Below are 57671 nucleotides of genomic sequence, written 5' to 3'. Positions count from 1 at the left end.
TGCTGGCCCTGCGTCTCGGCGGCGGACGCCCCGGCCGCTGGCTGGTGGCGGCGTGGGTATCGCTGTTTCGCAATACGCCGCTGCTGGTTCAACTGCTGTTCTGGTACTTCGCCGCCTGGAACCTGCTGCCGCTGGCGGCGCGCGATTTTATCAACGACTCCCATAGCTGGTCGATTCTACCGGGCGACGTCTGGTGGCTGACGCCGGAATTTCTCTGCTCAATGTGGGGGCTCGGCGTATTTACCTCGGCATTTCTGGTGGAGGAGATTGCCGCCGGGTTGCGCGCCGTGAGCCACGGCCAGCGCGAAGCGGCGCTGTCGCAGGGATTTAGCCCGTGGGGGGAATTACGTTTTATTCTGCTACCGCAGGGGCTGGCCAACGCCTGGCAACCGATTGTCGGCCAGTACCTGAACCTGATGAAACTCTCTTCGCTGGCCAGCGGTATCGGCTTTGCCGAACTCACCTATCAGGTGCGGCAAATCGAAAGCTATAACGCCCACGCGCTGGAGGCCTTTGCTATCGGCACCGCACTGTATCTGGCGCTGGGTATCGCTATGGGGCTGGCGCTGACGCGCTTCGGTCCGGGATATCGTCAGCCACGGAGCGCACAACATGAACGCTAACCTCGCGGTGATCGCCGACAACCTTGATTATCTGCTGTGGGGACGGCTGGCGGAAGGCCAACCCGGCGGCGTGGCGCTCACCTTACTGATGGCCATCGGCGCAACCGCGCTGGCGCTACCGGGTGGGATCCTGCTGGCCTGCGCCGCCTGGCGCTACGGCGGAGCGGTCCGTCGTCTGCTGTTCCTGTGGGCGGAAATTATTCGCGGTATCCCGCTGATCTTCGTTATTTTTTGGCTATGGTATCTGCTGCCGATGATGACCGGCGGCGATCTGCCGGGCGCGGTGACGGTCACGCTGGCGTTGGCGTGGTTCACCGCCGCCTCGGTGATGCACTCGGTGCTGGCGGGGCTGCGCGCCCTGCCCGGCGGCCAGCATGAAGCGGCGCTGACGCAGGGATTCGCCCCCGGTCAGACGCTACGCTTAATCCTGCTGCCGCAGGCGCTGCGCAACGTCCAGCCGTCGCTGGTCGGCATTTTTATCGGCCTGCTGAAAGACACCTCGCTGGCGTTTATCGTCAACGTGCCGGAACTCACCACCGTCGCCGGGCAGGTCAATAACCGGGTGCAAATCTATCCGCTGGCGATATTCGTCTTTACCGGCGCGGTTTACTATTTGCTGTGCTGCGCCCTCAGCCAGCTGGCGAGCCGCCGTTTTACCAGGAGTAGCGCTGACAGGCGCTTCGCAGTCGATTGAGAAACAGCCGGGCATTGGCGGTGAGCGCCGATTTTTGCGACCATACCGCGCAATACTGCGCCGCCGGGAGCGTGGATACCGGCAGCGTGACCAGCTTATCGCCAAGCTGCAGCGGCTGGCTCATGGCGCGCGCGACGATGGTCAGATAATCGGATTCCAGTACCATCTGCAAGCCGACAATCACCGAGTCGGTGCGCAGCGGGGTAATCGACACCTGGCGATAAAAGTGAATCAGCTCGTTTTGTAGCTGCTGATAGTAACCCATCGGCGACTCCGGCAGCAGCCAGCGGGCTTTACGCAGCGCCAGCAGATCGCTCTCCTGGGCCAGCGGATGCCCCTTGCGCGCGATGACGCAGAACGGCGCGGTAAACAGCGGTTCCAGCATCACCCCTTCCGGCGGATGCATCGGGTCGACCGAACCGATCGCCAGGTCAATCTCTCCGCTGCGGACGCCCGGCAGCAGCGACGAAAGCTGCCCCTCTTTCACCGTCATCTGTACCTGCGGCAGCGCTTGCTTAAATCCTTCGGCCACCTGCGGAAACACCGTCAGGGCTATCAGCGACGAAAAACCGACCGTCAGCCGACCGTGGGTGACATGGTTTATCTGTTCCACCTCATCCGCCGCGCGCCGCAGCTCCTCCAGCACCCACTCCGCGCGCTGTAAGAAAGCGATTCCCGCTTCGGTCAGGGCGACGCCTTCTTTGCTGCGCAGAAAAAGTTGCGTGCCGAGGATTTGCTCCAGCTCACGTAATGTCCGGCTCAGCGCCGGCTGCGATTGCCCCAGTTCACGCGCCGCCGAGCGGATGCTGCCGCTACGCGCCACCTGCCGTAGCGCCTGCAGCTGGTTCAATTTGGGAAGATATTTCACCGCTCACCCCTATCAGAAAAAAGCATCACCTATAGAAAAATTATATCTTCCCGCCGCGCGGGTAAAGCCTGAGGATGCAGTGGGGGAATTCCCCACGACAACACATGCAACCATGAGACACCGGGCGGAAAAAAATGAAAAGTCAGTCTCAGATGATCTTCTTACTGTTTATCGGCTACGTAGTCGTTTACATCGACAAAACCGTCACCGGCTTCGCGCTGCTGCCTATCGAAAAGGAGTTCGGCCTCAATGCCGAACAGCTGGGCTACATTACCGGCATCTTTTTTCTCGCCTATTCGCTGTTTCAGGTGCCGGCGGGCTGGCTTAACGATCGCATTGGCTACAAAACGATGCTGGTGCTGTCGCTGGCGGCGCTGGGGATATTCGCGCTGTGCTTTGGCCTGCTGGGAGCGAGCTTCGGCCTGCTGCTGCTGTTCCGCTTTCTGTCAGGCGTCGGCCATTCAGGCTATCCCTGCTCCTGCGCCAAGGCGGTGGTAAGCAACTTCACTCTAGAACAACGTACCTTCGCCCAATCGATATTGCTGTCGTCAGCGGGACTGGCAATGACCATTGGGCCGATTATCGCCGTTAACGCGCTGGCGCTGCTTGGCTGGCATCTGTCGTTCACCGTACTGGGGATCGTGGCCTGCGCTATCGCCCTGCTGATCGCCCTGCGCGTGCCGCGCCGACAACCGACGGCGATGGTCGCGAAACAGAGCGCCGCCGGCGCCGCCCTGTGGCGTAACCCCACGGTTATCCTGCTCTTTCTGGCTATCTTTTGCGTCAATATTCCCAGCTATGGCCTGATGGCCTGGCTGCCGAAGTTTTTTGTTCAGAGTATGGGGATGTCGCTGTCTGCATCCGGCTACGTGGTGGCCGCGGGGGGGCTTGGGATCTGGATCTCATCGCTCGGTACCGGCTGGCTGGTGGGTAAATATTTTCTTAATCGCGAACCGCTGGTGATTGCTATTAGCGCGCTAATCAGCGCCGTGGCGATCTTCGCCATCTTCCACGCCCGGACGCCGCTTATCGCCAGCCTGCTGCTGTTTATCGGCGAAATTTTCCTGATGTCGACCTTCGTCACCGCCTTTACCCTGCCGATGAAGCGCCTGCCGGAAAATATGATGGGCTCGGCCATCGGTCTGATTAATACCGGCGGTACCCTCGGCGGCTTTGTCTCGCCGATCGTCATTGGCTATCTGGTGGAGAAAACCCACGGCTACGCCAGCGCTTTCCTGTTTCTTTCACTGGCGATGGTTTGCTCCGCGCTGGCGGTGCTACCGCTCATGAAACGTAAAACCGTCGTCAGTCAGCCCGTAATTGATTGAAGGAGTCACTGATGCATTACGCCACTGAACAATTCATTTCCGCCGCGGCCGAGGAAGCGCTGCGCTGGCGTCGGCATATCCACGCCCACCCGGATCTGTCGTTTAACGAGAAGCCGACCGCCGATTACATCGCCCGCGAGCTGGCGCTATTTTCCGGCCTTGAGATCAGCCGCCCGCTGGAAAATAGCGTGATTGCCGTACTGCGTGGCGCGCATCCTGGGCCCATGTGGGCGCTGCGTGCCGATATCGATGCCCTGCCGCTCCAGGAAGAGAGTGGTGAAGCATTCTGCTCAACGAAGCCCGGCGTGATGCACGCCTGCGGTCACGACGCGCATACCGCGATGCTGATGGGGGCGGCGAAAGTCTTGTGCCAGCTTCGCGAACAGCTGCACGGCAGCATTAAATTCATCTTCCAGCCCGCGGAAGAGGTGCCGCCGGGCGGCGCGCGTGAGCTGGTTGAGCTGGGCGTGGTTGACGACGTTGAACATATTTTCGGCCTGCATGTTTTCCCCACCAGCCCGGTTGGCGTGATAACCGTGAAAGAGGGGGTGTACGTCGCTTCCAGCGATAACTTTGATATCACCATTCGCGGCAAAGGCGGCCACGGCTCGATGCCGCAGCACTGTATCGATCCGGTGACCATCGGCGCGGAAGTGGTCGGCGCGCTGCAGCAGATCGTCGCCCGCCATATCGACCCGGCCAACGCGCCGGTGCTAACTATCGCCACTTTTCAGGCCGGCGATAGCTATAACGTGATCCCCGACAGCGCGCGTCTGGCCGGGACGCTGCGTACCCATAGCCAGCAGGTGCGCGAGGCGGTACCGCCGCTGATGGCGCGGATTATCGACGGCATCACCGCCGCCCACGGCGCCAGCTACGAAATCAAATGGCAGCAGGGCTATGCGGTGGGCAACAACCACGACACCACCAATCATATCGCCCGCGAAGCCATAGCCCGCCATTTCCCGGCAGGCACGCTGCAGCTGCAGGATAAGGCGCTATTCGGCAGCGAGGATTTCTCCTCCTACCAGGAGAAAATCCCCGGTACCTTCCTGTTTATCGGCTGTGGCAACCCGCAAAAAGGGGCGACGTGGAACGTGCACAACCCGCATTTTCGCATCGACGAAGATGCGCTGGCGGTCGGCATTAAGACCCATATCGCGCTGGTGAGTCAGTTGCTGAACGAGGAATAATTCAGGCGATTGCCCGGCTATTTCACCGGGCAATCATTGCTGATTTTAATAAATTTCTCGTTATAGATGATGTAGTGGTTGCCGGGCTTACGCAGCGACGACTGGCGAACGACATCGCCGGGGCGCAGATACCAGGCGTCCCCCTCCTCTTCCGTGGTGTCGCATCCCGGTTTGATCAGCAGCTTAAACCAGGTATTGCCGGTATTACTGACGCTTCCCGCCGCTTTATCGAACGCCCATTTAAACTGAACCTGCCGCGGGCGCACCACCAGGATGGTATCCATCACCACCACCGGCTCCATGCTGATCTGCCCGCCCGCCGGGGCGCGCATCACCAGGTTGCGGGTGGGAATTTCACGAAACGAGACCCGATAGTAGCGTTCGCGGTTATCCTTCGGCCCGTGATAATAGAACTTAAAATATTCGCTTTCGCCCGCCTGCAGCGTCAGCTGGCGCGGGGCGAACAGCAGTTCGCCGTCCGCCGGACGGAGGCGCACCTCACGGCCGCCGGGCCGGTCGATGCCAACGATCGACACCCGATATAGCCGCGCGCTTTTATTGTTGTTGATAACTCTCTTCGCCGCAAACTCAGCGTCAGAGGCCAGCGAAAAGGTCAGATTACCGACAGAAATCGCCTGCGCCAGCGGCGTAGCCAGCAGCCACAGGCTCGCCAGCGCCAGCTTAATTAATGTTACGCCACGTCGCCTGGACATGAATCTCTCCTGAAGCGCTGACCTCGCCAAACCAGCCGTTGTCGGTGATGGTGCGCAGCGAGATAGGATCGTCCATAGCAATCGAGAAGCGCACCGTTGTTTTATCCATCTGCCCCACATCGCCGGAAATATCAGTCCACGGCGTGGTCAGCCATAGCGCATCGGTCATGTCGTGCCAGCTATCGTCGCAGCCTGCGTCGTAACTTTTCGTCGCCCCGCTTTGGGTAATGAAAGAGAGCGACGCCGGAAACGGCACCTGCGCGGTACCGTCCGCCGAGCTGAACAGACAATACGAGCGCCCGCTAATCGCCTGTGACGGGCCGGTCACTTTAATCAACACCTCATCGGCGGCGGTTTTGCCGCTGGTGGTGACGATGTAGCCGAAATCCAGCGCCGGTTCGCCGCTGCCGACGTAACCCTCACGCGTAGGCGCCGAGGTGTACTCATCGGAGATAATGCTGATGCTGAAATCACGCGGTTTGATAATCAGGCTATTGGATGTCGAAAATTCATACCAGCCGGATTCCGGCGAAGTGGTGTTATAAAAACGGAAGTTAAACAAGTCTTTGGTGTTGATGTCGCTAATGCCCAACGCCACCATCTGCTTGAAAAAGTTACTGGAGAAAAAGACGTAAATAGAATCAGAGCTCTTCATCTCGTTGAAAGTGTAATACTGCAGAATGCCGTTGACCGGTTTCCATGAGTTACCGTCAAGGCTGAACTGCATATCGTAGTTACCTACTGCCGATGCCAGCGCAGAGTTACTGATAGCCGGGAAAATGTGAATCGAACTGTTGCTTAACCCATTAGTCTGCAGCGTATAGTTAACCATTTTGCAGCTTAAACCGGAGCGAGAACCAATCGTTTGTGTACGGCAATCGGCATTGCCTTCACCCAGCGTGGGCACGCCGTCGCTGTTGATAAACACTTCCGCCAGTGAGTGGGTGTTTATCAGGCGTAAGTGCCCCGCTTTGGTATGGGTTACGTCACGGATATACCAGGTACCTGACGCCTGATCTTTACAACGCTCGCCTTTGCTCGCATCGTAAGCGACCGATGTCTGACAGGAATTAATCGTCATCGTAAAACTACCGCCGATCGGCATCTGCTGCAGGTATTGATAAAAGGCATCGGACATCATCCCGTGCCGCCATTTCGTCCCGCTCCCCGTTGAGACGCCGTAAAATCCATTAGCATCGGTTGACTGGGGTAAAATCAGGCTGGTTGCCAGGTCGCATCCCGAGTACCAGTTAATACACCGTAAACCCAGTAAAGGGTGAGAGACCGGCGCATTATCCAGCCACATATCAAACCGGTAATTAGCGGAGATCCCATGGTTGTGACCATCATCGATATAACCCAGACTGACCTGACGGTACGCGGTATCGCCAGAACCGGTTGATTTTAACCCGGTCCAGCGGTTTGAGCCGGTCAGACGGGGATCCAGCGCGCCGCCAGGGGTGACAAAGAAGTTGTCATCAGAGTTGTTCTCGACAAAGACAAATTCGCGCGCCGGAGCAGCGGCTTCAGAATATTTTGTCACCGCCGCCTTAGCGTTCATCGCCAGCGGCGCAATCGTCAGCGTCGCCAAAGCGAGTAGCCACTTAGCTTTCATTACCTTCTCCTGTCTGCTGCGCCGCCGCCCATGAAGAGAGACCGCTGCATACTACGTCCCCTACCCACACCGCGCCGCGCGCCTGGCTGAGCTCCAGCGCCACTTCGCAGGTTTTATTTCCGCCGTAGCTAAAATCGATGGTGGGATATTTTTTATCGACATCCATGACAAATTCACCGTTCTCATCGGTACGGGTGCGACCGATATGGTTATTAATGCGCGCGTTCGCCAGCAGCGTGCCGTCTTCGGCGCGGATGCGCCCCGAGACGGTGACCATCTGCTTCACTTCCGGCTCGATCACCGCCACGTTACCGGGATAAAGCGTCAGGTGGCTCTTACGGCCGCTGACAATGTCGTAACTGTCGATCGAGTTTTTACTGTTCTGCAGTTCGACTTCATAGCGGCTGTACGGCGACAGCGGCAGATAATTGCGTTTACCGCTGAGCTGCACGATGCGCCCGTTAACCTTAGCGCTGAGCTTGCCGTCGTCTTCCAGCCCGGTATTGAAGATCACCCCGGCGTTGCCGTCGGTTCTTCCGCTGGCGGCGATATTTTTCCCCTGCCAGCCGACGCTGCCGCTGGCGGTCAGGTTGGTGTTCACGTAGCCGTCGGCGCCGCTGTTGACGTTCAGCGTGCCGTTGGTATAGCGCGTTTCAAACTGCGTATAAGCGCCGCCGCTTAAGGTTTTGTCGTCGCCGGTATCGCCGGAAATCGCCCGCGAAATATTGGCGCCGACGGTTCGAATCGCTCCTTCATCAAACTGCTTACGCGCCGAAATGTTGGCCATGGTATAGCCGTTCTGGTGGGTCATCCCGGCGCTGAACCAGTTGCCCAGCGGCAGTGATAAATCGAGGGCGATATATTTCCCGGTGTTGGCGTTGCTATCGCCGTTGTTATAGCGCTGTAAGCCCGCGCGCAGGCCTAGCGAGCCAAAAGAGCCGCTATAAATCGTCTGGTAATAATCCGCCGTGTAGTAATGGCTGTTGTAGCGGCGGTCATCGTTGTAACTGATGCTAAAAGTGCCTAGTTTTGACCACAGGGCGTTCAGGTTCAGCGTGCCGCCGATCGCCCGGTTATCGGCATCGCTGCGGCGCAGCTTATCGCCGATGACGGTCTTCTCCTGGTTAATCCACAACGAGCTAAAGCCGCCGGGTAAGGTGGCGCTGACGCTGCCGATGCTGCTCCAGGAGCTGTCGCTGGCCAGCATGTTTTGCAGGTTAATATTCACCGCCTCGGTTAGCGGCAGCGTAATGCGCGTTTCGCCGACGGCGTTGCTATCGTAGCCGTAGCCGGTGGCCGCCCAACTGAGCGTACTCAACGATCCGGAAGCCGACGCCCCCGCCAGCCAGCTCTCTTTCGCCGGCTGCGTCTTTTTACCGCTTTCCGACCAGCGGTCCATGTGGAAACTACCGCCCCAGATTTGCCAGGCCAGCGGCGCGCCCGCGCCGCGTCCACGGCTGAACAGTTTGTTGACGCGTTGGGTGCGTTTGCTGACCACTCTTCCGTTAACGATAACTTCGACGTCAACGTCGTAAATACCGTACGGCAGGCCTCGGGTATCAACTTCATGATTCCCCATGACGAAGTTCTGCACGCTTAACAGGCGCCCGTCGCGCATCAGGTGAACCTCGCCTGCCGCCGGTAAGAATGCCACCACTGGCGTTGCCGACTGGCTGTTGTCAAATACCGTCGAGCTGGCCTGGTTGCCCCACGACGCGCCGTAGATTTTACCGGCCGAAATCGCGGTCATCGGCCCCAGCGATTGTAAGTTCCAGGTATCCAGCATCCCGCCGGCAAAACGGTGCCCGGCGAAGTCGCGCTCGTACATCGCTTTATACAGTTCGTTGTCCTGGTGGCTGGTGCCGATGCCGTACAGCGAGCCGTCGAGCACCACGTGATGCTCGCGCAGCGCGCTAACGCTATTGAGTGACAAATAGCTGGAGGTATTACTGCCGCCGCTACGCATCTGGTTGTTGTAGACCCCGAGGTTGTAGGTAAGGTTATTACTGAAGGTTTTAACGCTCGACTGGCCAATATCCTCGCTGCGCGACCGCAGCACGGTTCCCAGCGCCTCACGTTTCACCACCAGTTGTAGCAGCAACTGGCGCAGACTAAGTTGCAGCTGCGCGGCATCGGTTAAGGGGATCTTCAGCGCATCGTTGAAAGCCTCATTGGATAAACGGCTGAGCTGTTGACGTGTCTCGTCGCTGACGCGAGCGTTGTCATCGCCCTCTTCGAGGGTGATTTGCCGAACCCGCAGCACATCGCCATCAAGCCAGATATACGCGGCGCCGATACGCTGATCGTTCTGATTATCGCGGCTGCCTTCAAGATGAATAAACAGAGGGATGCTCATGCCGTCCTGCAAAGCCTGGCTGAAAGCCTGCGGGATAATCACGCCGCCGATTTGCTGCACGCGCTCGGCGGCCATGCTGTCGCTATAAGGCGCCAGCAAAAGAACCATGCCGGAGGCAAGCAGCGCGTTCAGTCCAGGGGTGATCCGTCGTAAAGGCATAGTCTTAATCCATCAGCACACATGTCTATTTCACGGGAACAAACTGCTCGCCCTGCCAGAGCGCGACCCGTCCTTTTTTGTCAGCAATATTGACGCGCGTGAAGCGACGCGATTTCCCCGGCATCAGGTAATAGTTTTCTTTGCACTCTTTGCCATCAGCGATTTTCAGACACGGGCCGTAGGCGATGATGCGCAGGGTGGCGTTACCGGTATTGGTCAGCGTGTCGCCGGCAAACTGGTAGCGAAAATTAGCCTGACGCGGCGCCACCACCAGAATGGTGCCGATGCGGGCTGAAGCGGTGGCCACCGCGCTGCGCTGGGAGCCATTGCGCTGGGCATCGCTTAAGGCCTGATCGAACCAGACAATGCGGTAGTAGCGCTCTTTATCATCCGCCGGGCCTTTGTAGAAAAAGCGCACCACTTCACTGGCCTTTGCGGGCAATAACAAGCTGGCGGGGGTCAACAGGACTTCATCCTGTTTATCCATCGGGATCACTTTGCCGCCATCCAGCGGTGAAGAGAGACGTTCCAGATGAATGTTGATTAAGCGGCCGCTGTCGGTGGTATTTTTAATCTCTTTACTCAGCGTGCTGCTGCCGCTGTTCATAAAGGAAGAGATATCGCCGACATCCAGCGCCCGCGCAGGGTTAGCCAATCCAAGCAGCAGGGCAATGGCCAGGAGATGTTTTTTCATAAGCGTTCAGTCCATGAAGAGGCAGGGGTATTCCCCCTGCCCGGTGCTACGAGAAAATCAGCTGGTCCAGGTTGCGTCGAACTGCACGCTCACGTCACCGCTCCAGATCCCTTCCGGCAGCGTGCTGTAATCGGTTACCGCGGTGGTGCCGTCGGTGGTACCGCTGATGATGGAGAAGTTAAAGCCGTCCTGCGCGGTGGTGCGGCCTGCGGTGTTGTAGCCGTTAGACAGCGCGCTGAGGTTGCCGCCCAGTACGCCGTTAGCGGTGTCGATCATGATGGTGTCAGCACTCTTTTCTACCGCGGCGCCGTTATAATCCACGCCCACGCTCAGCGTTGAGCCGGAGGTATCCAGCTGAGTCAGAGTGTTAGTGATAAGACGTGAAGTCAGTTTGAAGGCAGTCGCCGTGGTATCGCCTTCAACCGCAACATCAAACAGACCTTTTTGTGAGTTAAAGCCTTTAATCCCTTCGGCATACTGGAAAGCCAGGCTGCCAAGCGGGGTAACAACCAGTTTGCTGGAAGTGTCTTTTTTCGCGGTTGCAGACCAGGTAGCAACGGCCTGAGCAGTGACATCAGCAGCCTGAGCAACACCCATTCCAGCAAACGCCGTTACCAGAGCAATAGCAATAACCTTTTTTTTCATAGCTTTTTCATCCTGAGTTTAATTAAGGACAAGTCGTCCCGGTGTACCACTAAATAAACGTTACATAACTAATTTATAAATTTTTGAATACAGCTTGGCCTCAGCATTTCGCCGATGGGTATAAATAGTTTTCACACTGCAATTTTCAATTCTGGCGATAGATTTCGGATGCATTCCCTGGGCCGTCATTCTGATCACCGTCATTTCCCGGTCAGTAATTTTTTCTTTCTTTATATCTTTACGCAGAAACCGGCCATTAATTACATAGGCCAGATCTTTTCTTATATCGCGCGCGAGGTCGACATACACCACGCCGCGAATATCACCGTTGTAATACCAATAATTGGCTAACGCTTCTGACTTTCTCGCGGCAATCAGAATGATTTGTTTGCCCTTGGCCTTGGCTAACCAGTCGTTGTCATAGCGAATAAAGTAATTTAATGCATTGGTACTCAGATTGATAAACAAAAAATCCTTACATATTTTATCCAGTGACAAATAAATAAGTTCTTCGATATCTAAAATGAGTTCCGATAAGCCTTTTAAAAAATAAGTATCATGGGCTGGCCAAATACACTTATCAAGGGAGCATTGTTCGTCCATATACTGTTTATCCTCTTCATCCTGGAATACTACCTTTCACCCCATCGCCGATAGCCAGGCCTGCAGAGATTAAACCTGCAAATTACCCCTGTTTAAATTGGTTATAATAAAACACCAGCGGCATTATTTAATAATTAATAATGTCGAAATTATTTATCGATTTATATTTTTTGTTGGATTCAAATTTAGGTTTTTTCTGATTAAGTGTCAACAAGCAGGATGTGAAGCTAATTCTCATTTATGTCAATTTTTTGCTTTTTGGCGAAATCCTATTTTTTGCTCAAAAACAAAAAACATTTAATTTCATGTGGTTATTGATCGAAAATTCCTACAATCCGAATCGATTATTATATCATCCAGGATCATAACCCTAATTCATTAGGAATATTCTTAATGGACAAGATAAGTGACGTTGCGAAAAATCTTAATAACACACAAAAGTAAGAGGATAATGCCACACAATCATTATTTACAAGACGATTCACCCAATCATAAGCTGCATGAATGGTTTTAAGCACCGCACAAAAAGCCTAAACATAAACAAAAAAACCACTTGCAGAGGACTATTAATCCAATGAAAGAATGATATCTAAGAGAATGAGATTACTTCTCATATTTCTTTCTTATTTACTCTCATTTTCATTAGTGTAGTCCATTACGCAATGATTGCCGCTGACATGTTCCTCTTGCCTTGCAGATAAGCGTTTCATCACGCTTTCATTATTTGTTCGCCTTACCGTCATCGAAAGTTCACACAAAACGCGATTAATAGTGGCCAGTTTATGACGAACCAGGACACTCTTATGAACAGCTCTCTTGCCGCGGTGGCGGAAACCGAATTTTCGCTAATTACGCCCATCACCCCAACCCGGCAGCGGAAAGTCTTAAGCGTGCGCAACCTGAGTAAATCTTATAATGCGCAGCAAACCGTGCTCGATAACATCAGCTTTGACCTCCATGCCGGCGAGCTGGTGGGAGTGATTGGCCGCTCGGGAGCCGGGAAATCCACGCTGCTGCATGTCCTGAACGGTACTCACAGCGCCACCGGCGGTGAAATACTCAGCTTTCCGGAAGTGGGTATGCCACATGATGTTTCACGCCTGAAAGGACGCGCGCTCAATGCCTGGCGCAGCGAATGCGGCATGATTTTCCAGGACTTCTGTCTCGTGCCGCGCCTTGATGTGCTGACTAACGTACTGCTCGGCCGCCTGAGTCAAACCTCAACCCTGAAGTCGCTGTTTAAGGTTTTCCCTGACGCCGACCGGGCTCGCGCCATCTCTCTTCTCGAGTGGATGAACATGTTGCCGCACGCGCTACAGCGGGCGGAAAACCTCTCCGGCGGCCAGATGCAGCGCGTAGCAATTTGCCGTGCGCTGATGCAAAACCCCGGGATCCTGCTGGCGGATGAACCCGTCGCCTCGCTCGATCCCAAAAACACCCAGCGAATTATGAACGTATTGCGGGAAATCAGCGGCCAGGGGATTAGCGTGATGGTCAACCTGCATTCGGTCGAACTGGTCAAAGAGTACTGCACCCGGGTCATTGGCGTCGCCAAAGGCCGCATCATTTTCGACGATCATCCCGCACAGCTGACTCAGGATGTCCTGCATCGGTTGTACGGCGATGAAATTAGCCAATTGCATTAATTTCCTTTAGTAAAAACACACGGGCAAAATAATGAACAAACATATTAATGGCGCAGTTCGTTTATCCGCAGCACTCGCAGCTCTATTACTGACGTGGCAAGCGAGCGCCGCTGAACAGCCGAAGGAATTAAATCTGGGGATCCTCGGCGGTCAAAACGCCACGCAGCAAATTGGCGATAACCAGTGCGTGAAACAGTTTCTTGATAAAGAGCTGAAGGTCGATACCAAATTACGTAACTCATCCGATTATTCTGGCGTCATTCAGGGACTGCTGGGTGGTAAAGTCGATGTCGTATTAAGTATGTCGCCTTCTTCTTATGCCTCGGTCTATATCAATAACCCGAAAGCCGTCGATATTGTCGGTATCGCCGTTGATGATAAAGATCAGTCCCGCGGCTACCACTCGGTGGTCATCGTCAAAGCTGACAGCCCGTATAAAACGCTGGACGATTTAAAAGGCAAAGCCTTTGGCTTCGCCGACCCGGATTCCACTTCCGGTTATTTAATTCCAAACCACGCCTTTAAACAGAAATTCGGCGGCGACGCGGATAACAAATACAATAACTTCTTCTCCAGCGTCACCTTCTCCGGCGGCCACGAGCAGGACATTCTCGGCGTGCTGAACGGCCAGTTTGCCGGCGCGGTCACCTGGACCTCAATGGTCGGCGACTACAACAGCGGCTACAGCGTAGGCGCTTTTAATCGCCTGATTCGCATGGATCATCCGGATTTGATGAAGCAAATCCGGATTATCTGGCAATCGCCGCTGATCCCGAACGGCCCGATCCTCGTTAGCAATGCGCTGCCGGCGGACTTCAAAGCCAAAGTCGTCACCGCGCTTAAAAAACTGGATACCGACGATCACGCCTGTTTTGTGAAAGCGATGGGCGGTACTCAGCACATCGGCCCGGGCAGCGTGGCCGATTTCCAGCAGATCATCGATATGAAACGCGAACTGGTTAGCGCGCGTTAATCCCGTACTGATGCCGCCGTTCGCAGATCAATGCGGACGGCGGCGCTACGTTAAAGACCTTTTCGCCGCATGAATAATACCCATACCGAATTTGAACGTTATTACCAGCAGGTCAGGACGCGGCAAAAGCGCGATACCTTCGGCTGGTCGCTGGTGCTGCTGGCGCTCTACTTTGCCGCCGGGCACGCCGCCGAGTTTAATCTGTTCACCATCTGGCGCTCGTTGCCAAACTTTCTCGATTATATGTTCGAGACGCTGCCGACGCTGCATCCGGGCGTCCTGTTAGCCGATTCTCATACCAAAGGCTCGCTGGCGTACTGGGGCTATCGCCTACCGATTCAGCTGCCGCTGATTTGGGAGACGCTGCAGCTGGCGCTGGCCTCCACGCTGGTGGCGGTCGCGGTAGCGACGATACTGGCTTTCCTCGCCGCCAATAACGCCTGGTCACCGGCGCCGCTACGCTTCGCCGTTCGCGTGCTGGTGGCCTTTTTACGCACCATGCCAGAGCTGGCCTGGGCGGTCATTTTCGTCATGGCGTTCGGTATCGGCGCGATCCCCGGTTTTCTGGCGCTGATGCTGCATACGGTCGGCAGCCTGACCAAACTGTTCTATGAAGCGGTGGAAAGCGCGCAGGAAAAACCGGTGCGCGGGCTGGCGGCCTGCGGAGCATCGGCGCTGCAGAAGGTGCGTTTTGCCCTGTGGCCGCAGGTGAAACCAATTTTTCTCTCTTACGGCTTCATGCGCCTTGAGATCAACTTCCGCTCATCCACCATTCTTGGTCTGGTGGGCGCCGGCGGGATCGGCCAGGAGCTGATGACCAACATTAAGCTCGATCGTTACGATCAGGTCAGCATGACGCTGCTGCTGATCATTATTGTGGTGTCGCTGCTGGATATGCTTTCCGGCCGCCTGCGCCAGTGGGTTCTGGAGGGGAAAAAATGAGCCAATGGCAACATCAACCGGATATCGCCGCCAGCCGCCGCCAGCATCAGGCGCTGTATAAGACCCAGGGGCGATACTTGCGCTACGTCGGCCTGCTGGCGCTGGCGAGCGTACTTTATTACGTCTGGTTCTTTATGCAGTTCGGTATCAGCAGCGAACAACTGGCTACCGGACTACAGCAGATGGGGCGCTATCTGCTGCGGATGTTCGTCTGGCACGATTTCTGGAACTGGCCGTTTGCCTATTACTTCACGCAAATCGCCATTACGCTTGCCATCGTCTTCGCCGGGACGATTACCGCGACGGTCATCGCGCTGTTGCTGTCATTCCTGGCGGCGCGCAATATTATGCGCGGCGTGATTCCCGGCATTATCGCCGTGTTGATGCGCCGCTTGTTTGACATGCTGCGCGGTATCGATATGGCTATCTGGGGTCTGATTTTCGTGCGCGCCGTAGGGCTCGGGCCGCTGGCGGGGGTACTGGCGATTATTATGCAGGATACCGGCCTGCTGGGCCGCCTGTATGCTGAAGGCCACGAGGCGGTAGATCGTTCGCCGGGACGCGGCCTCACCGCCGTCGGCGCTAATGGTCTGCAGAAACACCGCTTCGGCATTTTCACCCAGTCGTTCCCGACTTTCCTGGCGCTGAGTTTATATCAGATTGAATCCAACACCCGTTCCGCCGCGGTGTTAGGTTTTGTCGGCGCGGGCGGGATTGGCCTCATCTACGCGGAAAATATGCGTTTGTGGAACTGGGATGTGGTGATGTTTATTACCCTGTTGCTGGTCGCGGTGGTCATGGTCATGGACACCCTCTCCGCCTGGCTGCGCCGCCGTTATATCGGCGGCAGCGTAGTGCCGTTGTATCAAAGTCAGCAATAACCCCTCTCCCCGGTGGCGCTACGCTTACCGGGGCTACGAACCAGGGAAAACGTCTCGTTATTCGATCCGCCACGCCAGCACCGGCCAGCCGTGCCGGGCGTTGGCTGCCAGCAGTTGCGGACAGGGGTTGACCAACCGCACGCGATCCGCATGCAGGCACAGGGGCAGGTCGTTTATCGAATCGGTATAAAAAGTGACTTCGCCAGTATAGTCAGGATGCGCCTCGCGCCACTGCGCCAGGCGCGTTACTTTGCCCTGCTGATAGCTCGGGGTACCGGCAATCACACCGCTGTAGCCGCCATCCGCCATTTCAACATCAATACCCAACGCCTGTTCGATCCCCAGCTCGGCGGCTATCGCCTGCACCAGCAGCGTTACCGAGGCGGAGATCACTAACATTTTTTCCCCTCGCGCCTGTAGGGTACGAATAACGTCCCATGCCTGTGGGTAGACGCGCGGCAACACCTTTTCACGCACGAAACGCGCCACCAGCGTATCCACCCGCCACTGCGGGATACCAATCAGCGGCGCCTGAATCAGCGCGACATAATCGGCGATATTCATTTCCCCGCGGTCGTAATCCGCCATCAGCTGCGCCTCGCGCGCCAGATATTCCGGGTCGCTCACCCAGCCTTCGCGCACCATAAACTGGCTCCACAGCGTACTACTGTCCCCTTTAATCAGGGTGTTATCCAGATCGAAAATCGTCACAGCATTAGACATCGGTCATTTTCCATAATCAGCAATATAAGCCTGCGAGAGCATGTATAAAGAAGATGACAGGAGCATGATCCGGCTGCGTTTCAGCCCATCCCGCCAAAGCCCATCGCCAGCAGCACCAGTAGCAATAGTAGCGGGTAGATCCGCACGTGCCAGCGATCGGGAAGTTTTGCCAACCAGCGCGATGCGCCCCGCAATCCCAGCCAGCTTCCGGCTACCAGCAATCCGGCCGCCAGCCACCAGATATTGCCGATGAAACCGGAGGGCAGCGCCGCCATCGGCGCCATCAGCAGCCACGCCAGGCTGGCGGTCGCCGCCAGCGGCAACGTCAACAGATTGGCCATCGCCGCGGCCTGCGCCATCGTCGCGCCACGCCGGCGCATCAGCGGTACGGTCATCACGCTGCCGCCAACGCCAAGGAAGGCGGCAATTAGGCCAATCCCGCCACCAAGAATAGTCTCGCGCCCTGCACTCGACGGTGCGCAAGCCGTCGACGGCGCCATAAAGCCGGGGCGAACGTAGCAATCCACGATGGTCACCGCCAGGTACAAAATGAACAGCCAGCGGATCCACTCGCCGTTGACCCTCAGCGCCAGCGCCGCGCCGGCAATACCGCCGATGGCGATGCCGCCAAGTATCGGCAGCAGGGAGCGCCAGTGAACCGTTCCGGCGCGCAGATGGCGGCCGCTTGCCAACAGCGACGTGCACAGCATCACCAGCGCCGACGTCGCTACCGCTATTTGCATCGCCTGACCGCCTACTGCGCCCTGATGGCTCAGCAGCAGGTAAAGCAGCGGCACGGTAACAAAGCCGCCGCCGAAGCCAAACAGCCAGGTGGTTACCCCGGACAACAATCCGCAAACAAAAAGCCCAAATATCATCTACCGTTCCTCCATTCAGGGAGGTAACGATATAGAATAGCGGAATGGCTGACTTACGATTAAAGGCCAATATATTACGATTTTCAGCCAGGAGTGTACGCATGCGTAATATCGCGATTAATGATGTCGATCATCTGCCGCGCCGGGTATTAGGCCTGGGTAGCGATTATCCGCCTGACACCCTTTTACCACGCCATCATCATCGGCGAGCGCAGTTTCTCTATGCCGTGAATGGCTTAATGAAAGTCGAAACCGATGACGGCCAGTGGCTGGTGCCGCCGTTCAGCGGCGTATGGATACCCGCTAATAAACCGCATCGCGTCTGGATGCCGGGCGTGAGCACCCATAGTCTGTATATCGAACCGCAGGACGCGCCGCGCGCCGGCGTGCGCTGCGAAGTTTTGCAGGTTTCGCCGCTGCTACATCAACTGCTATTGGCCGCCTGCCAGTTGCCGCTGTTGTATGAAGAGAGCGGACATGATGCGGCGCTTATCGCCCTATTGCTGTTTGAACTGCAGGGCGCCCCGCCGCTGCCGATGTTTACGCCGCTGCCGCAACATCCGCGGCTGGCTGAACTATGCAGCGCGTTTCTCCTTCAGCCGGAGATTCACAGTACACCGGAGCTGTGGGCTCAAAAGATGAGTCAAAGCCTGCGCACCTTCAACCGCCGCTTTTTGCAGGAGACCGGGATGGCATTTCGCGACTGGCGTCATAAAGCCTGCCTGATGTACGCTCTCACCGCCCTGCGAGAAGGCCGTAGCATTACCGACGTGGCATTAAGCCTTGGCTATGAGCATCCGGCGGCGTTTACCGCCATGTTCCGCAAAGCGATGGGCTATGCGCCAGCCTCTTTTATCCGCCACCTTAAAGGAGGCACGCCTGTCTCTCACGCCAGATAAATAAGAACATCCTGATTCTGGCCTGTTATATTTTGATTTAGATAGTAAACATTTATTAATAAATAAAATCACCGCGTTTACTATCTGAAAAATGTGCTTATTACGGTACCGGCGAATTTATGCCTGCAGTACGTAAGTTTTCGTAAATTTTGCGTTTCATCATTCTGGCGTTTCCCTGAATACGCTATAAATGGCGACGGTCGATCCCTAACATGAAAATAACGACATGAAGCCCAAACTCAGCCACGCTTTATTACTTGTTCCTTTATTGATTTTGGCAGGATGTTCATCTTCCCCAAAAAAACCGCCCAAGGCGGTGGCGCAGCATCATTATGAGCCGATCGACAGCGGCTCCGACGATCTGATACCGGTGCTGGCCGCCCTGCACGATCAGATGCACACCTGGGACGGCACCCCTTATGAATGGGGCGGCACCGACCAGAGCGGCGTCGACTGTTCCGGCTTTGTCTGGCGTACGCTGAAGGACCGCTTCAATCTGCCAATGGACCGCGTGACCACCGGCGATCTTCTGCATATGGGAGTGCGCGTTAGCAAGCAGCAGCTGCGGCCTGGCGATTTAGTCTTCTTCCGCATTCACGGCGGCATGCACGTCGGGTTCTACGATACCGACCACAATTTCCTGCACGCCTCCGCAAGCCAGGGCGTCATGCGTTCGTCGCTGGATAATCCGTACTGGAACCGCGTATTTTATCAGGCGCGGCGCTTGCCGAAGGAATATAACGCGCAGATCACCATGAATAACGACAATCTGCATCTGGCGAAAAACCGCTAATCCTGACAAATAAAAACCGCGGCGCTCAGGGCCGCGGTTTTTATTTTTCTTGCGCTCAGTTTTATCAGAACTGATAGGTCATCCCCAGCGCGACGATGTCATCATCGTTAATACCGAGCTTATTATCGCTCTTCAGCTGGTTAATTTTGTAATCCACAAAGGCGTTCATGTTTTTGTTGAAGTAGTAGGTCAGGCCGACGTCAATATAGTTGACCAGGTCTTCGCTGCCGACACCTTCAATATCCTTGCCTTTCGACAGTACATAGCCCAGAGACGGACGCAGACCGAAATCGAACTGATACTGGGCGACCGCTTCAAAGTTCTGCGCTTTATTCGCAAAACCACCGCTGATCGGGGTCATTTTACGGGTCTCAGAGTACATTGTCGCCAGGTAGATATTGTTGGCGTCGTACTTCAGGCCGGTAGCCCAGGCTTCCGCTTTGGAACCCTGGCCGCGCGCCAGCAGGTTCTGATCGTTGGTACGGTCAGAGCTGGTATAAGCCGCGCTGACGGCGAAATCACTGCCGCCGAAATCATAGCTTAAAGAGGTGCCGAACCCGTCGCCGTTCTGTTTTTTCGCTTCGCGGCCTTCGTTTTTCCCCTGGTATTGCAGGGTCATATTCAGACCATCGACCAGGCCGAAGAAATCGGTGTTGCGGTAGGTCGCCAGGCCGCTGGCGCGTTTGGTCATGAAGTTATCGGTCTGCGCGGAAGAGTCGCCGCCGAACTCCGGGAACATATCGGTCCAGGCTTCAACGTCGTACAGCGCGCCGAGGTTACGACCATAGTCAAATGATCCAAACTCTTTTAACTTCACGCCGGCAAACGCCAGACGGGTTTTCTGCGAAGAATCGCTTTCGGTTTTATTGCCGGAGAATTCGGATTCCCAGCGGCCATAACCGGTCAGTTGATCGTTGATCTGCGTTTCGCCTTTGATACCAAAGCGAACGTAGGTCTGGTCGCCATCCTTGCTGTCATAATCGCTGAAGTAGTGCATGGCTTTCACTTTGCCGTACACGTCCAGTTTATTGCCGTCTTTATTGTATACTTCCGCTGCCTGTGAAGCCGAAGAAGCAACAAAACCCATCATCATTAATGCCAGTGAACGCTTTTTCATTATGTGGTCCTGGTGATTTATTTACACGCGCTTATCAATTCCGGGCGAAGGCCCCGTCAAAAACTGGAGGTTTTTTAACGCTGTAGTGTTAAATATTTATGACGAAATGGAACTTTTTATAAAAAAGAATGTTTAAATATTTCCGTCATAAATATGTCACCTTGCCTGCGCAGAATGCCCGATCCGCGCAATAAAATGGCTTGACCAATACGCCAGCAGTTGGCAAGTGGCCTGACTCCTGTTACAACATCAGCTCGATCTCGATATTCCTTTTGAACGGCAGAAAATCATGAGTGATAGCCAGACGCTGGTGGTAAAACTGGGCACCAGTGTTTTAACGGGCGGATCCCGACGCCTGAACCGCGCCCATATCGTTGAGTTAGTGCGCCAGTGCGCGCAGCTGCATGCCATGGGGCACCGCATTGTGATTGTGACTTCCGGGGCCATCGCCGCCGGACGTGAACACCTCGGCTACCCTGAACTGCCCGCCACCATTGCCTCAAAACAGCTGTTGGCGGCAGTCGGCCAAAGCCGTCTTATCCAACTGTGGGAACAGCTTTTTTCTATTTACGGCATTCATGTCGGCCAGATGCTGCTGACCCGTGCCGATATGGAAGATCGCGAGCGGTTCCTCAACGCCCGCGATACCCTGCGCGCGCTGCTGGATAACAATATTGTGCCGGTCATTAATGAGAATGACGCCGTCGCCACCGCTGAAATCAAAGTCGGCGACAACGATAATCTTTCCGCCCTGGCGGCCATTCTCGCCGGCGCCGATAAACTGCTGCTGTTGACCGATCAGCCGGGACTCTTTACCGCCGACCCGCGTAGCAATCCGCAGGCCGAGCTTATTAAAGATGTCTACGGCATCGATGACGCGCTGCGCGCCATCGCAGGCGATAGCGTTTCCGGCCTCGGCACCGGCGGCATGGGCACCAAACTTCAGGCCGCGGACGTCGCCTGTCGCGCGGGCATCGATACCATAATCGCCGCCGGCAACCGCCCGGACGTTATCGGCCACGCGATGGAAGGCCTGCCGGTGGGCACCTGTTTCCACGCTCAGGAATCACCGCTGGAGAACCGCAAACGCTGGATCTTCGGCGCGCCGCCGGCCGGTGAAATCACCGTCGATGCCGGGGCGACCCAGGCTATTCTGGAAAGAGGAAGCTCATTGCTGCCAAAAGGCATCAAAACCGTCAGCGGGAATTTCTCCCGCGGCGAAGTTATCCGAATCCGCAGTAGCGAAGGCCGCGATATCGCTCACGGCGTAAGCCGCTATAACAGCGACGCCCTGCGCCTGATCGCCGGGCAGCACTCGCAGCAAATCGATGCCATCCTCGGCTATGAATACGGCCCGGTGGCCGTCCATCGCGACGATATGATTACCCGTTAAGGAGCTGAAAATGCTGGAACAAATGGGCATTGCGGCCAAAGCGGCCTCTTACCAACTCGCGCTGCTTTCCAGCCGCGAGAAAAATCAGGTTCTCAACAAGATTGCTGATTATCTGGAAGCGCAGACCGAAGAGATCCTGCGCGCCAACGCCGAAGATCTCAGCGACGCCCGCGCCAATGGCCTGAGCGACGCGATGCTCGATCGCCTGGCGCTGACGCCGGCGCGCCTGCGCGGCATCGCCGATGACGTGCGTCAGGTGTGTAGCCTGGCGGATCCGGTCGGCCAGGTGATTGACGGTGGTCTGCTGGATAGCGGCCTGCGTATCGAACGTCGCCGCGTACCGCTGGGAGTGATCGGCGTGATTTATGAAGCGCGGCCGAACGTGACCGTCGATGTCGCCTCTCTATGCCTGAAGACCGGCAACGCGGCTATTCTGCGCGGCGGTAAAGAGACCTGGCGCACCAACACCGCGACGGTGAAAGTGATTCAGCAGGCGCTGCAGGAGTGCGGCCTGCCGGCTGCCGCGGTGCAGGCAATCGAGAGCCCGGATCGCGCGCTGGTCGGCGAAATGCTGAAGATGGATAAATACATCGATATGCTGATCCCGCGCGGCGGCGCAGGCCTGCATAAGCTGTGCCGCGAGCAATCCACGATCCCGGTGATCACCGGCGGTATCGGCGTGTGTCATATTTTCGTCGACGATTCGGCAGAGATCGTACCGGCGTTGAAGATCATCGTTAACGCCAAGACCCAACGCCCGAGCACCTGCAATACCGCCGAGACGCTGCTGGTGCACCGTAATATCGCCGATACCTTCCTGCCTGCGCTGAGCAAACAGATGGCGGAGAGCGGCGTGACGCTGCATGCCGATCCGGCCGCCCTGCCCCTTCTGCAGAACGGTCCGGCGAAGGTGGAGCCGGTGAAAGCGGAGCAGTACGACGACGAGTATTTGTCGCTGGATCTGAACGTGAAAGTTGTTGCCGATCTCGATGAGGCGATTGCCCATATTCGCGCGCACGGTACCCAGCATTCAGATGCCATTCTGACGCGTACCCTGCGCCATGCGAATCGCTTTATTAATGAAGTGGATTCGTCGGCGGTATACGTTAACGCTTCTACCCGCTTCACCGACGGCGGCCAGTTCGGCCTCGGCGCGGAAGTGGCGGTCAGCACCCAGAAGCTGCACGCCCGCGGGCCGATGGGCCTGGAAGCGCTGACTACCTATAAGTGGATTGGTTTCGGCGACGATACCATTCGTGCTTAACGCTAAGCGGGTGATGCAAAAGTAGCCGTTTGATTCAAAGGGCATTGACGCATCACCCACTTAGTTTTAACCTTCTACCCCGTGCTTCACGCAGGTGAACGCGTCCTTTCAGGGCCGATATAGCTCAGTTGGTAGAGCAGCGCATTCGTAATGCGAAGGTCGTAGGTTCGACTCCTATTATCGGCACCATTTCAACGTCTATCCCCATCGATGAAACCCTATGTCTTTTATGCGGTTCCAGGCCGTATGGGCATCTGGAGAATTCTCCAGATAACCACTCCCACCACGTCTCATGCCAGACAGGGTCTGCGGTATTTTTGTTCTCGATAATCACATTTATAGTGGCTGTGCCGTCAACACTCACTAACCCGGTATCTCGGCTTCGCAAACACAATTAGTCTTCCTCGAAACCTTTTCCTCGCAGTTTTCCCACCTTCGTGCGCAACGTCTGCGGCATCTCGTCTTCGTTATCATCTCTGAGGCCTGACATGATGTTGTACCCGATAAAAAGCCCCGCTTTCCCCAGCCCTGGACGAGGTAAAATGCGAGTGGGAACGGTCAAATATATGTCTGCATCGTAGTCACACCCCAGATATGCTTTCAGCAGCGCAAACATATCCTTGCGCAGTTGTCCTTGCGGCCACCAGCCTTTGGCCTCTTTGGCATCCTCGGTGTACATTTCAATGCGCATGCAGTAGTTAAGGGTTTCCACTTCATCCCCCATAATGAGGCGCTCGCGCAGCGCCATAGGATTCTTCAGCGTCAGGCGTGTGCGCTCATCAACTGACATGGTAACCGGGTGATGTGGAAAGACTTCTACCCGTGTACTGAGAGCCTGACTGCGTATCACAGCGGCCACCCCTTCCGTGGTCAACGTGGTATGCATCATCGGCCCAAGGATAGCCAGCAATCGAGAAGCGGGTAAATCATCCGTTTGTGTTATACCGGCCAGCGCCATGAGGCTACGGGAGAATTTATCCGTTCCCCCTTCTTCATACGATGACGGATAACTGTACTTCCGCTGAATACGGTAAAACTGCGTCATCATCCGGTGATTGAAGATATCCAGAAATGCAGCCATCGCATCAGCCCCCTCTCGCCCCTGATTGATATCATCAACATAGGCCGTCGGAAGCGGCGAATCCACGCCATATAGCCCATGGAATGTTGTTCTGACCGTTGGCGGGTCATCAGGATGAGCCGGATCGGTTTCCGTTTTTTTCAGTTCACTGGTCGGAAAGCCGAGATGTGGGTCGGGACGGAACCGAACAGCATCCTGGCTCAGCTTCCCCGCTGCACCTAGATTTCTGCCGCTGAATTTCTCCACTAGCTCACAAAAGCGGTAGAAATTGAACATGGCCGTCTGGTCTTTGCCCTCTTTATCCAGCCAGAACGGTGGCAAACTCTTTTTTTCGTCTGCTGAATTCACATCAACACCCTGTGGATCTTGCGCATAGGCCATTCCCATTTCGTCCCTGACTCAGCCAGAGTGACCGTCAATTGAGTAAAACGGGCAATGCTGGCGTACTGCGTAAAAAATTGCTCTAGCAACTCGCAGAACAATCTCGCGTCCCCAATGCCACTGAACTGCGTTTCATCCAGTTCAATACTAATATGTACGCCGTGCCACTCTTCCGCCGAACTGTATGCCTGTTTATAGCTGACGTGACTTACCCCATTGATACGGCGAAGGTTATCCTTATCCTCTGTCCAGTTGAACAGCTGCAACACCGCGCGAAGATTTTTGGCGCTATCGATCATCCGGCTTAGAGCACGTGGATGCAGCAAAGCCATCGCATGCCACTGATATAACTCGGACAATGGTGGATAGCACGGCATAGAGGGCGCCTGCCTGGTTTGGCAGCATAGCGACTGGTTGCCGGCGGTCGTCATACCATCAAACACGGCATTATCCAGCGCCATACGTGGGTAGTTGCCGTTGGTACAGGTGATGTTCAAAAACAGCGTCGCATTTTCTTCCTGCAGATCCTGTTCACCCGCCGTCCCTCCCAGCATCAACAATGTTTCATGCATTCCGGTAACACCCCGCCAGATACGGGTGTGGAAGTAACGTTCAGGCCAGCTATCTTTACGCTGCAACATCCCGCCCTTATGCCAGAACTGCCGAAACGGCACGTACTGTCGCTTGACCAGGGTTTCACTCGCGGCCATCTTATCCACACTGTAAATTTCAGTGTGATGATCGCGCAGCCGGTGTGGACGAAGCCGGTAATCCAGTTTTGCGGGTTCCACCTTCAGGGGTTCAGCGTTGAGCGAAAACAAATTGATGAGCGGTACACAGTGGATACGCAGAGTATCCTCCGGCACGGAAATATCCCGGTTCAGTGGCTTGCTCAGATGAAGTTCCAGCTCAAAATACTGAAAGTCTTCCCCGAGCGGCAGCGTTTCAAGGCCCGTCAGGGTAAAGAACGCAAACCGGGCCGGGAAGCTGAAGTATTCCAGTAATGGGCGAACCTCCCCGCACAGCGCCGGGCTTTCACTCTCCGGCCAGACTGAGGACCAGTTTTGCTGCCAGCGCGACGACAGTTTGCCGTGAAACGGCTGCGGATCGAGATTGCCTGTTTGCGGCAAGCGCACCGTGATATGCGAGACATGATGCGTCAGCGCCAGATACAGCATCGACTGTAAGGGGCGATCGCCGTGAATGTAGAGCGAGATCTGGCTCAAATCCGTCTGCGATGGATCGGCGTACTTACCAAATGAAAACTTCAGCGCCAGCACCTGGTGACCATCCGGATGCAACTGCTGTCCGACGTGATGCAGCGTCAACGGGTGCAGTACCAGTTCGTCGGTCGTGCGGTATGGGCAGCGCAGGCCGGTATCATCCATTGGCCGGGTCAGCAATGTTGTGCCTGCGGGGATAACCACATCCCTGACCTGCGCAACCATTTCCGGGGACAGCTCGACTACGGCCATCGAGGGCTGTGTCCGGTTGGCTATCGGCAGCAGATGCCCCAGCAGCGGCTCTGTCAGCTCCGGGATATCGTCATCAATCTGGCGACGCAACCGCGCCATCATCAGCGCAAAGCCCTGAAACAGCCGTTCGACGGACTCATCAGCTTTATGAGACTGTCGGTCGATGCCCAGCCGCCGACCGGCCTCCGGGTGTTGTTCAGCAAACTCACGCGCCGCCGCCCTCAGCCAGCGCATTTCGCCGTCAAAATATTTCAGAAAATCATGGTCATTCATAGGCTGGTTAATCCACCAACGTAAAAGACTGGTAAAGGACTGTGCACAGTGAGGCGGCCCACAGCGCCATTAGCGAGAACATGGCCCGGTAAAAAAGGTTTCTCGCCCCACGCCAACGTTCAGCCCGCGTACGAGTGTTACCCGTCTTTTTGGCCCACAAATGCGCCATACCGTTATCAAATTCAGCGAGATCGCTGTCACTCTCAATGAGCTGAAAAAGTCGTTCATCCAGCCATATACGCCAACAGTAATAATGGGTCAGCAAAAAGAGTCCCATCAGCAACACGCAATCGAGTGAAAACAACCGGTTAAAGAGCAACACCAAAGGTGGCAGCGTCAGGGCAGCAAAGTAGCGCCAGCTCGACAGATGAATGTGCATTATTTGGTGGGTCTTAGTGATATCTGACATTGCAGCTCCTTGCTGAACGTTTCCAGAACCTGAAGATGGGCGGGCGTAAGCACCACCTGAGGCCGCCGGGATTTGATTAACGCCACGGCCTGCGTGACCGACCCGGCGAGCCCTTCACTTAGCAGCCAGGCCGCAACAACCGTTGCACTGCGGGATAAGCCTAAGGCACAGCATACCAGCACACTTTCATGTTCTTGCTGCAGTTGACTGAGCTTCATCACGGCCTGGTGGATGTCCCGGACGCCCGGCACCACCAAATCCATCAGCGGGTAAGCCTCCCAGTGATCTGCTTTGCGGCGGCCCTTATGAAATTCAGCCGTCAGATCGAAAACGGCGGCCTGCGTCATGGTTCTATCCGGAAAGCGACCCAATGCCACGCCGTCATAAACAACGTTGCTCAGAGATATCCGTCGGGAAAACCATTGTTTTGAAAGCCATGTCCCGGCTAAATAGGGGAACAACATCCAGCGGGCAGAAAGGGATAAATCGCCGTGATTATTTTTCTGAAACACCGACACTCCGAGCCCGGTATAGCCCGCCGCCACCATCAATAATGCCGCTGCAAGCCACAGCAAAATGAAGCCGTGGGGGATCCACAAACCCACTAACAAAAACACTATTCCACCAGCACCATATTTCGCTGCGAGACGTACGGCGTGCGCTGATGGGCGCTTCCACCGCCAGTGGCCTTCAACCGGAATGGCATAGCTAATCACCACGCCGACCACAAACCCGCTAACGACATCGATGAAATGGTGCTGCCAGGTGGTAAGCACAGATACCGCTATCAGCAAAAACCACGCACTGGAAAGCAGCTTTGCACCCTTCCCCAGATGCTGACGAAAACGCAGCCACAACAGCCATGTCAGGATGATATGCAGCGACGGAGCCTGGTTATAAGGCAAATCAAACTGTTCGAGCTGTTGAAACAGCCAGCCAAACATCCCCTGCGTTTCTGGGCGCATGAAAGTGAATTTCAGCGGAAACAGGAGAAAGCCGACGCAGGCAATAAGTGATGCGGCAAGCAGCCGACAACCGTGACGGGTCAGCTCCTGCTTTGAAGTACAGATAAACAGCGAAATGCCATACAGTAGGTCAATACTCCAGTAAGGTACGATGGTCCAGGGCATAAACGGGATAACATGTTCCCACCCGAGGACCATGCTTCCCACATCAGGACGTGTAGCCGTGAACTGATTCACCTGTCCATAGCTGAAGAAAAACAGCGGTCCCAACAACACCAGCCAGCACAGCCCCCGTTTCCAGAGACTGGCGTTGTTCTGTATAAGCGCGGACTCAGCCATGCTGCTTTCTCACGGCCAGCGAGACGGTGAAAATACCAAACTCATCAATCACCTGGTGGCATTTCTCGAAGCCCGCCTGCTCCACCAGCGTATCCATCTCTTTCTGCGTGCGCACACGCATCATCCACGGAATGCCGTTCTGGTGGCTGGTTAAGGTATAAGCGATAGTTTTTAACTGCGGATGCCACGGCTGCCCGGTGTAGACCAGCATGCCACCAGGCGGTATTGCCGCAGCCAGCCCGGCGAGCGAGGCTTTGATTAAGGCGTTATCCGGGAAGAGTTCATATAGCCCGGAAACGATCCCCAGTGTAGGAGCTGGCCCAAGTGTAGCGAGAGAGTCATAGTCAAAAGCATTGCCCTTTTTGAACTGAGCGACATGGCTTAACCCTCGCCCTTCAATCATGGTCTGGCCTTTCTCAACGTTCAGGTCGCTGTAATCACGCAGCAGGATACTTTCGATATCCTGATGTTTCTCCAGCGCGTCGAGCACATAGCGACCGTGTCCGGCTGCAATATCCACTACACGTACCGGCATATCACTCTCTTTCAGCCGGGCGACAGCCTGCTCTATGACCTGCTGAATATTGACTTTTCGTACCCGGATCCCCTGCCAGCCAATACTGCTCAGGTAGTGTCGGTCAATCATGCGCCCCAGAATACCTTTGCCTTCCGGATAGTTACGGTACACATAATCCAGCGTACTGCCGGAATCAAAACCCGTCTCGTAGCCCAGACGCATCCCTTTTGACAGTCTGCCGATTGTTTTCATGCCATAGCTCATTGAGGAATAGAACATCCCCTCCAGCGAGAGTGCTTTTGGCGGTGCCTGCAGTTCGCGGTACGCGTCGGCACTCGGGCTCCACTGGTCTTCATGGCTGTAATCGAAAGTGTAAGGTTTTACCGCATAGAGTTTGTCGATAAAGGTTTTCATTTTATCGAAGGCCATAGCCCTGTCTTTTTCACCCAGCGTATCGTGATAGAAACCGGGTAAAATATGCTGCTCTTTGATAGAACTTCGCAGACCGGCGTAGAATTGTTTTTGCGGCTTCGCATGCACGACAAAATCATCGCCAGAGATAAGTAATTGGGTCGGCAGCGTAATGGCGGCAGAGTCGGACACAATGCGCTCAGCCGTTTTGTAGAGATCGAGAAGAATGTTCACCGCGATTGCCCGTGTGATGAGTTTATCCTGTTCAAAACTGGCAACACGCTCCGGATCGTGGGTAAGGAATTTCCCTTTCACGTAGGAGTTGACGTAGAACAGGCCACGGATCCGCTGCATCAACCCAAGGCCCGTTCGGGCGAACGGCACATACAGTTTGACCTTAAAGGCCGGAGAAGCCAGCACCATCCCCCGAATTTTCGGCGCATAGTCGTGAACCCAGGTAGAGACCAGTACCGCCCCCACGCTCTGCGCAATCACTACGATATCCTCAAGGCTGACCTGCGCGTCCTTCGCCACAAAACGAACAAACTCATCCACGTCCAGAACAGAGCGAGCCAGGCTCGGGCTGTAACCACGATCGCCCGGCGATTGACCGTGACCGCGAGCATCCCAGGCGTAAAAATGCGTATCGGGCATATCCAGCTCATCGACAATGTGCTGCAGACGCCCGGAATGTTCATGCCCGCGGTGAAACAGCACGATCACTTTCTTACCGTTGCCTTCCGTTGCAGGCCAGTGGCGAAAATAGAGCGACTCTCCATCGCTGGTTGCGAATGTACTTTCCTGAAATAAACGCGCTTCCTGACTCATGTGATTTTCCTTGTCACCTGCTGTTGTAATGTGACGAAACGAGTGAATAACGATTGTTTAAAAGTGACTTTCTCCGCGTCGTAAAACAGCGGTTCGTCGATAAAGATGTCGATAAAAAACGGCACGGGGATTTTCTGCCCTTTGCCCATTGAGCGCTCCAGACCGTGCATGTAGACGGGTATAATCGGCACCTCCGGACACTGCTGGCTTAAATGCCAGATGCCGGATTTGATCTCTGCGAATTTCCCCGGCTCGCCGCGCGTGCCTTCAGGGAAAATAATCACAATTTTCTTTGCTGCTAGTGCATCGACACAAGCCTGCAGCGGATTGGCCTGATGGGCTCCACGATAAACAGGAATGATGCCGATGACCTTCAGTGCAAACCAGCCAATCACTTTGTTTCGCAGGAAATAGTCTGCCGCCGCCACGGGCTGCACGTTCACCAGTGTTGAAAGTGGAAACAGCGTGAACAACGTCAGCACATCCAGATGGCTGTTGTGGTTCGCCACGATAATCGCCGGGCCTTCCACTGGCAGCTTTTTGCGGCCTGACACGCGAACGCCCAGCCATATCCAGACCACGGGGTACGCAATACACAACGTAAAGATCCAGCGCAGAAAACGGTTCATCTGCGCCCCTTATACATAGAAGTAGTAATAGAAGTGGAAAAACAGCGGCGCGGTGTAAATCAGCGAATCCAGACGGTCAAGGATGCCGCCGTGCCCCGGGAGCAATTTACCGGAGTCTTTCACACCAAAATCACGCTTGATGGCCGACATCACCACATCGCCGCAGAACCCGCTCAGGCCGATAATTACCCCGGCACCCAGCGAGTGGATCCAGTTCATCGGCGTCAGCAGCGGGCCGAAAATGGCCGCCAGCAGCGTGGTGGTCAGCACGCCGCCCAGCAATCCGGCCAGCGTTTTATTCGGGCTAACCTTCGGCGTTACCTTGATTTTGCCCAATGATTTTCCCCACAGATATTGCGCAATATCGTTAATCTCAGTGGTCGCGACCAGGAATATAACCAGCAGTGCGCCCGCTTTGATATCCACGCCTGGCAACATCATCAGGAACGCGACGTGGCTTAAAGCAAAGACCGTTGTCATCATGCCCCAGTGCATGACGGAGGCAGAGTGTAAGAACCCTTTAGTATCGCCAACGAGCACCATGCGAGCAGGCAGGAATAAGAAAATGTAAATCGGGATGAATATAATAAACATGCCGTACCACGACATCCCCACCCAGATATATTGCACCGGGATCGCGGCATACATCCACAGCAACGGCACGCTGTCAGAGCGGCGTGTCGGGGCCAGCGTCAGATATTCCTTCAGTGACAGGAAGCTGAGAAATCCGAAGAAGGTGAGTGCCAGCCCTTTAGGCGAAAGCATCGCCAGCGAAAATAAGCCAACGATGACCCACCAGCTGTTGATCCGCTGCTGGAGTTCCAGCCAGTCACGCTGTGGGCGGCACTTTTTTAAGACAAAGATAATGGCGGTCGCCAGTACTAAAACGCTGAAGATCCCACCAAGGCAGTAATACAACGTGTGCAGGGAATCAGGCATTGGTGACCTCCAGCGCACTGCGACAGCGGTTGATTGAGGTCCAGGCCAGCAGCACAGCCGAGATACCAAAGACAATATTGGCGACGATGATGTACTGCGGCCAAAGCGCGATAAACAGACCCAAAGCCCCCAGAACAAAGGCACGGTCACTTTTACCCATCGGGCCACGATAATTTCGGCTACCCGTCAGGGTCTGGGCAGTGATGCCGCAAAACTCTGTCAGCCACGACAGCAGTACCACCAGCACAACCAACCACGGAGTAACTCCGGTCAAAAAAGCAAATGCGAGATAGAGTGCAGCATCAGCGATAATGTCGCCTACCTCATTGAGAATGGCCCCAAGCCTGGACTGCTGGTTAAATTCCCGCGCTAACATGCCGTCGATAGCATTCAGCGCCATACGGAAAAATAAGAAGATCGGCAATGAGATAAAAAACAGCGGTTTCGGGAAACACATCAGTACGCTGCCGAGCAGAACCGAGGCCAGCATTGCCAATAGTGTTACCTGGTTTGCCGTCGCACCTATGGCATGCAGCCTGACGACGGTGGGTCGAAGTAAATTTTGAAACTTAGGTTTGATGTCATACAGCGTCACGTTATGGTTCCTGCCTTGTGTTTGACGGATTTCTATCGCAGTGGTCGTAAAAACAGGGTGTTATCCCTTACTTCAATGACGCGCGGCTCATCCGGGTCAAGTAAGTCGCGGCTCAGCACCTGCTTCCAGGTGCCACGGGTTCTGTCCGGCTTGCGGAACAGCCCGACCACCGCCACAAACTGCGCTTTTTCATCCATTGGAATATCGAGGTTGACTGTCTGACCCGGATAAACACTCAGCTGACGCTGTGTCAGCAGCGATTCCTTCAGCACCAAATCCGGCTGTGTCAGCAGGTCGGTGTATTCCGTGTTATCAAAGGTTTTGCGGTCATTCAGTTGCAGGACGCGGATACGCAGCGGCATCGCCTGCTGCGCGTCATCCGCGTTAATGGCACCTCGGGCGGTAATGGTCAGGTGTAGCGTCTCAACCTGGCGATAGAAAATCGCTTTCGCTACGCTCTGTGTACCCTGCTTTGTTTTCTGATACAGGCCACAGCTACTCAGCAGCAATAGTGGTAGGCATAACCACAAACGACGGAATGGTCGGATGTTCATTGTTCACCTCCAGGGCGGATTCCCGCAGCGGCAGCGCCATCGGACGAGAAAATCTGTGATGGCAGCGCAAACCCGCGCAGGTCTAGTAGTGACAGCGGCCCTTTCCCCAGCTCCGTACGCAGCTGGTAGTTCAGCGCCACACCATCCGGCGTTACCCAGACCACGCGGTACAAGTTGTCACCCAGCTCAGTGACCAACGCTTTATCCAGCAGGCGAATAAAGCCCCAGCTTCCCGGCTCATCGGAATAAAGACGTGTACCGGTTTTGATAGTGCGCCATGTCAGCGTGGTCTGGGGTTGCCAGCGGTTATCCGGCCAGCTCAGCGTTTGCCAGCTTTCTTCCTGGTTGAAATATTGAAGTTTCTGTCTGTCCACAATCAGGTCTGATTCGACCACATCGCGGGACGGCTTCGCCATCAGTTGGAAATGCAGCGACACGTCGCCATGCGCAAAGGCGACATTCCCTACACGAGTCAGGCGGTTGAGAGCGTCCAGAAACGCCGGATTGAAGGTCAGGCCCTGACTGTTCATTGCGTCCGGCACCCACTTATCTCCTTCAAGACGCAGCAGGCCACCGAGGCGGGTTTGGATAAACTGCGCAATACGCCCGGTGTCCATTCGCATAAACCGCGCCAGCTCAGCCAGTGAAGCCTCACTCTGACGGTCGGTAAATGGATAGCGGTCCGCGAACGACGCATTCCACGGCGTCACGATATCGCTTTGCCACTGGCTGTTAAGGCTCTGCGAGGTTGGGGAGAGGACCTGCTCCCAGGCCTGGATCATCGGCTGCACAAAAACCGTCTGGCCGAAACCGCTCCACTCCTGACCGAGACTCGCGGCGATCAGACTGCCGTAGTCGCGGGTATCGGTCAGATCAACCGCCTTACCCTGAAACACCGTCAGCGCCAGTGACTGCATCATCGCCTGTGGGTCAGGCGCGTTCGTCACCTGCTGAAGCCGCAGGCGAACACGGGTAATGCGGGTGAGGAAGGTTTGCAGGCTCAGGCTATTCTGTGAGCCATCCCCGTCCGACAGTAACAACAGCGGACCAAAGGTCGCATCCAGTGGCCCGTGCGCCTCATTTCCGGAGTGCCGCATGGCAGCATTCGCTTTTTCACTGTGGATCAAATTTTTCGCTGAACTCACCAGGGAGTCCGTCAGATCGCCTCCGATCTGCCCGGCACGCCCCTGCACTCTGAGAGTATTCATCAACGCAATCAGCGGTGACTGCCGCACATCAGCCAGCAGAGTCAGTTGATCAATTGACTCCGATAAGCTGCCTGCCTGATGCCATTGCAGGCTGTTGAGGAATTTAAGCCACGCTCCGGAATAATCAGAGAAATAGCGCGCCGTCAGCCGGGCTTTCAGCGTATCCGGGGAAACCGTGCTGGTGGCATCGCTGGAATGCTGGGCATCGCTGAGCACCCAGTCAATTTCTTCCCGCCGTGATTTCGCCAGTTTCTCGATGGCGGGCTGAACTTCTTCCTCCCAGGCCTTGCGCGTAAATACGCCGGGTACGGTAATATCAGTGCTGAACAATTGGCTGCTGTCCGAACCATTGACCATGGCACTCAGCGACATATCCGCATAATCACGGGATACCTGTTCAATCATCTTTTGATAGCGAGTGGATTCTGCATGACTGGCGCCAATCTGGCGAAGCAGGGCCGAGCGCATGCCGCTGACCAGCCGCATATCCGGCATGATTCGCCATTCCATGTGTGCCGGAAGGTTCTGCATCATAAACGCCAGCATGCTGTTACCAACCGCTCGCCATGTGCCATCCAGCACGCCCTCGCGCTGCGGCCAGAATTGCATCACCGTCGAACTGAAGAAGGCCGGTTCGGCTTTATCCGGGCGGGAAAGCATCAGATAGGCACGAAGCTGGTCATACATCACTTTCGACTGTGAAGCTCGCTGCGGATCGTCAGGCGGCAGATTGCGCCAGCTGTTCATCAGCGCGGACAGATGCTGCGCTGACGCATCCCGCAGTAGCGGCATCGCCGCCTGCCGCCAGTACGGCCAGAGCGCGTCGAGGACGTCATTGTTTCGGCTAAGGCCCATGCGCATATACCACGGCGCGCCGTACAGCTTGCGGTGTTGCAGGCGTTCAATTTCATGCTGCAGCTGGTACAACGCCAGCAGTTGCTTCGCTAAAGGCTGGCGGGTATTGACAGCATTCAAGGCCAGCGCATGGTCGGCCTGCATCAGACGTTCGTTAGCAACCCAGGAGAAAATACAGGCCGCCAGCCAGAACGTCAGCAAACAGGTGCTAATCAGCTTTAAGCTTTTATGCCACGATGCTCCCGTCGCTCCAGGTTTACGCCAGCGTTGTGCGAGTAAATCCAGCCACATGTTACCCGGCAGCCAGGCATGGCGAAGAGAAGCATTTCCGGACGTTGTCACAGGGCTGAATGCCATCCCAGCCAGCGACAGCGCCATGGCTCCTTCCCCCAGCTGTGACAGAGTCTGCGTCAGGCGAGCGTTCCCCCCCTCGCGCAAATATTGCGCCAGCTCTAGCAGAAAGGAGTGCTTTCGATTATTAATGATCTGCTGCATCCCCTGACGCAACAGTGCGCTTTCCAGTTGATTCATGGAATCACTAAAATCTTCAGCCTTATCGCCCGCCGCGACCAGGAATCCAATGCCCTGCGCGGGTAAGCCAGGTTGCTCCCACTCGAACGAGTGGATCTCCCACAACCATAGCGGTACTTCCCAGCCGAGCGCGTGATACTGCTTTCGCAGTTGGCGCGCCGCAGTATCCCTTATATCGTGAGTCAGTTCAGTTTCAGCATTCACCACCCAGACCATCGCATCTGCCAGACGACGGCGAATTTTACGCAGCGCTTTCAGGGCTGAGACATCGGGTTCATCAACCGGACTCCCCTGCCACAACAGCACGGTTCGGTGGCCTTCAACCCAGAGTTGCGTGGTCAGGCCAGGAACGGCCTGCTCTACATTACTTTCCTCGCCGACCATCAGCAGAATACGAACTTTACGCCGCCAGAGACGGCCATACTGGAAGCGCATCTGCGTGGTAATGTCTTTTACCAACTGGTTTTCCGGCGGGCGCGTGGTCTTGTTGTTGGTCTCCCCCGTCGCTTCCCGGGCTTTCAGTCTGACCAGGGCTTTCCAGGCAAGAATAAACGGGGCGCAAAACCACACCAATACCATCCAGACGAGGCAAGCGCGGAAGATTATCTGGCCCGGCAGCAGCGCCGGCAGATCAACACTGCTGCCAGCGAAGTAATACAACAGCGCCCCGAGAGTAACCAGCAGGGTGATAGTGATGATGTAGCCAGTCACAAGCCAAAATAAGGAATGACGAGGCTCAGTGCGCGAGGTTTCCACGGGGAACGCAAACTCCTGTAATAAATTGGGATTCCGTAAATGTTGTCGTCCAGCCGCAGGACTTCCCCTGAAGGGCTGACAGCAAGGCCAGGGACTGCATCACAAAAGGCGTAACCGGCCCGGCCTGCCCCAACCACGGCATCAGAACGTAATCGACGGCTGACCAGCCGGACGGCAAAAGGGTATCCATTGCGGATGAATCGGCGGCTAGCATCCCGTCAGGCACACCGTGCAGGCCGGCATAGCGACTAAGCTGTTCCGTCAGTTGAGTCGGCGTTTCCCCCGTCTCAGGCTGGAGTATTTCGCTGCGCGTCATCAAAGCTGCCGTCCGGTGTCCGCACAGCCAGGCAAAACCCGCTTCCGAGGCGGCGTATTCCGCTGACGGTGTTGCCTCCCCGGCCCCTGCGCAAAGCAGCATCGCCTGTTCATCGGCGGGCATGGCATCAATAACGTTGTCCAGTTCGGCAGCGCTTTGCAGATGAAGCGCATCTTCCGGCAGGCGAATGCCATCGAATTCCAGCGCCTGGCTGAACGCGGCCAGGCTCTGCTCATCTCCCAGCCAGCAAAACACCTGTATTGGCCGGGCTTCATCAGCCTCGCGCAAACGCGCCAACACCAGACGGGCGAGAGAGCGGGACAGCAGAACAGTCCGGCTTTCCCTACCTCCCAGCCCCAGAACCTTCGGGCAATACAGTCGCGCGTTACCCTGCGGATCTTCGACCGCACCGGGAGTTGCCGGAAGCGGTTGCGACAACAGCGCCTGATGGTCAGACTCTTTATCGCCTACTGCCGTCATCAGCATCACAGCTTCTACGGGTAACATACGCGAACGGTATCGCCACCAGGCCTCGACGGTTGATGCGGTCGCCTCCCGGTGCGTTTCGCGGTTCGAAACGGACTGAAGCCAGACCAACCAGCGCAGCGCGACGGCAACCAGCCAGACACTCAACGGACATCCCACGCTCCAGAACCAGAAGGAGAGCGTTCGGGTGGGTTTGCCTTCCGGCCACAGCAACATCGTCGCCAGTGCCGCCAGGAACAACATCACCGGCAGCGCAATCCACCATCGCCGCCAACAGACGGGATGAAGTTCGGCATAGTCAGGGTAACGTGGCGGGAAAATCATCCATGTACGTCCATCGCGCTCAGTGAACTGACCAGCGTACAACCGCAGGCGCATTGGTGGCCGTCGAGCGCTACCGCTTTGCCATTAACCGTGCTGCCCGGCGCTCCCTGGGCGATAGTGGTCATGCCATGCTTATTACAACGGGCTTGATCCCCCACGCAGGCCACCGGTTTGCCGAAGGCCTCATAGCGGCCGCTCAGCACTTCGCCGCCGTGTTCCCTGAGCATATCCCCTACGCGAATTAGCTTTTTCAGGCTCATACCACTTTAGCTCCTGCTTCTTTGAGCATATCAATTGCCGAAGCCATCATGGTTTGGTGCCGTGTGGCGATGGTCTGACGGCTGGCCTGCGCCACCAGCAAGCCCGGATCCCGCGTGGGTTTAAAGAGCTCTGCGGCGTTATCAAGCAGAGGAACCGGTTTACCTGTCGCATTATTAATAATTATGCGCTCCATACCGTAAACGCCTGCCGCAACGCCGATGCCTTTAAGGGATTTGTGTTTGATGGTATAGGTCGCGCCAGCGGCAATAATGGCAACCCCCAGTAATTGCCCCGCCACGGAGAGCAGATACTGATCCTTATTGCTCTGGGGACCAAAGTAGATTGAACGATAAAAGAAATAGCTTCCCCAGGGTTCACGAGTGCCGAGCGTGGAATACATAAACCAGGCGCGGGAATCATGTATCTGCTCATCAAACAGCGCAACAACCTGCGCCATCGCGGGCTCGGTTACGACATCTCCCTGTTTTGACGTAAATAATCTGCCGTATAAACGGTCGCCATCGCCTTTGATCCGATCGTACTCGGCCTGCTCATCATCCGTGTTGATCAGCCAGACGGCATATTTGGGGATCGTGTGGATAGCGAACTCCCACCCGTTCTGCGGGCGAAATTCGTCCAGGTAGTCGCTACGAAACTCTTCTGCTGCCTCGCGGAGTTCCGTCTTATCAATGGTGGGTTCAAAGGCAGGCCAGCCGGCCTGATCCGCCGACGCAGAAGGTGCTGATTTAGCGTTTTGTTTTGCTGCGTTGCGGATTTTGTCTATCTCGCTCTGTCGAGCGTCACGCATTTTCTCATCTTGCTCCAGCTCCTCTTTGGTACGCTCGGGCGCCCCCAGATAAAACGGCTGGGTGGCATAGCTCCGGAAAGCATAACGCCCAATACGCCAGGCAGTGATCCAACCGATTTGTTCGATAACGGCATCTTCCAGTGACTGGCTGAGACGATGCGGATGGTAGCCGTAGACGCTATCGGTTTTAGCATCCGCTGGTTTTTCGGCAATGATGGTCTGCCGCCAGGCGTTGAAGCGTTGGATGAGCGACTGACTGAAGTTAAATTCATTTTTTATCGCTTCACTCATGCCTCTCGACGGAGTTTTTGCCCTGACTGAATCAGGAATATATTCATCAGGAACAGTAAGTGGAGCCCCCGCAGCAAATGCAGCGGCATAGAGATCGTGCAAAACGATCTGCGATAAAACCTTTCCAGGGTTATTGGGATCAGCTTCATCAGCCATTCCCTTTCCCTGTTCGCCCGGTGGGTAGCCACCGCCAATATCGGAATGCACACCGGGATAAACCACTTCCATCGTGGTCGGCGGATAGATGCCCTCCGGGCGGCGAACGGAATCCAGAGGAAAACAGAGGCGCTGTTCATGGGCTGATACAAAGTGCCGGCAGCACTTAATCAGGTTAGGAAAACGTGCGTCATCGGGTAACTGTTGCGTGCCATCCGCCCATCCCATATGCCCGTCGCACATGGGAGCCATATGGGCTACGCCAACAGAAGGTACGGTATCCAGGAGCCCAAAAAATTCAATGCTCAGAGGGATCCCCAGAATTGACTGCTCAGGTTTATCCGCCCCTTCTGGCGTTTCAAACAATTCTGTCAGCCAGTTAACAAAAGTTCGGGCTTCGGCTGCACCGCGGGAAAACCCATAGATAAACAGCTTTATTTTGAGGATTTTGGGTTTGGCGGTTTCATCCTGGGCTTTGGCACGCATTTCTGCATTCAGAAATTCATAGAATACCGCCTTGCGATTGGTATCGCCGCTTAAAGGCCAGCGGGCGGCCATTACAGACAGCTTCCCTTTTGCTTCAAGGGCTGTAATGCGCTTCTCTTTTTTCGAGAGCGAGAACATTAAGGCATCTGCCAGCATAAGCAACGCCCAGTTAATACGGTTTTCTCCGCCCGTGGCATATTTTAGCCCGGCGTCGCTGTAGTCCATTTCACCTATCTCCGGGAAAGCGGTCCCTACTCCGGGCATGTAATAAGAGAAATAACCATCACTTTCAGCACCGGGTGGATATGCGGCGTGAAACAGCTTTGCAATATTGGTTGGATGAATCGGGTTTGCACGTTTGGTATCGTTATTCTCGTTATTCCCCGTACCATCAAAAAAGAAGCTGATATGCAGACTTCTTGCACAAGTAAAGCCAGCCCCATTTCGCCGTCCTGTTTGCTCATTGAAGGCATTAAGGTATTCATCTTCTTCTCTACGCTGCTTTAGATAATTATCCAGTACGTCTTTTTGCGCCCCAGGTAAACGCCCACTCAAAGGGAATGACGGAGGAACCCAGGCAGACGCTTTTATTTCTGACATGTTGCGGGCTCCTGCATATTCATCGGCTCTTTAATTGGGTAGGAATAGGCACCGTAGCCGGCTACACCCGCATAAATTTTTACCTGATGGCAAGGAAGAAAATGGACGTTAATGCCCGCACTCTCCTTATATTGCGGAATGGGAACGTCAGCACTGAAGTGCTGGTATTTGGCCTCGTGCTGAGCTAAGGCCTTTGGTTCAAAACCAACCCCCATTTTCAGTCTTGGAATTTTTTCATCCGCGTTAGGATCAACTTCCCACTCAATATGTGCAGTCATCCCAGGTCGCCACTGGTCCGGGATCATAACGCAGCACACATTTCCATTTAGCGTCGCATGGTAGCCGTTTACTGAAAACCAGTTAACGTTCTGCCCGGCAACATGGTTGTATCCTCTAATATTCCCTGCGCTCGACTCGCCAGCCTGGGAGTGCGAACATCCCGATAACAACACTGACACAAATAAAGCAATGCCACGGATAATCCATTTTATTCTGTTCACCCTTCCTCCCTGCGCTTTTTGCCTGGTGAATGGTATAACTTGTGCCCTGCGGTTATCTGGCGCACATAATTTCACTCGTTGGCTAATAGCCCTGCCAGACGCTTTTATTTCTGACATGTTGCAGGCTCCTTCATATCCAGTGGTTCTTTAATTGGGTAGGAATAGGCACCGTAGCCGGCTACACCCGCATAAATTTTTACCTGATGGCAAGGAAGAAAATGGACGTTAATGCCCGCACTCTCCTTATATTGCGGAATGGGAACATCAGCACTATAGCGAAGGTATTTGGCCTTATGCTGTAGGTACGCCTTGTTATAAGCATCTGTTCCCAAAGGCGGTAAATGAGCTTTTGGGTTAGGATCAACCTCCCACTCAATATGTGCAGTCATCCCAGGTCGCCACTGGTCCGGGATCATAACGCAGCACACATTTCCATTTAGCGTCGCATGGTAGCCGTTTACTGAAAACCAGTTAACGTTCTGCCCGGCAACATGGTTGTATCCTCTAATATTCCCTGCACTCGACTCGCCAGTCTGGGAGTGCGAACATCCCGATAACAACACTGACACAAATAAAGCAATGCCCCGGATAATCCATTTTATTCTGTTCACCCTTCCTCCCTGGCTTGAGCGTTTGTTGTTTTCCTACATTGCAAATCGAATCAATCGATAACAACACGACATCTATCACTGCAAAAAATAGTGTCCAACAGGGAAAAAGAATTCATAAGCCAGTTTCTATCGATTTTTTGGTACCTGCGTAATAAACGCTTCATATATTTATCACCTCTAATTCTGCATCGGATGCCAAATCACCTAAGTATCCTTGCTGGCTTGCCTTTAAAGCTACGGAAAGGCAGTACGAAAAATGCTCCTCTTTCCCGCCTTGCGAAGATAACCGCCTCGCCAATAAAGCTTCTGCATCACTAATACAGCCCATCAGATCTATCTGATCATCGCCAACTCGCCCCAATTGAGGGTTATTTGCCAGTTCGCGTGCAGGAGAAAATGTTCCCGTTTTCCAGACGATCTCGCCGTCTCGGTCTCTCCAGCCCCAGAACAGCGCGATATCCGTAAATGCAGCCTGTTGTTCTGCGTTAAGAACGTGAGTAAGTAAGGATGGGAACACGCGGTTATCGTAATAACGCAGTAAGCCGGTCTGCTCTTCCCACTGTACCTGCGACAATGCCTGCAAATGGCGGCAGAGCAAATCAAAGGCCAGAGGAGATATCAGCAACGTCAGGCGCGGAGTACCAGAGAAGTATTCCAGTAACTGCTCCAGCCACATCCGGTGGCTCGTTAGCGCAAAACACAGCCGCATAACGACCGGCGAATATTCCAGCATTCCCCCCTCCGGGGTTCCTTCGAACAACTCAAACCAGCGCAGATCGGGAGATAACTGGCGTAGCGCATTTTGCAGCGGCTGGTTGGTTCCAGCCTGATCGATCAGAATATCAATATAGTCCTGCCCGGTAGCAGAACAGAGAGATTCACCCTGCTGCATCCAAAGCATATGCTTTTTGGGTGTTATCAGTGGTGTTGTTGTCATCAGATGTCCTTATCCTCGCGGCGCAAATGCGACGGCTTCTTCCTGCGCTTTCTTCAGGCAGTCCTTACACACCGACTTAGGGAGTTCCGGCAGTTGGGTACCGACACTCACCGGCGCATCCCAGATGTGCTGACCTTTAAGGCTCAGTGTCCCCGGCGTATGGATCTCGATACTGCCCTGCGGGGAGATGCGAATCGACCCACCGCCGCAGCCCAGCACAATGCCGTTCTTCGCCGCGAAATGAAGCTCGCCCTGCGTGGACTGCACGGTGACATCCTTCATGGCCGTTAGCGCCATTAAATCGCCATGAGATTCGATGGTCAGCGGCCCCTTGCCAGACACCATGCGCAGCCCTTCCTGCTGCGCGAGCAGTGAAATGGTCTGACTGGCGTTCAGGGAAATACGCTCTCCGCTAGCAATATTGACTTCCCCCTGGCTTTGCAGGTGCAGCGTCTGAGCGCTATTTATCAGAACGGATTCCCGGCTAACTACCCCAATCCCTTGCGGGGCGCTCAGCAGCATGGCCGGAGATTTCAGTTGATCGGCGGCGGCAAGATAGCTTTTCAGATGCGTGGTATCAGGCTGAAGGTTGTGATGCGACTGGGTGATGGTACGCCACTCGGCCATCTGGTTGACCGCTCCTTTGACCAGGCAGATTGCCGCAGACATTTCCAGCACCTGTCCGCTTGCAGTGGCCTGCGCATCTGCGGTCAGGAAAAGCCCTTTACCCGCCCGGAGAGTTCCTGTGCTGTCGGTTCGCAGTTCAAAACCCTCACCGCGTTTGTTACGCGAACTGTCAACAATATGACCGAGCGTCAATTGGCTCTTGCCGCCATATTCTGTCGAAATTTTAACGTGCTCAGCCCCGCGCCGATCCTCAAATCGCAGTTTGTTGTTCGCAGGAGTCCTTAACACGTTACGCTGATAGTTATAGAGGTTGACGTGATCTTCATGTCGGGAATCATGCATAGCGCAGAGGATGTACGGCCTGTCAGGATCGCCGTTAGTGAAGGCAATCATCACCTCCGTGCCGGCAATCAGCGGGAAATGCCAGCCGTAAACGTTCCCCGCATACGGCCTGGCAAGGCGTACCGGAAGGCTTTCAAAACCAGACCGCCAGGTAGTATTGAGATCGAACTGGAAACGCACCCGGTAGCGCCCGGTTTCATCCAGTTCAGCATACTGCGCGTTTTCAACCGGACTGGTGACTCTGGCGAGCAGCGTACCGGCAATGTGCGGCCTGCCCAGCAAAGGTGGACGATATGAGAGGTGCAGACGATGGGGCACGGCAGTAAAGCTGATGATGTAGGCGGTATCGCGGGAGACGCGCTGTGACGAGGTCGATACCACTAATAGCCCGTCCGGCGCTTCCTCCCAACGTTTACCCTGTGGATGAAGAATCATCCCAGGACGGATCGTCATGCCGTTTGATTTGCCATCAAAGACAACCTGTTCTGTTACCAGACGTTCACGACGACGCTTAACAAACCAGCGGCCTTGCTCCGGCTGTTCTGCCGCCTGCCTGCCCTGCTCTTTGTAATTCTCGCCGTAGCGGTATTCTTCGCCAATGAGCGCAGGCATATCCAGATCGGTTTCCAGATGCGCCTGCAGATCGCTTTGGGCTTCGCGATAATATTCATCGTTCACTCGCGTCTGCCCGGCAACCGAGCGGCGGTTGATTGTTATCTCCCACAGTGATTCAAGACCGCCATCGAAAAGCCCTGATGGATGACGGTAGGCCATATTCTTCTCTTCGGCGAAAGAATGCGTGTAGTCTCCGAGAACCAGCACATCCCGATGATTCTCTTCATCCCAGACGAAATAATAAAATACGCCAACATGCGCCAGATGACGCTCAATAAAGGATAAATCGCTTTCTGCATACGAGATATAGAATTTGCGCACCGGATACTGGGTTTTCAGCGCATAACGATAGTCGAGGCTGGAATATCCCCAACGCTTCAGGATATCTTCAACGACACCAATGACGCTTTTATGTTGATACACCGCATATGTCAGGCTATGACGTAATAACGCCAGGCTGGCTTCCAGCACAACCACGTAACGAGTGATATCAGCAGTTCGTTCACACTGCTGAAAAGCGGTAATAACACCACGCATGACGCGGGGTTCGACCGCTTCCCATGGTTTACCATCAGGATAAAAAAGGAGTTCTGCGGTCGTGTTAATTAACACATCTGCAGGAATATCAGGGGTTTCACAGGTCAGTTCAATGGAATAACGCCACGGGGTATTTAACGCTTCGTCGCCGCTAAAGCGAAGGACAGACAGTTGAATGTCGGGGCGTCGCTTGCTTAACTCCGGTATGTTCAACTGGTAGTGGTTATACACCGGAATTTTGTTTCCTTTGAGGATATATTTATTCTTATTCATCACCTGCGTCTCCCTGGTCAATTGTTATTAGCTGTTATTAGCTCAGCGTGAACCATTGTCCGAGCAAATAATGCAGATGGGCGCTCATTGCACAGGTAATGGCAACAATAAGCAGTAAGCCCAGTCCTCTCATCAACCAAGGGAAACGTCGCCAGAAATGAATATCCGGGCGAAAGTTACGTATAAAGACAGGAGAATTCATTTTTTCTTTTGTTGCAGGCAAAAGCGCGCTCAGCTGCTTAAACATAGATTGTCGTTCTTCATTTTCTTCTCCACCTTCCCTGATAAACTTCCCCTGATAGCCCAGCAAAAGCATTCGGTGATAACAGGCCACAACAGCTTCTGAGGGAACGGCTTCGTGCAGCAGGTTCTTGATATGTTCGTAGAAGAACTCACCGCCATTTAAGTTTCCAAGATAGCGCCCCTGAAGGGGTGTATTCTTCCACCAAAGAGAAACATCGATATCCGGCTGCGTCATTACCGCTTCATCCAGAAAAACACAGTGAGCAAACTTAATTTCACTTGCAAGCCCCTCAGATGCACCAGCTGCAAACAACGCTTTCTGAACCTGCTCAATCATATTCTCGCACGTTTTATAAAGCGTCTGATCAACGACAACGGCAGGCACATTACGAATTGCCAACGCGAGCAACCATGTATCCTGAAATATTTCATCAATAAAGGATGTCGTAATAGATTTTGTTTGATTGCCGCTCTCTATTTTTCCCAGAGAAGCCATGACACCCTGCCTATAATTAATGAGGAACTTATGTTTAGCGATGGTATTGGCGCAAAATCAGGCGGGCAATAAAATGGATGTTACCAAATGTAACCAGACGGCGAAAGTATACTCTAAAAGCTTGTTGCACGAGGAATATCAGCAAATCAAAGAAGAACACAAAATATTTCACCAGGGCATTAAATTATTAACCCTTTAATTTATTTAAAAGTTAAACAAATTCATCAGCATTATATATGAAATCTAACTATTCCATATAGCTATTTTAGAGAAACTAATAAAAAGTCAAACGCAAAACTCGCTCAAAATAATCTGTTAGCAAACGAGTTTAACCTAATGACTAAAATAACGATCACTCCACCCGATACGCCGCTATCATTCGCGTCGTTCTGGTCAGGCTATCCGCCACCTCCACTTCCGCAGTCGTAATCGCCATCCCCGCAGAACGCAGCGCCGAAATATCCGCAGCGATTCGCTGGATGCCAAACCAGAACAGCCCATCCAGCGCATTGACCTGCAAGCCGCTTTCCAGCGCCAGACGTAACCGCTCGCGCGGCGCCTTTATCTCTTTTGCCAGCTGTTGATAGGGCGCGGCGGAAACCGCATCCGGCCCGCTGCGAATAATCCGGCTCACAAAGCGATAACGAAACTCCTCTGGTACAGCGCTGAGATCGGCTTTCAGGCTGTAAACGCAGCCGCGTTTTTTACCATTAATCACCACGTTCTTTTGATTCAGCGCCAGTGCATGGCGTAAGCGATCCACCAGCTGCGGGGCGCGGATAAGCAATAAACGAAACGGCAGTTCGAAGCTGGTGGCGTAGTCGACATTCAGCAACGCAGTACGCAAACGCGTTTCACTGTTCGCCTTTTCCTGCTGACATTCAGCAATAACTTCCGCCCACTGGCGGGTAATACGCGGAGATTCGTTGCGCTCGATGAACTGAAATTTTTCAATCTGGTAGTCGATACGTCCAGCCATTGCCGTTCCCTGTGGTTCGCCATCTCGCTGATAGTTTTCAGCAGATTGCGTCTATTCGCAAGTAGCAGTTCGCTTTAAATCATCATGCGCTAACTTCACCAGGGAATATTAGCTGAACAAATAAAAATAGATGAGAAAAGAAATTTTTATTAATTGATTAAATGATTTAACAGAACATTTAATAAGAGCTATTTTTCAGAAAACGTTTATATCAACAGTTATTGTTTCCAATAAACCAGGCAGCTACATTGCGTAAAAATAGCATTACTGGAATATAAAAATGGACACAACAGAACAAGTTAATGGAACATATTATTACAATGGCAAGTCAAACCTCTCGTCCCATGAACTTCTTTTTTGGGTTTTTCTCGATACTGCAGCCATTCATTTTGGAGTAGATGACATCATGACCATTGCGTTAATCATGCTTGGTCAACCTATAAAAAATACCCGGACAAAACCAGGCGGAGCGACTAAAGGGACGAGCATTTTGAGCCATGAGTTACGGAAGGTTTTCCACAATGATTTAAAAGTCAGGCTCCCGACGTTAACCAACCAATCCATCCGTAATCTTAGATGGAGCTATGTCACCAATCTGGGAGCATTCGTTGGACGCTGGATACCCATCCTCGGGATTATTTACCTGACAGGGGATGTAATTTATGTATCAATAAAAGCAACCACTAGATACAACGCCATTGCCAGAGGTGACGATAAATTATGGTAGATCAAGATAATATCGCAGCAGCCGTTCTGGCATGGTATGAAACACAATGGAACAAGCCGACACTTACCGGCAAAAAGCAGCAGGTGAATGCGGATTTATCACTCAATACGGGCGATTTTCCCTGGGCCAGAGAAAGTGGCGATGACATCATGCAATCGTATTTCCGTCAGTTTAATGTAAAGCAAGATGCATTTGATTTATTTAATTATTGGCCTCCCGAACAGGGTTTCCTCCCTAATTTCCTATTACCGAAATCCAAACGCATTTCTCCGCGCACACCGGAGCCGTTAACACTCGCGATGCTCATTGCGTCAGCACAGGCTGGGAAATGGCTGTATCGTTAGTTGTTTGAAAATAAAGAGGCCCTCTCCCGGATAGCGGCGCGCTGCGCCTTATCCGGGCTACCAGTTAGTGCCAACCTGTAGCCCGGTAAGCGTAATGTACGACCGGGGTTTTCCTCAGTTAGCGCAAACCTGTAGCCCCGGTAAGCGTAAGCGCCACCGGGGTTTTCCTCAGTTAGCGCCAACCTGTAGCCCCGGTAAGCGTAAGCGCCACCGGGGGTTTCCTCAGTTAGCGCAAACCTGTAGCTCCGGTAAGCGTAAGCGCCACCGGGGTTTTCCTCAGTTAGCGCCAACCTGTAGCCCAGGTAAGCGTAAGCGCCACCGGGGGTTTTCCCAGTTAGTGCCAACCTGTAGCCCCGGTAAGCGTAAGCGCCACCGGGGTTTTCCTCAGTTAGCGCCAACCTGTAACCCGGTAAACGCAGCGCGACCGTCCTTATTGCAGCGCCTCAAGAATATGATACGCCGCCTTCACCCGCTCCGGGTTGGGGTAGCTTTTGTTCGCCAACATCACGATACCGAGATCCTTCTGCGGAATAAAAGCCACGTAGCTGCCGAATCCACCGGTGGAGCCGGTTTTATGTACCCAGGCGGCCTTCACCGGCGGCGCGGGTGGATTGACCGCCGTTACCGGCGTCGCGGCAAGCGCTACCTTATTATCGCTGCCGTTAATCAGCACCTCGGCCGACACCGGCCAGTTCAGCATCTCCCAGCCGAGACCCTGATACATCTCCCCAGCCCGCCAGTAGCGCGACTGCGCCAGCTGGATCCCCTGCCGCAGATTTTTATCCTGCACCGCCTCGTGGTTCATATTCGCCAGCACCCAGTGCGCCATATCCTCAATGCTCGACTTCACGCCGTAAGCCTCAGCGTCCAGTTGCCCCGGCGAAACATGTACCGCTTTACCGTCGCGATAACCCCAGGCGTAATCTTTGCTCTGGGCGGGCGGTACGTTAATCCAGGTGTGGCTCAGTGTTAACGGCTGCAATACGCGCTGAGTCATCGCCTGTTCAAAGCTCATACCGGAAGGTTTCACCGCCAGCGCGCCAAACAGGCCAATGCTGGCATTGGCGTACAGCCGCTTACTCCCCGGCGCCCACTGCGGCTGCCAGTTCTGATAGTAACGCAGTAATGCCGCTTCATCCGTCACCTCGTCCGGAACCTGCAGCGGCAGACCGCCTGCGGTATAGGTGGCGAGATGCAGCAGCGAAATCCCCTGCCACTGCTTGCCGGTCAACTGCGGCCAGTACTTCTGCGCCGGATCGCTGAGCTTAATTTCACCGCGCGCCACCGCATCGCCGCCCAGCACGCCGGTGAAAGTCTTACTAACAGAGCCCAGCTCAAACAACGTCTGTCGCGTCACCGGACGCTGGCCGGCGACATCGGCCTGGCCCCAGGTGAAATAGTAGGGTTTGCCGTGATAGATCACCGCCACCGCCATACCCGGTATCGCCTGTTCTTTCATTAACGGCGTGATGGTCTGATTGACCAGTTCGCGCAGCTGCTCCGCCGTTTGCGGCGCGGCAAACGTCGAAAATGAGGCGCCCAGCAGCAGTACGCCTGTAAGGGATTTTTTCATCATGAAGTATTTTTCCATTATCGGTTCTCGCTCAATATCCACTCTCGTCCGGGCCCTTCAGACGCGCTCAGTGTCGGTGTTTTGCACTGCGCTGACAAACTGTTAAATTTAGCAGCAGGCTTTAGTTTTTCTAACGGATAATGTTATGACGCGCAGCTATCTTCCTCTCAATTCACTGCGGGCGTTTGAAGCGGCCGCCCGGCATCTCAGTTTTACCCGCGCGGCGATTGAGCTTAACGTCACCCACTCCGCTATCAGCCAGCACGTGAAGACGCTGGAGGAACATCTTAACTGCCAGCTGTTCGTTCGCGTGTCGCGCGGCCTCAAGCTCACCACCGAAGGAGAAGGCCTGTTACCGGTACTCAATGAGTCGTTTGAAAGGATTGCCGGGATGCTTGACCGTTTTACCGGTCAGCAGGCGCAGGAGAAGCTCAAGATCGGCGTAGTCGGCACTTTCGCCACGGGCGCGCTGTTCCCACTGTTGCCAGCCTTCTGGCGCGAGTGTCCGCATATCGATTTGCAGATCTCCACCCATAACAATCGCGTCGATCCCGCCGCCGAGGGGCTGGATTATGTGATTCGTTTTGGCGGCGGCGCCTGGCATGATACCGCCGCGCAGTATCTGTGCGCCGCCCCGCTCTCCGCGCTGTGCGCCCCGTCATTAGCTGCCCGGCTAAATACACCGAAGGATATTTTGCAGTTCACGCTTCTCCGCTCTTATCGCCGCGACGAATGGTCGGCGTGGATGCAGGCAGCGGGAGAATTGCCGCCTTCGCCAACTCATCGGGTCATTGTCTTCGACTCATCCGTGACCATGCTGGAGGCGGCGCAGGCAGGCTTAGGCGTGGCTATCGCCCCGGTAAAAATGTTCAGCCATCTGCTGGAAGAAAAACGCATTGTGCAGCCGTTTAAGATTCATATCGATCTCGGCAACTACTGGCTGACGCGTTTGCAATCGCGTCCGGAAACGCCGGCAATGTTGCATTTTTCCCGCTGGCTGGCGGAGGCCTTAAAAGGGGTTAATTCGGCGGAGTAATCCGCCATCAGTAGGCGCTCCCGAAGGTAACAGGAAACATTTGGAAATAACGCTTACACATTATGCATAGCGATGGATAAATCAGCGTTTTTAATTTGCCCGGCACAGCGCATAAACGTTTACCTCCTGAGAAACAAAAACAATAAAACAAACTAAAAACAATAAGTTAATTAATTTCCTTTCCCCGCAAAACTCTCTCCAGCCACCCGCTGACCATAAAATTATTATCGTTGCCGTTATCAGATAAGTCCGATCAAGTGCATCGTTTATGTCTATTAATTTTCTGTAATTAAGTCACCGAAGCAATCAAAACGCGAAAACTGTTGCTGTATATTTCATCGCGATCAACACGCCAACATAGGTTATCTGGATACCCATCTGCACGGTATTCGCTTGCCGTGTTTGATTACCACTATGGTTATCCCCTTAAGTACATGGAGTTAAAATGAATAAGAAATTACTGCCTGTTGTAGCACTGATCCTGTCCGCGTCCGCCACCAGTGCTTACGCAGTTAACGGCAAGGTCAACTTCACCGGTGAAATCATCCAGTCAACCTGTACTGTGACTTCTACCGACCAGAACAAAGACGTTTTCATCGGTAAATACCCGACTACCGCGTTCAACGCTGTTGGCGATGTTACCGCTTCTAAAGCGTTCACCATCAACCTGGAAAAATGTGAAGCCGGTGATTACTCCCTGCGCTTCGACGGTGCGACCGTTGCCGGTAACCCGAACCTGCTGTCCGTTGATAACGCTGGCGGCGTAGGTATCGAAATCCTGACCAACGACGAAAAAATCGTCCCAATCAACCAGAGCGCAGACGACAACTCCCCGTGGGTTAACGTTGCAGCGTCTGACGACAACAGCGGCACTGCGGTATTCAACCTGAAAGCTCGTTACAAATCCTTCCTGAAGGATGTGACTGCTGGTTCTGCTAACGCAAACGCCACCTTCACCATCGAATACAAATAATACGGATAATCCCGTTTTAGGGTAGACGTTTTGGCCATGGATGGCTGGTAACATTATTTGGAACGTGAAATGAAAAAGTTATTAACCGCTTTATTGTTATTTGTCTCGCTGGATACTTTTGCGGGTATTCAGGTCGATCAGACTCGGGTTATTTATAACGGCGGGGAAAAATCTGCGGCGTTATCCATTCATAATGATACCGATGAAACATGGATGGTTCAGACCTGGCTTGATACCGGTGACGCCACCGCAACGCCAACCAATTTACCGATGCAGGCTATTCCGCCGATTTTAAAACTGGCGGGCAATAAAGACGCTATTTTGCGCTTTGTTTATTCCGGCAGCGGATTACCGACCGACCGCGAATCCGTGTACTGGATTAACGTGCAGGAAATTCCGCCTTCGGCGAAACAAGAAAACGTACTGCAAATTGCGATCCGCACCCGCGTGAAGCTGTTCTACCGCCCTACCACGCTGAAGACCACTTTGCAAAAGGAAGCCCAGGCCCTGACCTGGCGCAAGCAGGGTAACGAGCTGGTCGTGACTAACAAAGGTCCGCTGCACGTGACTTTCGGCGTACTGACGCTGAAGAGCGGCGCGAAGACCTGGAAAGTGAATGCTGACATGGTTAACCCCATGGACTCTCTGAACATCAAATTGCCAGCCGGCGCGGCGGCAGCGGATCAGATGTCATTCACTTTTATCAATGATTTTGGCGGACATACGGAAATTAAAGATATCCGCATTCAGTAAGAGAGCAATACAATGGCTAGCCATAATAAAATAAGGACGATCCCTGGATGTCTGGCGCAGCACGTTCGCTTTGCTGTTTACGCCTCGACAATGTCATTACTGGCGACACCATTTGTCAATGCCGAAGAGCAATTCAATACCTCTTTCATCCGCGGGGCGAATAACGCCTCGCTGGTGCAAAACCTCTCTACCGGCGACGATATTTTACCAGGTAAATATGCCTTCGATATTTACCTGAATAAAAATCGCGTCGATCACCGGGAAATAGAATTTAAAAAAGATACGCCTAACACCCCGGGCTATTTCTGTTTAGATGCCGACAGCTACCGTTCATACGGCGTTCTGGTGCCAGATACCGCCGGCAGCAGCGCCTGCTACGATCTGGTAAAAAATATTCCAGGCAGTAGCGTGAGCTGGAACGCCGCGCTGCAGGAGCTGAACATCTCCGTACCGCAAACTGAACTCGAAGCGCGACCACAGGGCGAGATTTCGCCGCTGGTCTATGACGACGGTATTAACGCCGGTTTCGTTAACTACGCTTTCAGCGGCAGCCACTCCCGTTTTTCCAGCGGCAGCGGCAAACAGGACAGCGACTACTACTTCCTGAGCCTCAATAACGGCCTTAACGTCGGCGCGTGGCGTTTTCGCAATACCTCCTCCCTGTCAAAACAGACCGGGCAAAAAGAGCAGTGGAACCCGATTTCCACCTGGGCGGAAACCGATATCGCCTCGTGGCGCAGCCGTATTCAGATTGGCCAAAGCAACACCAATAATAACGTGTTCGACAGCTTCCAGTTCCGCGGCGCGCAGATTTCCAGCGTCCCGGAAATGCTGCCGGACAGCCGCCGCGGCTACGCGCCGGTAGTACGCGGCGTCGCCAACACCAACGCCCGCGTCGAAGTGCGCCAGAACGGCTACACCGTCTACAGCACCGTGGTGCCGCCGGGGCCGTTCGCGCTGACCGATATTTCGCCAAGCACCCTCAGCGGCGACTTAGCCGTAACGGTTATCGAGGCGGATGGCTCACGCCATAGCTTCACTCTCCCTTACTCCTCCGTGCCGAATATGCTGCGCGACGGGATCTGGGAGTATCAGGTGACCGCAGGTAAATACCACGACGGCACCAATAATTATCAGCCGCAATTTATCCAGGGTACCGTCGCGCATGGCGCCGGTTCCGACTATACGCCATATGGCGGGATTATCATGGCCGAGCACTATCGCTCCGGCGTGGTCGGGTTGGGTAAAAACATGGGCGAGTACGGAGCGGCCTCCGTTGACGCCTCATGGTCTGATACCGATCTGGCTTCCGGCGAGAACAAGCGCGGCGCCAGCGTACGCTTCCTCTATTCCAAATCGCTCAACACTCTCGGTACCGACGTGCAGATCGCCGGCTACCGTTATTCGACGTCGGGCTTCTATGACTTCTCCGATGCGGTAGCTGAACGTAACAACTGGCAGAACGGTTTCTACCACACCCAGTATTACGATCAGAGCGACGATAAAACCGGCGCGCCGGATTGGGCGACGCAAAACCAGCGCCGTCGTTACTACGACTCGCAGCAATACAACAACAAACGCCAGCGCGTCGAGATGACGGTCAACCAGCACATTGCCGGCGCTTCGCTGTACGCGACCTTTATTCGTCAGAACTACTGGAACACTTCCGCTTACGACCGCACCATCCAGACCGGTTTCAACACTACCTGGAATCGCGTCAGCGTCGGCGTGTTTTACCAGAACAGCCGCAGTAACTACGGCTATAGCGACAACAGCGTTAACCTGAACGTCTCGGTGCCAATCAACATCTTTGGCCCGGACCATGAAAGCACGGTTAACTTTAACGCCTCTAACAGCAAGCAGAGCGGTAGCGGCTACAGCGCCGGGATGAGCGGTACGCTGCTTGATGACAACCGCATGAATTACTTCGTGCAGAGCGGTCACACCCAGCACGGCGGCGATACCAGCCTGGTCAACCTGGGTTATCTGGGCAGCATGGGTAACGTCGATCTGGGCTACAGCTACAACAACAACTATCAGCAGACTTCGCTGAACGTCTCCGGCGGCGTGGTCGCGCACTCTGGCGGCGTCACCCTGTCGCAGCCGCTGCAGAACACCTTCGTGGTGGTGAAAGCGAAAGGGGCGCAGGGCGTGCGCCTGGAAAACCAGCCTGGAGTAGCGATTGACCGCTTCGGCTACGCGGTGCTCACTTCTGCGATGCCGTATCGCCACAACCGCGTCGCGCTGCGTACTTCGGATATCGGCAACGGCCTGGAAATTCCGCTGGCGGCGAAAGATATCGTGCCGACCGAGCGCGCCATCGGCCGCGTGACCTTTGAAACGCATCTCGGCCAGAGCCTGCTTATCCACGCCAAACTGGCGGACGGCAGCGTGCCAGTGATTGGCGCCAATATCTTCGGTCAGAACGGCGAACATGTCGGCGTAGTCGGTACCCGCGGTGAAGCGTACGTTTCCGGCGTTCAGAGCGGCGACCGTCTGCAGATGAAATGGGGCGACGATGCCGACGCCTCCTGCAGCCTGACGGTGCCAGAGTTACCTGCTATTCAAGCCGATCAACCCGGTGGTTATCAGGTCGTCTCCCTGACCTGTAAATAACATGAAAGGACAATTAGTTATGTCGAAGTTTAACCTCTTATCCCGCACCGGGCTGACGCTGCTGGTACTCTCAAGCGCGCTGTTCTCCACTAGCAGCTTCGCGCTGAGCTGTAAGAAGAACGGTACCGAAGTATCGCAGACCATCGCGCTCACCGATCAGATTAACGTTTCGACCGCTAACCTGAAGCCGGGCGCCCTGCTGTGGCGTTCGCCGACGTTTACCTCCACCTTCACCTGTACCGATACGGATCATATGCCCAACGGCGAAAATGCGTATCTGTACTGGGATCCGGAAACCCGGATGCAGAATATCCACAACTCGCTGGAAGTCGGCGTCACCTATCTCAGCACCGATATTAAACCGGTAAAAGGTCAGAAAACGGATATCGGTCCCGGTACACTCTGTCGCCGCAACCGTCCCGGCGGTGCATGCCAGTCTCCGGCAACCCCGCAGACCGTCACGGTGACCTACTCGGTTTATATTAAAGCCACCGGCAATCCGCCGCCGTCAAACGGCGTGATTAACGACACCAACCGCTACGCTATCTTCCAGGTTGACGGCGTTGGCGGCCTCAACAGCCGCCCGAATAGTAACTTCCGCGCGTGGGTCACCGGGCTTGGCAACATCCGCTTTATCGCCTGCAACCCGAAAATCACCGTCTCGGCGAACAATGGTTCAACGGTAAACTTTGGCAGCATCCCGGCGCGCAATGCCGTCGTCGGCGCCATTGAGAAACAGGTTCCGTTCAGCGTCCGTGCCGACCTGACCGGCGCTGGCCAGGATTGCCAGGGGCAGACCTTAATGGCCAGCTTCAGCACCCAGCAGCCGACCCAGGACACCAATACCATTCTGCCATCTAACGATAGCGGTTTTGGCATCCTGCTCTCGCGCGCCGATGCGCCGACAACCTGGCTTTCCATGAATACCCCGACGCAGTTGGGCATGATTAACGGCAGCGTGGTAGAAAGCAACTTCCTGGCCAGCCTGAAATGGCTAAGCGTTAAGCCAAAAATCGGCACCTTTAATGCGACGGCCAATATCGACGTTACCTTTAAATAGTGAAGCAAAATGCCGCTGACCAACACCGAACCGACCGGGTTACGCTATGTATTTCAGCCGATGTTCAACCGCGAAGGCAAAATGATTGCGGTTGAATGTTTGACCCGGTTTGCTCATCACGAGCCTGCTAGTCCGCAAGAAATAGAACGGTTTTTCAGTGAGGCATCGGAATCACTGCGCGCCCGCATCCTGCTCGAACAGATTGAGCTGGTCAGGCAGCATCAGCAGTGGTTCCGCCACAACGAAGTCATGGTTACCCTCAACGTCGACGAGTCGACGCTGCATATGCTGCATGATGATTTTATCGCCGAGTGCGTGAAAACCATCGGCTGCCTGCATTTTGAGGTTAATGAATTTTCCAACACGCTGGTGAAACGCACCCCGACCATCGACGCCCTGACGGACAAATACTCCTTCTGGCTGGATGATTTTGGCGCCGGTTACGCCGGGTTCGCCGCCCTGACGGCGCAACCCTTTCGTTTTATCAAGACCGACAAGAACCTGTTATGGAGCCTGCTGGAAAAGAAAAACGGCCAGCAGTTGATGGACTCACTCCTGCACTATTTTCAGGCGAATCAGTATCAGGTGATCGTCGAAGGTATTGAAACCGAAGCTCATCTTCAGTGGCTGGAAAACATGCCGTGGTTTGCCCTGCAGGGGCTCCTCTGGCGGGAACAAACCATTGAAGCCTTAGTGGCCAGCGTCGAAAAATAACCCCGCTTTTCCCCGGATATCCACTCCCCCGCTATCCGGGCTGTCCGTCCTATCTTCAACTTATTAATTTTCAGGCATTTTTCTTTTCCCACCTCGTCTGTCCTCGCCTTTCATATTGTTAACTTATTGTTGCTGGCGATCACAAAAATTAAACAATATGGCTATTTCATACGCATTTTTCAAAAATGTAGATATTTTTAATTTATGGCTACGAAATGAGCATCACCCCGACTCTCTGACTCTACCCGAGGAATGATTCTGATGAATGCACTGACCGCCGTAAAACCTCATGCTGATGATTTGGCCCGCAGCTACACCGGTTTTTCCTTCGCTCCGTCCGCGCAATCGCCGCGTCTGCTGGAGCTAACGTTCACCGCCGAAACGACCGCACAATTTTTGCAACAAGTCGCGCAGTGGCCAGTGCAGGCGCTGGAATACAAATCCTTTTTGCGCTTTCAGGTCGGCAAGATCCTCGACGATCTGTGCGGCAACCAGCTGCAGCCGCTGCTGATCAACACACTGCTCAATCGCGCGGAGGGCGCTCTGCTGATCAACGGTATCGGCATTGACAACGTCTCTCAGGCCGATGAAATGGTCAAACTGGCTACCGCCGTGGCGCATTTGATCGGCCGTTCCAACTTTGATGCCATGAGCGGCCAGTATTACGCCCGCTTCGTGGTGAAAAACGTCGATAACTCAGATAGCTACCTGCGCCAGCCGCACCGCGTGATGGAACTGCACAATGACGGTACCTATGTCGAAGAAATTACCGACTACGTGCTGATGATGAAGATCGATGAACAGAATATGCAGGGCGGCAATTCACTGCTGCTGCATCTCGATGACTGGGAACATCTCGACGAATTCTTCCGCGATCCGCTGGCCCGCCGTCCAATGCGCTGGGCCGCGCCGCCGAGCAAAAACGTCAGCAAAGACGTCTTCCATCCGGTTTTCGACGTCGACCAGCAGGGTCGCCCGGTAATGCGCTATATCGACCAGTTTGTGCAGCCGAAAGATTTCGAAGAAGGCACCTGGCTGAGCCGCCTTTCCGACGCGCTGGAAACCAGTAAAAACATTCTTTCCGTACCGGTGCCGGTGGGTAAATTCCTGTTGATAAACAATCTTTTCTGGCTGCACGGTCGCGACCGCTTTACGCCGCATCCGGATCTGCGTCGCGAACTGATGCGCCAGCGCGGCTACTTTGCGTATTCCACGAATCATTACCAGACTCATCAATAAGGGTTCTTAGGCGAAGGAATTGAGCGGATGTATGATTTCGTGATTATCGGCGGCGGCATTATCGGCATGTCGACCGCCATGCAGTTAATTGAGATTTACCCGGACGCCCGCATTGCCCTGCTGGAAAAAGAGTCCGGTCCGGCCTGCCATCAGACTGGCCACAACAGCGGAGTAATCCACGCTGGGGTTTACTATACCCCCGGCAGCCTTAAGGCGCAGTTTTGCCTCGCCGGCAACCGCGCCACCAAAGCCTTTTGCGAGCAGAATGCAATTCGCTACGACGTCTGCGGCAAGATGCTGGTTGCCACCTCGCCGCTGGAGATGGAGCGGATGCGCGCGCTGTGGGATCGCACAGCCGCTAACGGGCTGCAACGCGAATGGCTGAGCGCGAGCGAGCTGCGCGAACGCGAGCCGAACATCAGCGGACTGGGCGGGATCTTCGTTCCTTCGAGCGGCATTGTCAGCTATCGTGAAGTAGCGGCGGCAATGGCGAAGATCTTCGAATCCAAAGGTGGAACGATCGTCTACGACGCCGAAGTCAGCGCCCTGAAAGAGCACGCCAGCGGCGTGGTAGTCCACACCCGCCAGGGCGGCGAATATGAGGCATCGACGCTGATTACCTGCTCCGGGCTGATGGCCGATCGGCTGGTGAAAATGATCGGCGTCGATCCCGGCTTTATCATCTGCCCGTTCCGCGGCGAATATTTCCAACTGGCGCCGCAGCACAACCAGATCGTCAATCATCTGATCTATCCGATCCCCGATCCGGCGATGCCGTTCCTCGGCGTCCACCTGACCCGTATGATCGACGGTAGCGTTACCGTCGGCCCTAACGCGGTGCTGGCGCTGAAGCGCGAAGGCTATCGCAAGCGCGATATCTCGCTGACCGATACCCTTGAGATCCTGACCTCGCCCGGCATTCGCCGGGTACTGCAAAACAACCTGCGCTCCGGGCTTGGCGAAATGAAGAATTCGCTGTGCAGAAGCGGCTATCTGCGGCTG

52 protein-coding genes and 1 tRNA gene (2 of these 53 running past the window's edge) are annotated in these 57671 nt (G+C 54.6%); 23 read left to right on the top strand and 30 right to left on the bottom strand.

Features of this window, described 5'->3' with window-relative positions; all coding sequences use genetic code 11:
• Both PGR29_RS21310 and PGR29_RS21305 read left to right on the top strand, forming a co-directional pair.
• Positions 1 to 623, top strand: the 3' portion of a protein-coding gene (locus PGR29_RS21310; protein ID WP_316425269.1) for an amino acid ABC transporter permease. Its footprint begins 130 nt before the window's first position; only the last 623 of its 753 coding nucleotides appear in the window; its start codon lies beyond the left edge, outside the window; it ends in the stop codon at positions 621 to 623.
• Entirely contained in the window at positions 613 to 1317 is a 705-nt protein-coding gene (locus PGR29_RS21305) for an amino acid ABC transporter permease (protein WP_316425268.1), read from the top strand. Before PGR29_RS21310 ends, PGR29_RS21305 begins: the two co-directional genes overlap by 11 nt.
• Here PGR29_RS21305 and PGR29_RS21300 read toward each other — a convergent pair.
• A complete protein-coding gene (locus tag PGR29_RS21300) occupies positions 1277 to 2185 on the bottom strand; it encodes a LysR substrate-binding domain-containing protein (RefSeq protein WP_316425267.1) in 909 nt (302 codons plus the stop codon). The two genes, PGR29_RS21305 and PGR29_RS21300, sit on opposite strands and share 41 nt — an antisense overlap.
• A gap of 134 nt (positions 2186 to 2319) precedes the next feature.
• Between PGR29_RS21300 and PGR29_RS21295 the strand changes: the two genes are divergently transcribed.
• Positions 2320 to 3513, top strand: a complete 1194-nt coding sequence (locus tag PGR29_RS21295) for an MFS transporter (protein WP_316425265.1) — start codon at positions 2320 to 2322, stop codon at positions 3511 to 3513.
• An 11-nt stretch (positions 3514 to 3524) separates the two neighbouring features.
• A complete protein-coding gene (locus PGR29_RS21290) occupies positions 3525 to 4706 on the top strand; it encodes an amidohydrolase (protein ID WP_316425264.1) in 1182 nt (393 codons plus the stop codon).
• 17 nt (positions 4707 to 4723) lie between these two features.
• On the opposite strand, the gene PGR29_RS21285 is transcribed toward PGR29_RS21290, so the two are convergent.
• From PGR29_RS21285 to ecpR, 6 genes are read right to left on the bottom strand one after another with little or no spacing between them, the layout of a single operon-like run.
• The gene (locus PGR29_RS21285) at positions 4724 to 5419 is read right to left on the bottom strand and encodes a fimbria/pilus periplasmic chaperone (RefSeq protein ID WP_087859193.1); all 696 of its coding nucleotides are present in this window, start codon (positions 5417 to 5419) and stop codon (positions 4724 to 4726) included.
• The gene (ecpD, locus tag PGR29_RS21280; RefSeq protein ID WP_227505038.1) at positions 5388 to 6980 is read right to left on the bottom strand and encodes a fimbrial adhesin EcpD; all 1593 of its coding nucleotides are present in this window, start codon (positions 6978 to 6980) and stop codon (positions 5388 to 5390) included. Before ecpD ends, PGR29_RS21285 begins: the two co-directional genes overlap by 32 nt.
• 43 nt (positions 6981 to 7023) lie before the next feature.
• Entirely contained in the window at positions 7024 to 9549 is a 2526-nt protein-coding gene (locus tag PGR29_RS21275) for a fimbrial biogenesis outer membrane usher protein (RefSeq protein WP_308958682.1), read from the bottom strand.
• A 25-nt stretch (positions 9550 to 9574) separates the two neighbouring features.
• Positions 9575 to 10243, bottom strand: a complete 669-nt coding sequence (locus PGR29_RS21270; protein WP_316425263.1) for a hypothetical protein — start codon at positions 10241 to 10243, stop codon at positions 9575 to 9577.
• 57 nt (positions 10244 to 10300) lie between these two features.
• Entirely contained in the window at positions 10301 to 10888 is a 588-nt protein-coding gene (gene ecpA / locus PGR29_RS21265) for a common pilus major fimbrillin subunit EcpA (protein WP_015704519.1), read from the bottom strand.
• A 60-nt stretch (positions 10889 to 10948) separates the two neighbouring features.
• Positions 10949 to 11491 (bottom strand): ECP biosynthesis operon DNA-binding transcriptional regulator EcpR, encoded by a 543-nt coding sequence (gene ecpR / locus PGR29_RS21260; RefSeq protein ID WP_047063962.1) that lies wholly within the window; start codon positions 11489 to 11491, stop codon positions 10949 to 10951.
• Positions 11492 to 12294: 803 nt separating this feature from the next.
• Here ecpR and phnC point away from each other — a divergent pair.
• The 4 genes from phnC (at position 12295) to phnE (PGR29_RS21240) (ending at position 15933) form a co-directional block, all read left to right on the top strand.
• Complete coding sequence (gene phnC / locus PGR29_RS21255) at positions 12295 to 13137, top strand: phosphonate ABC transporter ATP-binding protein (protein WP_213794284.1); 843 nt, start codon at positions 12295 to 12297, stop codon at positions 13135 to 13137.
• 31 nt (positions 13138 to 13168) lie between these two features.
• Complete coding sequence (phnD, locus tag PGR29_RS21250) at positions 13169 to 14110, top strand: phosphonate ABC transporter substrate-binding protein (RefSeq protein WP_087859189.1); 942 nt, start codon at positions 13169 to 13171, stop codon at positions 14108 to 14110.
• Positions 14111 to 14179: 69 nt separating this feature from the next.
• On the top strand, positions 14180 to 15052 hold the full coding sequence (gene phnE / locus PGR29_RS21245) for a phosphonate ABC transporter, permease protein PhnE (RefSeq protein WP_316425262.1): 873 nt from the start codon (positions 14180 to 14182) through the stop codon (positions 15050 to 15052).
• Positions 15049 to 15933 carry a phosphonate ABC transporter, permease protein PhnE gene (phnE, locus tag PGR29_RS21240; protein WP_045388453.1) on the top strand — a complete coding sequence of 295 codons (885 nt, stop codon included), beginning with the start codon at positions 15049 to 15051 and terminating at the stop codon, positions 15931 to 15933. The genes phnE (PGR29_RS21245) and phnE (PGR29_RS21240) overlap by 4 nt, the downstream gene beginning before the upstream one ends.
• A gap of 57 nt (positions 15934 to 15990) precedes the next feature.
• Here phnE (PGR29_RS21240) and PGR29_RS21235 read toward each other — a convergent pair whose 3' ends face one another.
• Both PGR29_RS21235 and PGR29_RS21230 read right to left on the bottom strand, forming a co-directional pair.
• A complete protein-coding gene (locus tag PGR29_RS21235) occupies positions 15991 to 16656 on the bottom strand; it encodes an HAD family hydrolase (protein WP_113374959.1) in 666 nt (221 codons plus the stop codon).
• Between the two features lie 80 nt (positions 16657 to 16736).
• A complete protein-coding gene (locus tag PGR29_RS21230) occupies positions 16737 to 17534 on the bottom strand; it encodes a sulfite exporter TauE/SafE family protein (RefSeq protein WP_308958369.1) in 798 nt (265 codons plus the stop codon).
• A gap of 101 nt (positions 17535 to 17635) precedes the next feature.
• On the opposite strand from PGR29_RS21230, the gene PGR29_RS21225 reads away from it, so the two are divergent.
• Together PGR29_RS21225 and PGR29_RS21220 are read left to right on the top strand one after the other, a co-directional pair.
• Entirely contained in the window at positions 17636 to 18433 is a 798-nt protein-coding gene (locus PGR29_RS21225) for an AraC family transcriptional regulator (RefSeq protein WP_113374958.1), read from the top strand.
• 226 nt (positions 18434 to 18659) lie between these two features.
• On the top strand, positions 18660 to 19226 hold the full coding sequence (locus PGR29_RS21220; protein WP_082208594.1) for a C40 family peptidase: 567 nt from the start codon (positions 18660 to 18662) through the stop codon (positions 19224 to 19226).
• A gap of 64 nt (positions 19227 to 19290) precedes the next feature.
• Here the strand turns inward: PGR29_RS21220 and phoE are convergent, their stop codons facing one another.
• Positions 19291 to 20343, bottom strand: a complete 1053-nt coding sequence (gene phoE, locus PGR29_RS21215) for a phosphoporin PhoE (RefSeq protein WP_015368078.1) — start codon at positions 20341 to 20343, stop codon at positions 19291 to 19293.
• 289 nt (positions 20344 to 20632) lie between these two features.
• Between phoE and proB the strand changes: the two genes are divergently transcribed.
• The 3 genes from proB (at position 20633) to PGR29_RS21200 (ending at position 23189) form a co-directional block, all read left to right on the top strand.
• Positions 20633 to 21736 (top strand): glutamate 5-kinase, encoded by a 1104-nt coding sequence (gene proB / locus PGR29_RS21210; protein WP_015368077.1) that lies wholly within the window; start codon positions 20633 to 20635, stop codon positions 21734 to 21736.
• A gap of 10 nt (positions 21737 to 21746) precedes the next feature.
• Positions 21747 to 23000 carry a glutamate-5-semialdehyde dehydrogenase gene (gene proA, locus PGR29_RS21205; RefSeq protein ID WP_316425260.1) on the top strand — a complete coding sequence of 418 codons (1254 nt, stop codon included), beginning with the start codon at positions 21747 to 21749 and terminating at the stop codon, positions 22998 to 23000.
• Between the two features lie 113 nt (positions 23001 to 23113).
• Positions 23114 to 23189: transfer RNA gene (locus tag PGR29_RS21200), tRNA-Thr, on the top strand.
• A 205-nt stretch (positions 23190 to 23394) separates the two neighbouring features.
• On the opposite strand, the gene tssG is transcribed toward PGR29_RS21200, so the two are convergent.
• The 19 genes from tssG to PGR29_RS21105 form a co-directional block, all read right to left on the bottom strand.
• Positions 23395 to 24462, bottom strand: a complete 1068-nt coding sequence (gene tssG, locus PGR29_RS21195) for a type VI secretion system baseplate subunit TssG (RefSeq protein WP_316425259.1) — start codon at positions 24460 to 24462, stop codon at positions 23395 to 23397.
• Positions 24426 to 26210: a type VI secretion system baseplate subunit TssF gene (tssF, locus tag PGR29_RS21190; RefSeq protein WP_316425258.1), complete on the bottom strand. Its 1785-nt coding sequence runs from the start codon at positions 26208 to 26210 to the stop codon at positions 24426 to 24428. The genes tssG and tssF overlap by 37 nt, the downstream gene beginning before the upstream one ends.
• Positions 26211 to 26217: 7 nt before the next feature.
• Positions 26218 to 26619, bottom strand: a complete 402-nt coding sequence (locus PGR29_RS21185; RefSeq protein ID WP_316425257.1) for a hypothetical protein — start codon at positions 26617 to 26619, stop codon at positions 26218 to 26220.
• Positions 26589 to 27923 carry a phosphatase PAP2/dual specificity phosphatase family protein gene (locus PGR29_RS21180; protein WP_316425255.1) on the bottom strand — a complete coding sequence of 445 codons (1335 nt, stop codon included), beginning with the start codon at positions 27921 to 27923 and terminating at the stop codon, positions 26589 to 26591. Before PGR29_RS21180 ends, PGR29_RS21185 begins: the two co-directional genes overlap by 31 nt.
• The gene (locus PGR29_RS21175; protein ID WP_316425254.1) at positions 27916 to 29679 is read right to left on the bottom strand and encodes a bifunctional alpha/beta hydrolase/class I SAM-dependent methyltransferase; all 1764 of its coding nucleotides are present in this window, start codon (positions 29677 to 29679) and stop codon (positions 27916 to 27918) included. The genes PGR29_RS21180 and PGR29_RS21175 overlap by 8 nt, the downstream gene beginning before the upstream one ends.
• Complete coding sequence (locus PGR29_RS21170; protein ID WP_316425253.1) at positions 29676 to 30308, bottom strand: lysophospholipid acyltransferase family protein; 633 nt, start codon at positions 30306 to 30308, stop codon at positions 29676 to 29678. Before PGR29_RS21170 ends, PGR29_RS21175 begins: the two co-directional genes overlap by 4 nt.
• A 9-nt stretch (positions 30309 to 30317) precedes the next feature.
• Complete coding sequence (locus PGR29_RS21165; RefSeq protein WP_316425252.1) at positions 30318 to 31247, bottom strand: phosphatidate cytidylyltransferase; 930 nt, start codon at positions 31245 to 31247, stop codon at positions 30318 to 30320.
• Positions 31240 to 31842 carry a CDP-alcohol phosphatidyltransferase family protein gene (locus tag PGR29_RS21160; RefSeq protein ID WP_316425251.1) on the bottom strand — a complete coding sequence of 201 codons (603 nt, stop codon included), beginning with the start codon at positions 31840 to 31842 and terminating at the stop codon, positions 31240 to 31242. The genes PGR29_RS21165 and PGR29_RS21160 overlap by 8 nt, the downstream gene beginning before the upstream one ends.
• Before the next feature lie 32 nt (positions 31843 to 31874).
• A complete protein-coding gene (tssJ, locus tag PGR29_RS21155) occupies positions 31875 to 32396 on the bottom strand; it encodes a type VI secretion system lipoprotein TssJ (RefSeq protein WP_316425250.1) in 522 nt (173 codons plus the stop codon).
• Positions 32393 to 35746 (bottom strand): ImcF-related family protein, encoded by a 3354-nt coding sequence (locus PGR29_RS21150; protein WP_316425249.1) that lies wholly within the window; start codon positions 35744 to 35746, stop codon positions 32393 to 32395. The genes tssJ and PGR29_RS21150 overlap by 4 nt, the downstream gene beginning before the upstream one ends.
• Complete coding sequence (locus PGR29_RS21145; RefSeq protein WP_316425248.1) at positions 35727 to 36872, bottom strand: hypothetical protein; 1146 nt, start codon at positions 36870 to 36872, stop codon at positions 35727 to 35729. Before PGR29_RS21145 ends, PGR29_RS21150 begins: the two co-directional genes overlap by 20 nt.
• Positions 36869 to 37126: a PAAR domain-containing protein gene (locus tag PGR29_RS21140; protein WP_316425297.1), complete on the bottom strand. Its 258-nt coding sequence runs from the start codon at positions 37124 to 37126 to the stop codon at positions 36869 to 36871. The genes PGR29_RS21145 and PGR29_RS21140 overlap by 4 nt, the downstream gene beginning before the upstream one ends.
• A gap of 2 nt (positions 37127 to 37128) precedes the next feature.
• Positions 37129 to 39474, bottom strand: coding sequence for a T6SS phospholipase effector Tle1-like catalytic domain-containing protein (locus tag PGR29_RS21135; protein ID WP_316425247.1), 2346 nt, complete (start codon positions 39472 to 39474; stop codon positions 37129 to 37131).
• Entirely contained in the window at positions 39462 to 40091 is a 630-nt protein-coding gene (locus PGR29_RS21130; protein ID WP_316425246.1) for a DUF3304 domain-containing protein, read from the bottom strand. The genes PGR29_RS21135 and PGR29_RS21130 overlap by 13 nt, the downstream gene beginning before the upstream one ends.
• On the bottom strand, positions 40079 to 40585 hold the full coding sequence (locus tag PGR29_RS21125) for a DUF3304 domain-containing protein (protein ID WP_316425245.1): 507 nt from the start codon (positions 40583 to 40585) through the stop codon (positions 40079 to 40081). Before PGR29_RS21125 ends, PGR29_RS21130 begins: the two co-directional genes overlap by 13 nt.
• Positions 40586 to 40745: 160 nt before the next feature.
• Positions 40746 to 41522, bottom strand: coding sequence for a DUF4123 domain-containing protein (locus PGR29_RS21120; protein ID WP_316425244.1), 777 nt, complete (start codon positions 41520 to 41522; stop codon positions 40746 to 40748).
• 9 nt (positions 41523 to 41531) lie between these two features.
• Positions 41532 to 43916, bottom strand: coding sequence for a type VI secretion system Vgr family protein (locus PGR29_RS21115; protein ID WP_316425243.1), 2385 nt, complete (start codon positions 43914 to 43916; stop codon positions 41532 to 41534).
• A gap of 37 nt (positions 43917 to 43953) precedes the next feature.
• On the bottom strand, positions 43954 to 44655 hold the full coding sequence (tssL, locus tag PGR29_RS21110; RefSeq protein ID WP_316425242.1) for a type VI secretion system protein TssL, short form: 702 nt from the start codon (positions 44653 to 44655) through the stop codon (positions 43954 to 43956).
• 352 nt (positions 44656 to 45007) lie between these two features.
• Positions 45008 to 45634, bottom strand: a complete 627-nt coding sequence (locus PGR29_RS21105) for a helix-turn-helix domain-containing protein (protein WP_316425241.1) — start codon at positions 45632 to 45634, stop codon at positions 45008 to 45010.
• 280 nt (positions 45635 to 45914) lie between these two features.
• Here PGR29_RS21105 and PGR29_RS21100 point away from each other — a divergent pair, with 280 nt between their 5' ends.
• Positions 45915 to 46361 carry an STM2901 family protein gene (locus PGR29_RS21100; RefSeq protein WP_045380871.1) on the top strand — a complete coding sequence of 149 codons (447 nt, stop codon included), beginning with the start codon at positions 45915 to 45917 and terminating at the stop codon, positions 46359 to 46361.
• Positions 46355 to 46705, top strand: a complete 351-nt coding sequence (locus tag PGR29_RS21095) for a DUF1493 family protein (RefSeq protein ID WP_316425240.1) — start codon at positions 46355 to 46357, stop codon at positions 46703 to 46705. Before PGR29_RS21100 ends, PGR29_RS21095 begins: the two co-directional genes overlap by 7 nt.
• 430 nt (positions 46706 to 47135) lie before the next feature.
• On the opposite strand, the gene ampC is transcribed toward PGR29_RS21095, so the two are convergent.
• Positions 47136 to 48281 (bottom strand): CMY2-MIR-ACT-EC family cephalosporin-hydrolyzing class C beta-lactamase, encoded by a 1146-nt coding sequence (gene ampC / locus PGR29_RS21090; RefSeq protein ID WP_316425239.1) that lies wholly within the window; start codon positions 48279 to 48281, stop codon positions 47136 to 47138.
• Positions 48282 to 48423: 142 nt separating this feature from the next.
• On the opposite strand from ampC, the gene ampR reads away from it, so the two are divergent.
• The 8 genes from ampR to lhgO form a co-directional block, all read left to right on the top strand.
• A complete protein-coding gene (gene ampR / locus PGR29_RS21085; RefSeq protein ID WP_113374949.1) occupies positions 48424 to 49314 on the top strand; it encodes a LysR family transcriptional regulator AmpR in 891 nt (296 codons plus the stop codon).
• Between the two features lie 445 nt (positions 49315 to 49759).
• Positions 49760 to 50287, top strand: coding sequence for a fimbrial protein (locus PGR29_RS21080; protein ID WP_087859131.1), 528 nt, complete (start codon positions 49760 to 49762; stop codon positions 50285 to 50287).
• 69 nt (positions 50288 to 50356) lie between these two features.
• Positions 50357 to 51040: a fimbrial biogenesis chaperone gene (locus PGR29_RS21075; RefSeq protein WP_045391067.1), complete on the top strand. Its 684-nt coding sequence runs from the start codon at positions 50357 to 50359 to the stop codon at positions 51038 to 51040.
• Positions 51041 to 51130: 90 nt separating this feature from the next.
• Positions 51131 to 53656 (top strand): fimbria/pilus outer membrane usher protein, encoded by a 2526-nt coding sequence (locus PGR29_RS21070; RefSeq protein WP_087859130.1) that lies wholly within the window; start codon positions 51131 to 51133, stop codon positions 53654 to 53656.
• A gap of 19 nt (positions 53657 to 53675) precedes the next feature.
• A complete protein-coding gene (locus tag PGR29_RS21065) occupies positions 53676 to 54716 on the top strand; it encodes a fimbrial protein (protein ID WP_113374947.1) in 1041 nt (346 codons plus the stop codon).
• 9 nt (positions 54717 to 54725) lie between these two features.
• Positions 54726 to 55430 carry an EAL domain-containing protein gene (locus PGR29_RS21060; protein WP_045391073.1) on the top strand — a complete coding sequence of 235 codons (705 nt, stop codon included), beginning with the start codon at positions 54726 to 54728 and terminating at the stop codon, positions 55428 to 55430.
• Between the two features lie 261 nt (positions 55431 to 55691).
• Positions 55692 to 56669, top strand: coding sequence for a glutarate dioxygenase GlaH (gene glaH, locus PGR29_RS21055; RefSeq protein ID WP_213794293.1), 978 nt, complete (start codon positions 55692 to 55694; stop codon positions 56667 to 56669).
• A gap of 27 nt (positions 56670 to 56696) precedes the next feature.
• Positions 56697 to 57671 carry the 5' portion of an L-2-hydroxyglutarate oxidase gene (lhgO, locus tag PGR29_RS21050; RefSeq protein WP_015704497.1) on the top strand. The gene runs 294 nt beyond the window's last position, so only the first 975 of its 1269 coding nucleotides appear in the window; the start codon lies at positions 56697 to 56699; its stop codon lies off the right edge, out of view.

Source organism: Klebsiella sp. 141203, from assembly GCF_032601985.1.
Classification (GTDB): Bacteria; Pseudomonadota; Gammaproteobacteria; order Enterobacterales; family Enterobacteriaceae; genus Klebsiella; species Klebsiella aerogenes.
This window is presented reverse-complemented; position numbering and strand designations above follow the sequence as displayed.

Coding starts and splice junctions, on each gene's coding strand:
- PGR29_RS21305 (WP_316425268.1), top strand. CDS start 613: ATGAACGCTAACCTCGCGGTGATCGCCGACAACCTTGATTATCTGCTG.
- PGR29_RS21295 (WP_316425265.1), top strand. CDS start 2,320: ATGAAAAGTCAGTCTCAGATGATCTTCTTACTGTTTATCGGCTACGTA.
- PGR29_RS21290 (WP_316425264.1), top strand. CDS start 3,525: ATGCATTACGCCACTGAACAATTCATTTCCGCCGCGGCCGAGGAAGCG.
- PGR29_RS21285 (WP_087859193.1), bottom strand. CDS start 5,419: ATGTCCAGGCGACGTGGCGTAACATTAATTAAGCTGGCGCTGGCGAGC.
- ecpD (WP_227505038.1), bottom strand. CDS start 6,980: ATGAACGCTAAGGCGGCGGTGACAAAATATTCTGAAGCCGCTGCTCCG.
- PGR29_RS21275 (WP_308958682.1), bottom strand. CDS start 9,549: ATGCCTTTACGACGGATCACCCCTGGACTGAACGCGCTGCTTGCCTCC.
- PGR29_RS21270 (WP_316425263.1), bottom strand. CDS start 10,243: ATGAAAAAACATCTCCTGGCCATTGCCCTGCTGCTTGGATTGGCTAAC.
- ecpA (WP_015704519.1), bottom strand. CDS start 10,888: ATGAAAAAAAAGGTTATTGCTATTGCTCTGGTAACGGCGTTTGCTGGA.
- ecpR (WP_047063962.1), bottom strand. CDS start 11,491: ATGGACGAACAATGCTCCCTTGATAAGTGTATTTGGCCAGCCCATGAT.
- phnC (WP_213794284.1), top strand. CDS start 12,295: ATGAACAGCTCTCTTGCCGCGGTGGCGGAAACCGAATTTTCGCTAATT.
- phnD (WP_087859189.1), top strand. CDS start 13,169: ATGAACAAACATATTAATGGCGCAGTTCGTTTATCCGCAGCACTCGCA.
- phnE (WP_316425262.1), top strand. CDS start 14,180: ATGAATAATACCCATACCGAATTTGAACGTTATTACCAGCAGGTCAGG.
- phnE (WP_045388453.1), top strand. CDS start 15,049: ATGAGCCAATGGCAACATCAACCGGATATCGCCGCCAGCCGCCGCCAG.
- PGR29_RS21235 (WP_113374959.1), bottom strand. CDS start 16,656: ATGTCTAATGCTGTGACGATTTTCGATCTGGATAACACCCTGATTAAA.
- PGR29_RS21230 (WP_308958369.1), bottom strand. CDS start 17,534: ATGATATTTGGGCTTTTTGTTTGCGGATTGTTGTCCGGGGTAACCACC.
- PGR29_RS21225 (WP_113374958.1), top strand. CDS start 17,636: ATGCGTAATATCGCGATTAATGATGTCGATCATCTGCCGCGCCGGGTA.
- PGR29_RS21220 (WP_082208594.1), top strand. CDS start 18,660: ATGAAGCCCAAACTCAGCCACGCTTTATTACTTGTTCCTTTATTGATT.
- phoE (WP_015368078.1), bottom strand. CDS start 20,343: ATGAAAAAGCGTTCACTGGCATTAATGATGATGGGTTTTGTTGCTTCT.
- proB (WP_015368077.1), top strand. CDS start 20,633: ATGAGTGATAGCCAGACGCTGGTGGTAAAACTGGGCACCAGTGTTTTA.
- proA (WP_316425260.1), top strand. CDS start 21,747: ATGCTGGAACAAATGGGCATTGCGGCCAAAGCGGCCTCTTACCAACTC.
- tssG (WP_316425259.1), bottom strand. CDS start 24,462: ATGGCCTATGCGCAAGATCCACAGGGTGTTGATGTGAATTCAGCAGAC.
- tssF (WP_316425258.1), bottom strand. CDS start 26,210: ATGAATGACCATGATTTTCTGAAATATTTTGACGGCGAAATGCGCTGG.
- PGR29_RS21185 (WP_316425257.1), bottom strand. CDS start 26,619: ATGTCAGATATCACTAAGACCCACCAAATAATGCACATTCATCTGTCG.
- PGR29_RS21180 (WP_316425255.1), bottom strand. CDS start 27,923: ATGGCTGAGTCCGCGCTTATACAGAACAACGCCAGTCTCTGGAAACGG.
- PGR29_RS21175 (WP_316425254.1), bottom strand. CDS start 29,679: ATGAGTCAGGAAGCGCGTTTATTTCAGGAAAGTACATTCGCAACCAGC.
- PGR29_RS21170 (WP_316425253.1), bottom strand. CDS start 30,308: ATGAACCGTTTTCTGCGCTGGATCTTTACGTTGTGTATTGCGTACCCC.
- PGR29_RS21165 (WP_316425252.1), bottom strand. CDS start 31,247: ATGCCTGATTCCCTGCACACGTTGTATTACTGCCTTGGTGGGATCTTC.
- tssJ (WP_316425250.1), bottom strand. CDS start 32,396: ATGAACATCCGACCATTCCGTCGTTTGTGGTTATGCCTACCACTATTG.
- PGR29_RS21145 (WP_316425248.1), bottom strand. CDS start 36,872: ATGATTTTCCCGCCACGTTACCCTGACTATGCCGAACTTCATCCCGTC.
- PGR29_RS21135 (WP_316425247.1), bottom strand. CDS start 39,474: ATGTCAGAAATAAAAGCGTCTGCCTGGGTTCCTCCGTCATTCCCTTTG.
- PGR29_RS21130 (WP_316425246.1), bottom strand. CDS start 40,091: ATGTCAGAAATAAAAGCGTCTGGCAGGGCTATTAGCCAACGAGTGAAA.
- PGR29_RS21120 (WP_316425244.1), bottom strand. CDS start 41,522: ATGACAACAACACCACTGATAACACCCAAAAAGCATATGCTTTGGATG.
- PGR29_RS21115 (WP_316425243.1), bottom strand. CDS start 43,916: ATGAATAAGAATAAATATATCCTCAAAGGAAACAAAATTCCGGTGTAT.
- tssL (WP_316425242.1), bottom strand. CDS start 44,655: ATGGCTTCTCTGGGAAAAATAGAGAGCGGCAATCAAACAAAATCTATT.
- PGR29_RS21105 (WP_316425241.1), bottom strand. CDS start 45,634: ATGGCTGGACGTATCGACTACCAGATTGAAAAATTTCAGTTCATCGAG.
- PGR29_RS21100 (WP_045380871.1), top strand. CDS start 45,915: ATGGACACAACAGAACAAGTTAATGGAACATATTATTACAATGGCAAG.
- PGR29_RS21095 (WP_316425240.1), top strand. CDS start 46,355: ATGGTAGATCAAGATAATATCGCAGCAGCCGTTCTGGCATGGTATGAA.
- ampC (WP_316425239.1), bottom strand. CDS start 48,281: ATGATGAAAAAATCCCTTACAGGCGTACTGCTGCTGGGCGCCTCATTT.
- ampR (WP_113374949.1), top strand. CDS start 48,424: ATGACGCGCAGCTATCTTCCTCTCAATTCACTGCGGGCGTTTGAAGCG.
- PGR29_RS21080 (WP_087859131.1), top strand. CDS start 49,760: ATGAATAAGAAATTACTGCCTGTTGTAGCACTGATCCTGTCCGCGTCC.
- PGR29_RS21075 (WP_045391067.1), top strand. CDS start 50,357: ATGAAAAAGTTATTAACCGCTTTATTGTTATTTGTCTCGCTGGATACT.
- PGR29_RS21070 (WP_087859130.1), top strand. CDS start 51,131: ATGTCATTACTGGCGACACCATTTGTCAATGCCGAAGAGCAATTCAAT.
- PGR29_RS21065 (WP_113374947.1), top strand. CDS start 53,676: ATGTCGAAGTTTAACCTCTTATCCCGCACCGGGCTGACGCTGCTGGTA.
- PGR29_RS21060 (WP_045391073.1), top strand. CDS start 54,726: ATGCCGCTGACCAACACCGAACCGACCGGGTTACGCTATGTATTTCAG.
- glaH (WP_213794293.1), top strand. CDS start 55,692: ATGAATGCACTGACCGCCGTAAAACCTCATGCTGATGATTTGGCCCGC.